The organism is Paenibacillus zeirhizosphaerae, from assembly GCF_030705605.1.
GTDB classification, from domain to species: domain Bacteria; phylum Bacillota; class Bacilli; order Paenibacillales; family Paenibacillaceae; genus Paenibacillus; species Paenibacillus zeirhizosphaerae.
In genome coordinates this window covers 55,636-113,306 of record NZ_JAPCKK010000021.1, presented here as the reverse complement: position 1 = coordinate 113,306, position 57,671 = coordinate 55,636, and the positions used below count along the sequence as shown (strand labels likewise).

The 57,671-nt window shown below is 51.4% G+C and carries 50 protein-coding genes and 1 riboswitch (2 of these 51 only partly in view); of the genes, 14 read left to right on the top strand and 36 right to left on the bottom strand.

Features of this window, described 5'->3' with window-relative positions; translation table 11 throughout:
* The 10 genes from OIN60_RS17250 to OIN60_RS17205 form a co-directional block, all read right to left on the bottom strand.
* Positions 1 to 442 carry the start of a CgeB family protein gene (locus tag OIN60_RS17250; RefSeq protein WP_305756108.1) on the bottom strand. Its footprint begins 548 nt before the window's first position, so only the first 442 of its 990 coding nucleotides appear in the window; its start codon is at positions 440 to 442; the stop codon falls past the left edge of the window.
* Between the two features lie 316 nt (positions 443 to 758).
* The gene (locus OIN60_RS17245) at positions 759 to 1,178 is read right to left on the bottom strand and encodes a FliH/SctL family protein (protein ID WP_305756107.1); all 420 of its coding nucleotides are present in this window, start codon (positions 1,176 to 1,178) and stop codon (positions 759 to 761) included.
* Complete coding sequence (locus tag OIN60_RS17240; RefSeq protein ID WP_305756106.1) at positions 1,168 to 1,482, bottom strand: hypothetical protein; 315 nt, start codon at positions 1,480 to 1,482, stop codon at positions 1,168 to 1,170. Before OIN60_RS17240 ends, OIN60_RS17245 begins: the two co-directional genes overlap by 11 nt.
* The gene (locus OIN60_RS17235; RefSeq protein ID WP_305756105.1) at positions 1,479 to 1,817 is read right to left on the bottom strand and encodes an alpha-helical endospore appendage domain-containing protein; all 339 of its coding nucleotides are present in this window, start codon (positions 1,815 to 1,817) and stop codon (positions 1,479 to 1,481) included. The genes OIN60_RS17240 and OIN60_RS17235 overlap by 4 nt, the downstream gene beginning before the upstream one ends.
* Positions 1,818 to 1,841: 24 nt before the next feature.
* The gene (locus tag OIN60_RS17230; RefSeq protein ID WP_305756104.1) at positions 1,842 to 2,129 is read right to left on the bottom strand and encodes a nucleoside-diphosphate sugar epimerase; all 288 of its coding nucleotides are present in this window, start codon (positions 2,127 to 2,129) and stop codon (positions 1,842 to 1,844) included.
* Positions 2,130 to 2,284: 155 nt separating this feature from the next.
* Complete coding sequence (locus OIN60_RS17225; RefSeq protein ID WP_305756103.1) at positions 2,285 to 3,016, bottom strand: sugar phosphate nucleotidyltransferase; 732 nt, start codon at positions 3,014 to 3,016, stop codon at positions 2,285 to 2,287.
* Positions 3,013 to 3,810, bottom strand: coding sequence for a glycosyltransferase family 2 protein (locus tag OIN60_RS17220; RefSeq protein ID WP_305756123.1), 798 nt, complete (start codon positions 3,808 to 3,810; stop codon positions 3,013 to 3,015). Before OIN60_RS17220 ends, OIN60_RS17225 begins: the two co-directional genes overlap by 4 nt.
* The gene (locus tag OIN60_RS17215) at positions 3,801 to 4,727 is read right to left on the bottom strand and encodes a glycosyltransferase family 2 protein (RefSeq protein WP_305756102.1); all 927 of its coding nucleotides are present in this window, start codon (positions 4,725 to 4,727) and stop codon (positions 3,801 to 3,803) included. The genes OIN60_RS17220 and OIN60_RS17215 overlap by 10 nt, the downstream gene beginning before the upstream one ends.
* Complete coding sequence (locus OIN60_RS17210; protein WP_305756101.1) at positions 4,727 to 5,551, bottom strand: glycosyltransferase family 2 protein; 825 nt, start codon at positions 5,549 to 5,551, stop codon at positions 4,727 to 4,729. Before OIN60_RS17210 ends, OIN60_RS17215 begins: the two co-directional genes overlap by 1 nt.
* Positions 5,552 to 5,691: 140 nt before the next feature.
* Positions 5,692 to 6,846 (bottom strand): glycosyltransferase family 4 protein, encoded by a 1,155-nt coding sequence (locus OIN60_RS17205; protein WP_305756100.1) that lies wholly within the window; start codon positions 6,844 to 6,846, stop codon positions 5,692 to 5,694.
* A 195-nt stretch (positions 6,847 to 7,041) separates the two neighbouring features.
* Between OIN60_RS17205 and OIN60_RS17200 the strand changes: the two genes are divergently transcribed.
* Together OIN60_RS17200 and asd are read left to right on the top strand one after the other, a co-directional pair.
* Entirely contained in the window at positions 7,042 to 8,166 is a 1,125-nt protein-coding gene (locus tag OIN60_RS17200; RefSeq protein ID WP_305756099.1) for a YheC/YheD family endospore coat-associated protein, read from the top strand.
* 88 nt (positions 8,167 to 8,254) lie between these two features.
* Positions 8,255 to 9,055: an archaetidylserine decarboxylase gene (asd, locus tag OIN60_RS17195; RefSeq protein ID WP_305756098.1), complete on the top strand. Its 801-nt coding sequence runs from the start codon at positions 8,255 to 8,257 to the stop codon at positions 9,053 to 9,055.
* Positions 9,056 to 9,231: 176 nt separating this feature from the next.
* Here asd and pdxR read toward each other — a convergent pair whose 3' ends face one another.
* Positions 9,232 to 10,692, bottom strand: a complete 1,461-nt coding sequence (pdxR, locus tag OIN60_RS17190) for a MocR-like pyridoxine biosynthesis transcription factor PdxR (protein WP_305756097.1) — start codon at positions 10,690 to 10,692, stop codon at positions 9,232 to 9,234.
* Between the two features lie 132 nt (positions 10,693 to 10,824).
* Here pdxR and OIN60_RS17185 point away from each other — a divergent pair, with 132 nt between their 5' ends.
* Together OIN60_RS17185 and OIN60_RS17180 are read left to right on the top strand one after the other, a co-directional pair.
* Entirely contained in the window at positions 10,825 to 11,439 is a 615-nt protein-coding gene (locus tag OIN60_RS17185; RefSeq protein WP_305756096.1) for a pyridoxamine 5'-phosphate oxidase family protein, read from the top strand.
* A 182-nt stretch (positions 11,440 to 11,621) separates the two neighbouring features.
* Entirely contained in the window at positions 11,622 to 12,920 is a 1,299-nt protein-coding gene (locus tag OIN60_RS17180; protein ID WP_305756095.1) for an aminotransferase class I/II-fold pyridoxal phosphate-dependent enzyme, read from the top strand.
* Between the two features lie 150 nt (positions 12,921 to 13,070).
* Here OIN60_RS17180 and OIN60_RS17175 read toward each other — a convergent pair whose 3' ends face one another.
* From OIN60_RS17175 to OIN60_RS17135, 9 genes are all read right to left on the bottom strand, one after another.
* Entirely contained in the window at positions 13,071 to 13,451 is a 381-nt protein-coding gene (locus OIN60_RS17175; RefSeq protein WP_305756122.1) for a hypothetical protein, read from the bottom strand.
* A gap of 90 nt (positions 13,452 to 13,541) precedes the next feature.
* Positions 13,542 to 13,940, bottom strand: a complete 399-nt coding sequence (locus tag OIN60_RS17170) for a YxiG family protein (RefSeq protein WP_305756094.1) — start codon at positions 13,938 to 13,940, stop codon at positions 13,542 to 13,544.
* 12 nt (positions 13,941 to 13,952) lie between these two features.
* Entirely contained in the window at positions 13,953 to 20,405 is a 6,453-nt protein-coding gene (locus OIN60_RS17165; protein ID WP_305756093.1) for a polymorphic toxin-type HINT domain-containing protein, read from the bottom strand.
* A gap of 41 nt (positions 20,406 to 20,446) precedes the next feature.
* Positions 20,447 to 22,927, bottom strand: a complete 2,481-nt coding sequence (locus tag OIN60_RS17160) for a fibronectin type III domain-containing protein (protein WP_305756092.1) — start codon at positions 22,925 to 22,927, stop codon at positions 20,447 to 20,449.
* A gap of 448 nt (positions 22,928 to 23,375) precedes the next feature.
* A complete protein-coding gene (locus OIN60_RS17155; protein WP_305756091.1) occupies positions 23,376 to 24,590 on the bottom strand; it encodes an ABC transporter permease in 1,215 nt (404 codons plus the stop codon).
* A 2-nt stretch (positions 24,591 to 24,592) separates the two neighbouring features.
* Positions 24,593 to 25,339 (bottom strand): ABC transporter ATP-binding protein, encoded by a 747-nt coding sequence (locus OIN60_RS17150; protein WP_305756090.1) that lies wholly within the window; start codon positions 25,337 to 25,339, stop codon positions 24,593 to 24,595.
* A gap of 70 nt (positions 25,340 to 25,409) precedes the next feature.
* A complete protein-coding gene (locus tag OIN60_RS17145) occupies positions 25,410 to 26,804 on the bottom strand; it encodes a DEAD/DEAH box helicase (protein ID WP_305756089.1) in 1,395 nt (464 codons plus the stop codon).
* Between the two features lie 423 nt (positions 26,805 to 27,227).
* Positions 27,228 to 28,007 (bottom strand): SDR family NAD(P)-dependent oxidoreductase, encoded by a 780-nt coding sequence (locus tag OIN60_RS17140; RefSeq protein ID WP_305756088.1) that lies wholly within the window; start codon positions 28,005 to 28,007, stop codon positions 27,228 to 27,230.
* A 37-nt stretch (positions 28,008 to 28,044) separates the two neighbouring features.
* Complete coding sequence (locus tag OIN60_RS17135; protein ID WP_305756087.1) at positions 28,045 to 28,503, bottom strand: chemotaxis protein CheX; 459 nt, start codon at positions 28,501 to 28,503, stop codon at positions 28,045 to 28,047.
* Between the two features lie 424 nt (positions 28,504 to 28,927).
* Between OIN60_RS17135 and OIN60_RS17130 the strand changes: the two genes are divergently transcribed.
* Both OIN60_RS17130 and OIN60_RS17125 read left to right on the top strand, forming a co-directional pair.
* The gene (locus OIN60_RS17130) at positions 28,928 to 29,833 is read left to right on the top strand and encodes a LysR family transcriptional regulator (RefSeq protein WP_305756086.1); all 906 of its coding nucleotides are present in this window, start codon (positions 28,928 to 28,930) and stop codon (positions 29,831 to 29,833) included.
* 20 nt (positions 29,834 to 29,853) lie between these two features.
* The gene (locus tag OIN60_RS17125) at positions 29,854 to 30,663 is read left to right on the top strand and encodes a histidinol-phosphatase (RefSeq protein ID WP_305756085.1); all 810 of its coding nucleotides are present in this window, start codon (positions 29,854 to 29,856) and stop codon (positions 30,661 to 30,663) included.
* 212 nt (positions 30,664 to 30,875) lie between these two features.
* Here the strand turns inward: OIN60_RS17125 and OIN60_RS17120 are convergent, their stop codons facing one another.
* The 6 genes from OIN60_RS17120 to OIN60_RS17095 form a co-directional block, all read right to left on the bottom strand.
* Positions 30,876 to 31,466: a GNAT family N-acetyltransferase gene (locus OIN60_RS17120; protein WP_305756084.1), complete on the bottom strand. Its 591-nt coding sequence runs from the start codon at positions 31,464 to 31,466 to the stop codon at positions 30,876 to 30,878.
* Positions 31,467 to 31,525: 59 nt separating this feature from the next.
* Positions 31,526 to 32,260, bottom strand: coding sequence for a metallophosphoesterase family protein (locus tag OIN60_RS17115; protein WP_305756083.1), 735 nt, complete (start codon positions 32,258 to 32,260; stop codon positions 31,526 to 31,528).
* A 60-nt stretch (positions 32,261 to 32,320) separates the two neighbouring features.
* A complete protein-coding gene (locus tag OIN60_RS17110) occupies positions 32,321 to 33,274 on the bottom strand; it encodes a metallophosphoesterase (protein WP_305756082.1) in 954 nt (317 codons plus the stop codon).
* Positions 33,275 to 33,628: 354 nt separating this feature from the next.
* Positions 33,629 to 34,384, bottom strand: coding sequence for a succinate dehydrogenase iron-sulfur subunit (gene sdhB / locus OIN60_RS17105; RefSeq protein ID WP_305756081.1), 756 nt, complete (start codon positions 34,382 to 34,384; stop codon positions 33,629 to 33,631).
* A 103-nt stretch (positions 34,385 to 34,487) separates the two neighbouring features.
* Positions 34,488 to 36,233: a succinate dehydrogenase flavoprotein subunit gene (gene sdhA / locus OIN60_RS17100; RefSeq protein ID WP_305756080.1), complete on the bottom strand. Its 1,746-nt coding sequence runs from the start codon at positions 36,231 to 36,233 to the stop codon at positions 34,488 to 34,490.
* A 69-nt stretch (positions 36,234 to 36,302) separates the two neighbouring features.
* Complete coding sequence (locus OIN60_RS17095; RefSeq protein ID WP_305756079.1) at positions 36,303 to 36,971, bottom strand: succinate dehydrogenase cytochrome b558 subunit; 669 nt, start codon at positions 36,969 to 36,971, stop codon at positions 36,303 to 36,305.
* Between the two features lie 274 nt (positions 36,972 to 37,245).
* On the opposite strand from OIN60_RS17095, the gene OIN60_RS17090 reads away from it, so the two are divergent.
* Positions 37,246 to 38,151, top strand: coding sequence for a LysR family transcriptional regulator (locus tag OIN60_RS17090; RefSeq protein ID WP_305756078.1), 906 nt, complete (start codon positions 37,246 to 37,248; stop codon positions 38,149 to 38,151).
* Positions 38,152 to 38,406: 255 nt separating this feature from the next.
* On the opposite strand, the gene OIN60_RS17085 is transcribed toward OIN60_RS17090, so the two are convergent.
* Entirely contained in the window at positions 38,407 to 39,072 is a 666-nt protein-coding gene (locus OIN60_RS17085) for a potassium channel family protein (protein WP_305756077.1), read from the bottom strand.
* Between the two features lie 18 nt (positions 39,073 to 39,090).
* Positions 39,091 to 40,434 carry a TrkH family potassium uptake protein gene (locus OIN60_RS17080; RefSeq protein WP_305756076.1) on the bottom strand — a complete coding sequence of 448 codons (1,344 nt, stop codon included), beginning with the start codon at positions 40,432 to 40,434 and terminating at the stop codon, positions 39,091 to 39,093.
* Between the two features lie 71 nt (positions 40,435 to 40,505).
* Positions 40,506 to 40,652, bottom strand: a riboswitch (cyclic di-AMP (ydaO/yuaA leader).
* Positions 40,653 to 40,879: 227 nt separating this feature from the next.
* Here OIN60_RS17080 and OIN60_RS17075 point away from each other — a divergent pair.
* On the top strand, positions 40,880 to 42,574 hold the full coding sequence (locus OIN60_RS17075) for a CPBP family intramembrane glutamic endopeptidase (RefSeq protein ID WP_305756075.1): 1,695 nt from the start codon (positions 40,880 to 40,882) through the stop codon (positions 42,572 to 42,574).
* Here the strand turns inward: OIN60_RS17075 and uvrC are convergent.
* From uvrC to OIN60_RS17055, 4 genes are all read right to left on the bottom strand, one after another.
* On the bottom strand, positions 42,543 to 44,534 hold the full coding sequence (gene uvrC, locus OIN60_RS17070) for an excinuclease ABC subunit UvrC (protein ID WP_305756074.1): 1,992 nt from the start codon (positions 44,532 to 44,534) through the stop codon (positions 42,543 to 42,545). The genes OIN60_RS17075 and uvrC overlap by 32 nt on opposite strands.
* Positions 44,535 to 44,681: 147 nt before the next feature.
* Positions 44,682 to 44,999, bottom strand: coding sequence for a thioredoxin (gene trxA / locus OIN60_RS17065; RefSeq protein WP_305756073.1), 318 nt, complete (start codon positions 44,997 to 44,999; stop codon positions 44,682 to 44,684).
* 108 nt (positions 45,000 to 45,107) lie between these two features.
* Positions 45,108 to 46,058: a primosomal protein DnaI gene (gene dnaI / locus OIN60_RS17060; RefSeq protein ID WP_305756072.1), complete on the bottom strand. Its 951-nt coding sequence runs from the start codon at positions 46,056 to 46,058 to the stop codon at positions 45,108 to 45,110.
* A gap of 30 nt (positions 46,059 to 46,088) precedes the next feature.
* On the bottom strand, positions 46,089 to 47,591 hold the full coding sequence (locus tag OIN60_RS17055; RefSeq protein ID WP_305756071.1) for a DnaD domain protein: 1,503 nt from the start codon (positions 47,589 to 47,591) through the stop codon (positions 46,089 to 46,091).
* Positions 47,592 to 47,854: 263 nt separating this feature from the next.
* Here OIN60_RS17055 and hemQ point away from each other — a divergent pair, with 263 nt between their 5' ends.
* Entirely contained in the window at positions 47,855 to 48,622 is a 768-nt protein-coding gene (hemQ, locus tag OIN60_RS17050; protein WP_305756070.1) for a hydrogen peroxide-dependent heme synthase, read from the top strand.
* 71 nt (positions 48,623 to 48,693) lie between these two features.
* On the opposite strand, the gene OIN60_RS17045 is transcribed toward hemQ, so the two are convergent.
* A complete protein-coding gene (locus tag OIN60_RS17045; protein ID WP_305756069.1) occupies positions 48,694 to 49,884 on the bottom strand; it encodes an NAD(P)/FAD-dependent oxidoreductase in 1,191 nt (396 codons plus the stop codon).
* Positions 49,885 to 50,031: 147 nt separating this feature from the next.
* Here OIN60_RS17045 and OIN60_RS17040 point away from each other — a divergent pair, with 147 nt between their 5' ends.
* On the top strand, positions 50,032 to 51,033 hold the full coding sequence (locus OIN60_RS17040; RefSeq protein WP_305756068.1) for an NAD(P)/FAD-dependent oxidoreductase: 1,002 nt from the start codon (positions 50,032 to 50,034) through the stop codon (positions 51,031 to 51,033).
* Positions 51,034 to 51,180: 147 nt separating this feature from the next.
* On the opposite strand, the gene OIN60_RS17035 is transcribed toward OIN60_RS17040, so the two are convergent.
* Both OIN60_RS17035 and OIN60_RS17030 read right to left on the bottom strand, forming a co-directional pair.
* Positions 51,181 to 51,321, bottom strand: a complete 141-nt coding sequence (locus OIN60_RS17035; protein WP_305756067.1) for a sporulation histidine kinase inhibitor Sda — start codon at positions 51,319 to 51,321, stop codon at positions 51,181 to 51,183.
* Between the two features lie 248 nt (positions 51,322 to 51,569).
* Positions 51,570 to 52,229 (bottom strand): YheC/YheD family protein, encoded by a 660-nt coding sequence (locus tag OIN60_RS17030; RefSeq protein ID WP_305756066.1) that lies wholly within the window; start codon positions 52,227 to 52,229, stop codon positions 51,570 to 51,572.
* Between the two features lie 172 nt (positions 52,230 to 52,401).
* Here OIN60_RS17030 and OIN60_RS17025 point away from each other — a divergent pair, with 172 nt between their 5' ends.
* Positions 52,402 to 53,934: a Ppx/GppA phosphatase family protein gene (locus OIN60_RS17025; RefSeq protein WP_305756065.1), complete on the top strand. Its 1,533-nt coding sequence runs from the start codon at positions 52,402 to 52,404 to the stop codon at positions 53,932 to 53,934.
* Here OIN60_RS17025 and ppk1 read toward each other — a convergent pair.
* On the bottom strand, positions 53,894 to 56,002 hold the full coding sequence (gene ppk1 / locus OIN60_RS17020; RefSeq protein ID WP_305756064.1) for a polyphosphate kinase 1: 2,109 nt from the start codon (positions 56,000 to 56,002) through the stop codon (positions 53,894 to 53,896). The genes OIN60_RS17025 and ppk1 overlap by 41 nt on opposite strands.
* A gap of 215 nt (positions 56,003 to 56,217) precedes the next feature.
* Here ppk1 and OIN60_RS17015 point away from each other — a divergent pair, with 215 nt between their 5' ends.
* The 3 genes from OIN60_RS17015 to OIN60_RS17005 all read left to right on the top strand — a co-directional run.
* Positions 56,218 to 56,448, top strand: a complete 231-nt coding sequence (locus OIN60_RS17015) for a hypothetical protein (protein ID WP_305756063.1) — start codon at positions 56,218 to 56,220, stop codon at positions 56,446 to 56,448.
* Between the two features lie 70 nt (positions 56,449 to 56,518).
* Complete coding sequence (locus OIN60_RS17010; RefSeq protein ID WP_370872527.1) at positions 56,519 to 57,274, top strand: futalosine hydrolase; 756 nt, start codon at positions 56,519 to 56,521, stop codon at positions 57,272 to 57,274.
* 1 nt (position 57,275) lies between these two features.
* A protein-coding gene (locus OIN60_RS17005) for a 1,4-dihydroxy-6-naphtoate synthase (RefSeq protein WP_305756061.1) crosses the window boundary here: on the top strand, positions 57,276 to 57,671 show its beginning. It continues 453 nt past the right edge of the window; the window shows 396 of its 849 coding nt (coding positions 1-396); its start codon is at positions 57,276 to 57,278; its stop codon lies beyond the right edge, outside the window.

Genomic DNA, 57,671 nt, shown 5'->3' with positions numbered 1-57,671 from the left:
CCCGGCGGGGATAAAAAATCTGTTCATCCACTCCCAGCGGCATATAGTGAACATTTGCAGCACCGAGGGACTGGTAGAACGAGACACAAGACAGCTCGTGAGTAAATACAACATCATAGTGCAGAGCGATGACGGAAGTATCCTCTGTAAAGTAGGGATCATCCACAAACCAGATCCCTGTTCGAATGCCAAGTGCCTTTATCTGCTGTACCTGTTGCAAATGATTCGCCGGAAATACATGAAGCCCATTCATCACCAGCATGAGGTCAGGACGGAAAGCTGCTGCTGCCTCAAGCATGGTTTCCGGTGTTCCCACCATGCACTCCTTTGTACATCTCTGCAGTGCCCCTGCCACCCCGCTATCTACGGCCGGGAAGCCTTGAGGGATGAAGAGCACCCTGCAATCTAGCATCTGCGGATACACAGATGTACGATCTATCATCGCCTGGCAGCCTCCCAGCCTCCGTCCCTCGCTGTACCCGAAGTGGAATGTACCGCTGTTCAGTTTTATCTTTTGGCGTTTCGCCACCGACATCACCTGTCTTCTTGTAGTCTCGACTTCCGTCTCTTAACCTATATATGCCGCGGGGTCAAATGCATCATGGACGACTGCCTCCGTAAGGAGAAAAATTGGCTTTTGTCCTCTATGAATCCGCCTATCACAGAAAGAAAACGTCTATATACGTATAAAAAACACGGCAAATAACCGCAAGCATCTGCCTGCGGCCGTCTGCCGTGTTTCTGTTCATGAAGCGGAACTACGCCTGATTGACCAGACTGCTGCCCTCTTCGTAGCCTTTGGAAAATCCGTGGTTAAAGCCCTGCTGGTAGGCGTCCTCATAGCCTTTGTTGAATGCTGTCCCATCTTGCGGCAGCGTCCCGGCAGCCTCAGCCTCGGTCTCAGCCGCCGCTATCGGCGGATCCGTTACCGGAGCATGGGCGGGAGCCGGGGGCGTTTCAACCGGAACTGTAAAATCCAGCGGCCGGACATGCCTCCGACGACGAAGGAGACGGCGTTGTCTCGAAAGCCTCAGCGACCGTTTGTGCCGGATCAGCCGTTTTTTTCGCACCTTCAGCAGCTTGCTGACCATCTTTCTCACTCTCTTTTTCTTTACAAGCGTCCTTCTTCCGTAACCCAATCTTTTTTTGCCGGTTTTCTTCTTAAGCCTAAGTTTCATTCGGTCCCTCCTTCCTTGCATGTTGGTCTGTTACAGGGACATATAAGCCTTGCATGCTGCTCATCCATGGCGAGGCGGGGCTTCCTTCCAGTCGGCGATTCAACGAGATCCCCGTGATCATGCGGGTAATTTGCTCCTGGTAAGACGTTAGGAGACGAAGCGTCTCCTCCAGACTTTTGGCGGGCATGCCTGAATACGGAATGATATCCGATACGCTGTTCATCATCCTTGCCACGGCTTGCTGGCTTAGGACAATGGATTCAAGCAGTGAAAGCTTGATCTCTTGTTCGCTTCCCCGATTCATGTACTGAAATCTTCCCCGCCCATTCCGTCACCAAACATGCCACCCATTCCGCCTTCGGAGCCTTCATCCGCTTCCAGCAGCGCCTTCATGTTATTACAGAGCCCTGTCTGCACACGGGTCAATCCCTCCAGCATTTCGACCAACTGCTCGTGAATCTCCAGCGGCTTCTTAAGCTGGTCCTCGTTCTGCTCGAAAGCCTGCATTCCGACATGATTGATGATCCAGTTACGGGCTTTCTCGGCTTCAACCGTTTTGGCCTCCAGAATCATAGCGATATTCCACTGCATTTTTGCAGCGGACTCGAGCATATGCATCATGGCCTGTTCTTTGCTCATGTTTCATCACCGCCCGGTTTACGTCTACTCCTCATCCCGTCCGTTTAATTCCTTCATTACCCTTTCCAGAAGCTCCGCCATCGACTCCTGCAGGTCAGCAAGACCATTCAGGTAAGCAATCACACTTTTGTTCACCTCTGATGAACTGTCCATCAGCCCGTCTAAACCGCCGAATTCAGGATCTTCGTCAGGCAATTGATGAATAATTTGCGCCATACGGACGGCAACGTGCCTTTCCGTTTCCAGCAGCCTGGCCAGTTGTTGTTGGGAATGGGATACGTGCAGCAGTATTTCATCAACCTTTTGTTCCATAAGGCCCCTCCCTCTTTGCTCCTGTTCACCCCAATTCTGAATAATCTTCTACGCTGCAGAGAATCAGTCTGACGTCTCTACAAGGTATTCAAAATCAGGGCTCCTGGTTCGTAAGCAATCGCCTATTCGGCAGATTGAGCAAACGATGGGCGTCCTTAAATCTGTCTGTTCACCATATGCCCTCCTGCCTCGCTTAAGGACTCGAAGGTTCCGGCATCACTCCAATAGCCCTGCAGAACGTCGTATTCCAAACGATTGTCAGCAGCATACCGATTGTTCACATCGGTAATTTCAAGCTCTCCCCTCGCGGATGGCTTGACTTGCTGAATAAGCTGGAACACCGAGGTATCGTATAAATAAATGCCTGTGACACAATAGGAGGATTGCGGATGCCTCGGCTTCTCTTCAATCCGCTCAATCTTATGCGGGTTGTCCGAGCGAAAGACAGGAACTCCGTATCTTCTTGCATCTTCAACTTCTTTAAGCAGAACTCTGGCGCTTCCTGCCGGCTGTTTTTGGAAACGTTGTATAACCGGAAGCAAATCGTCTGTAAAAAGGTTATCTCCCAGCAGCACGACGAGCTGCTCCCGGGGTTTAAAAAAGTTCTTGGCCAGCATCAACGCCTCGGCAATTCCGCCCGCTTCTTCCTGAATGCGGTACGTAAGTTCAACGCCATACCTGCTGCCGCTGCCGAGCAAATCTGTGTACAGACCGGCTGATTGTTTGCCTATGATCAGCATAATCTCCGTAACGCCCGCTTGTCTCAAACGTTCAATTCCATACATAATCATCGGATATTTCCCTACCGGAAGCAGATGCTTGTTAACGATTGAAGTCAGCGGGAGCAGTCGTGTACCCTTGCCTCCTGCCAAAATAACTCCCTTCATAACTTCACTCCCTTTTTGTCCCGTTCAGTACGGAGAGATACGGTTTCGCCCGGCTTTTCGATAAAACGTAAAGGATCCACCTGCCATTTATCCACAAATATTTGATGATTTCGCTGTATCAGTGCCTTCCTTGCTTCCTCCTCCATCAAATTGAAGCTGGCGCTTCCCTCATGGTGTACAAAACAATCTCCACACACAAGCAGGCGGTATCCATGCGACCGGGCGCGGAAGCAGTAATCATCATCTTCATAATGGCCGCCGCTGAAAATCTCATCCAGATACCCTACCCGCTGCAGCAGCTCTCTGCGGAATAAAAGGCAGAAACCCACAAGCCTTTCTGTCTCGATCCAGCGGGACGGGTCGCTCTGGTTGTTGTCCTCGGCAAACCGCAGATAGGCCTTCAGGCTGTCCGCTCCGGTCTCCACCTGTTGAATGCCGCTTGCATAATTGGTAACAGGCCCCACTACTCCGACCCGCTCATCGGAGTGCAGTGCGGTCTGCAAGATGCGCAGCCAGCCCGGCATAACGGTTACATCATTGTTCAGCAGGAGCAGATGATCCCCCGAAGCCAGCTTTAATCCCAAATTACAAGCAGCCGCATAACCGCTGTTGTTCGGATTCCAAATACTGGTTATCCGCTCCCTTTCACAATAAACTGCGGTTCCATCCCTGGAGCCGTTATCCACAACAATGATTTCATAAGGGGTATCCGTAAAGGTGCGGATGGCCTCCACACACGGTCGCAGCAGATGAAGGCCGTTATAAGTCGGAATAATAATACTGGTTAACGTGATAGCCCATTCCTCCTTTTGGCCAATTCGACCCGGACCGTGGATAGGGATGCCGGCATCTTGCCTCGCCCCATCATGGATAGCACATAAGCCGCAGCTTCGGCATGATCGCCCACAATCAGCGCTTCCACCGGATTCCCGGCCCCCTCGTTTAAGGAATGGCGTCTTTTGTTGCGGGTAAGCACATCTACGGTATGGGCAGGAGCTACCTTCATCCCTTTCAATATCGCGGTTGAGTGGGCAAGCGGCGGCACCACGAGCGTCTGTGGCCCGATCTCTTCCAGGCAACGGCGGGAAAGGGCATGAGGGACAGCCGTCATGGAATCATTTCCTAGATCAGATCGTTTCAGCAGCCTGTTCAGAAATCCTTTACAGCGGGTCACACTGTCCTGCCTTTTGAACGGGGGCAGCAGCGGAGTCAAGTGATTAAGTGCCACATCGTACCCTTGATCGACGGCCGACAGAAACGGATAAAGCTCCTCAGCGGGAATTCTCATGTCTCCATCCACAAATAAAACGCAGTCCGCCGTGCTCAGTCGTGCCCCAATCCCACGTCCCACATCATATCCAAGCTTCTCAGGGATGTTCACAATCAGAATCCCTGGAAATTCGAGCGCCCTGCGGTATGTTTCATCACGGCAGCCGTTCAGCACAACGATGATTTCCTGCAGAGGGAGACGCTTGAGCTCACGAAGCACATTCGCAATGGTATCCTCTTCGTTGCAGGCCGTTACAACGGCGGCTGCCGACCTGTTTAAGATGAACGGGGTAGCTACTGCCGGAGGTCCGCTACTGCTCTTTTTTAACGGGCGCCGAGCCGAAGCCGGCCGAGGCCGAACCCGACGCATACTTTTTGTCCGTCCTCGGCTGATCGCCCGCCGGTGCAGCCTGGAGGCGGATCTTCTCTTCCCTCCCATCATCACGGTATCCCCCCGACAGCACTTTTCCTTCGTCCAAGATCACTAAATCCGGCACGTGGACCGAGTTGATCAGTCAACCAGCAAATCGCCTGCACATGATCCTCCAGTACAAGATCCTCCAGCGGATCATAACTTCCGGACCACCTTTTGACGTTCAATTTCCCAACAGGAATGGCGGCAGCCGTTCTGACGTTTAATCCCGTGACAATAGCCATGGCATGAGCCAGCGGCGGCTGCCCCAAGGCCTCCCCCAGGATGTGGGCGGCTTTGCGACTCAGCGCATGCGGAACAGCCATTAAGGAGGCTCCCATTAAATCGGGGCGGGCCAGCAGAATATTCAACATAAATTTTGCTTCAACGACCCTATGGATCGGATTCCGGTCAACAGGTCCGCTGTAGCTGTTCAGTGCCACATCAGCCCCCTGCAAAATAGCTTCAATAAAAGGCTGCAGCTCAGCGGCCGATATGACCATATCCGCATCCAGGAAGAGAAGCACCTCCCCTTCCGCTGCCGCAGCCCCAATTCTGCGCCCGACATCATGGCCAAGCGGTTCGGCATAGCGGATCACTTTAGCTCCGGCCGCTGCAGCCAGTGCAGCGGAGTTATCCTCCGATCCGTTGTCCACGACAATAACTTCCACCGGATGACTGGCATGCTGAGCCTCATGGACGACCCTACCGATCGTGCGGCTTTCATTCATCGCAGGGATAATCACGGATACTAAGGGGCGTACCCCCTGACGGGGCAAACCCCTGCCATTCCGTTTTGCCGATGCGGATGCGGATTTTTTTGTTCGTATAAACCTCCGTTGCGTTTTTTTCATCGATCTGCTTCCTCCCTTGCATCTACGCTGCAAGCCTTCAGCATTTTATGACGCCCTACAGTACCCCGTAACGGCATTTGTCCTAATCTATCAGGAACACACAGATTCACAGGCCGTACTTTGTTAATGGAGAGGCCCATTCATCTTCGGGCTGTTTGTGCGATCATTTCGGCCCAGCGTTTCGAGGCATGCTCCCATAAAAAGCGGCCGCTTGCTTCCTGCAAGCCCGCAAGTCCCATCCGCCTTCTTGTCATCGGCTCCTGCAGTAGACGTATGATTGCCTCGGGCAGCTCCACCTCTATCCGCTCGGGAGAGACAAGCATGCCTGTAATGCCATCCTTGACCACCTCCGGTATTCCTCCAGTACGGGCAGCCACAACAGGCACCGCCGCCGCCATCGCTTCCAGATTGACCAGACCAAAGGCCTCGTCCCGCAGTGAAGGAACGATAACAAGATCCGCAAGCTGATACCAGCCTGCCAACTGATCATGTGGAGTGTAAGGAATAAAGCGCACATAGTCTCTTACCTTCGCCGCCTGCTCCTCCAGCACCCTTGTATAAGAGGTCGAGCGGCGGCGGCCGTAAAATGCGCTGCCAACGACAAGCAGCAGCACATCCGGGCAGAAAGCGATGATCCGAGGGAGCGCTTCAAACAAGCGGTGCACTCCCTTGCCCGGGACCAGTCTGCCCACATACAGAAGAATTCTCCGGTTATGCCAGCCCGCCTCATACAATCTGGCCAGACGGTCCGCTTCGCCTTCTGCCGTCCACCGCTGCCGGAAGTGTTCCAACTGAACCCCGGGGTAATTGATCATGATCTTGTCCGCTGCTTGCGGCGCCTTGCTGATGACCACCTGTTTTACGTATTCACTGTTCACCACAATCCGGTCAAGCGGCGCAAGCAGCGCGCTTTCCTTGCCCTGAATCATATAAGGCGGACGCATAAAGGTGGTGGAGTGAAGCGTCAAAATAACAGGAATATGAGGACAGGCTCTCTTGATCCGGTAGGCGGCGAAAGGGCGATTGTGTACATCCGCGAGCTGTGCGGACCATCTCTTCAAATCCCTGATGACCGAGGGAATATATTTTTTTCCGCGCGGATATCTGATGCATGGTATGCGGTTCAGCCTGCCTCGGGCGGGCAGCCCTTCTCCCCGGATTCCGTAAATCCGCGTCCGTCGCGGATCCGCCACAGGAGGAATGGTATGCTCGATCACCCGCTCAACAGAACTGCTCCGGGTAGATGGTATGACAAAGGACCCCGGGGTCACGACAGCTAGCCTGGGAGGACGCATTGGAGCATTCACACCCTTTCTCAATCGGTTAATGAAACCCTTATATCATCATATACACCCTTCCCTGTGAGGTACGGATTCCGGCCTAAATCACGCCATCCGTCACAAGTTAAGGCGGGTGTCCTGTCCCATGCGGCCAAGCGGGTACATATAATACCATTGTTCAATTACTGCCCCTGACAAGGAGGATCGGTCATGCCTCTCGAGTATGCCGGTATACTGCTGAACTCTGCTGCATACGGCAAAATCCCTACAGGACGGCCGGGTCATGAATCGCTGCTCAACTATGAAGAGGCCGGCGGCCGCTACGGGCTGGTCCCGTGCTACCTGCGTTTGGAGGATATTAATCCTGCCGCACGCGAATGCATTGCTTATATATTTTATAATGGTAGATTCAGCCGGGCGGTGATCCCGCTGCCCTCCGTGATTCACAACCGTGCCATACACGGTGGCCGGGCAAATCGGTTGAAGCTTGCCAGCCTCTGGAACAATGGAGTCCGGATTTTCAACCTCCAGACCCGTTTCAGTAAATGGGATATTCACAAAATACTGTCCCGGCATCCGACGCTGAGCAAGCATGTGCCCACATCTTTGCCAGCCGGACGGAAGGCCCTGACGCAAATGATGAACCAGTATGAGGACCTGATCTTAAAGCCCTGCTTCGGCAGTGTAGGCAGAGGGATTATGCGCCTACAGAAGAACGGTGGTGTGTGGAGGCTTCACTATAAACCAAATAGGCAGACAGGCCAGAAGAAGCAGCGATGGGTAACAAGATATTTAAGTGCCCAAGATCTGACCTATAGTCTGGGAAGAATGACGAAAAAAGAGCCCTACATCATTCAGCAAACTATTCCGCTGGCAACCTGCGGCGGGCGTCCGTTCGATATTCGCATGACAGTGCAGCGAAGCTATGGCGGAGGCTGGCATCTGACCGGCATGTTCGCCAAAATCGCGCCGTCCCACACGTTTGTCTCCAATGTGGCGCAAGGCGGTTCGGTGGCTTCCGTTCTCGAAACGCTTTCCATCGCGCTTCCCCACCTCGATGCACAGGTGCTGATACGCAAGCTGCAAAGCTTCGCCCAGCAGATCGCTGAAGCACTGGCCGAGAAGCTTCCGCATCTTGCGGATGTGGGGCTTGACGTCGGAGTCACAGAGCAAGGTCAGCTCTACTTTATTGAATGCAACGGCCGTGATATGCGTTACGGTTTCGAACAAGCGGGTATGATCCATGAATGGAAAATGTCCTACGCCCACCCGATGGGCTACGCGCGCTGGCTGCTGGACTTAAGCAAGCTTCCCCCCCTTGGTCTGCAATATTGATTTACATCGCGTAATATGTCAATATAATGCAGAGCGGCCGGACACGATTCGGTTCGTAGGCCCTGAACAATCACAAGGGGGAGCAGTAATGGCAAAACGATGGCTGCGGCTGATGACTGAGCTCTCATCCCGCAAATGGGTCTGCAGACTAGTGGGAACTTTCGCTCAGAGCGGTGCCAGCCGGTATATAATCCCTACATTCATAAGAACCTATCGCATTGCAGCGGAGGAGGCCGAGCAGGATTGGAGGCAGTATCCTTCGCTGAATGCTTTTTTTACACGCAGATTGAAGGCGGGCGCGCGACCGATCCATATGGCTTCAGACGTCATGATCAGCCCTGTCGATGCACTTATTACATATAACGGCCCAATATCAGCCGGTACGCTGCTGAATATCAAAGGGCAGGATTATATGCTGAAAGAGCTGCTTAATTTCTCGCCCCGGCTCGAGAAATATACACACGGTCACGCATTTGTGCTCTATCTCAGCCCAACGGATTATCACCGAATTCACGCTCCGGTTACCGGAAGTCTGGTTGAAAAGGAGCATGTGAAGGGTAAAGTGTACCCGGTAAATGAATTTGGACTTACCCATATGAGATCCGTTTTAAGCCGGAACGAGCGCAAAATCGCGTATATCTCCCATGAGCATGGAGAAATTGCCCTGGTGAAGGTCGGCGCGATGAACGTGAGCAGCATCCGATACAGCGATGAAGACGCCAACACCTGGACCGCCGGCGATGAGCTCGCTTACTTCGAGTTTGGTTCTACGGTTGTACTGCTGACGGAGAACGGCACATTCTCACCCGATCCCGCCCTGCAACTGGGAGAACGGGTAAAAATGGGCGAGCCGCTCGGCCATTTCAAATCTGACAAGCCCGATTCCTAAGTTATCCGGTCAAACGGTCAGGCGGGTCACCTTATTTAAAACGTGTGCAGCAATGGGAGCCCGGAGCTTCCCGGAGCTGACAACGACAGTAAATAAAATGCTTGTTGAAAGCCACCGGATAGGGAGTACAGCTTCCATCCGGTGGTTTTTTCTGTAAAATCAGACACAAGGCGGGCTTATACTAAGCTCCCCCATGCCGCCGCCAGCCTTCTCGCTCCTTCATCCAGTTGTTCCTCGTTCAGATGCGCAAAGCCGAAGCTGACGGATGGAGCTGAAGGAACAAGATGATAAGCAGCCATATCCCGGAAGAGGACTCCATGTGCCGCCGCCGCTTCCAGAAATAGCGGATATTTCTCAGGGGCCCGCTTCCAGCGGGCATACATATGCAATCCGGCATCGCCCGGCTCCAGTTCAAACAGATCGGGAGCATGACGGCGCATGCTGGTGCAGAAATAATCATGCCTCGCTCCATACAGCCTGGTCATGCGCCGCAGATGGCGCGCATACCCGCCGCGCGCCATAAAGCGGGCAAGAGCCCGCTGCTCCAGCAATCCGGGCGGCAGCGGATCATAGAGCCGTTTGGCCTCCAGCAGCGGACCGACGAGCGCGGGCGGCACAAGCGCATAGCCCAACCGGAAGCTTGTCGGCATCGTTTTGGAGAACGAGCCGATGTAAATGACTCGCTCTTCCATATCCAAGGCCTTCAGCGGCTCGACCGGCCTGCCGCCCCAGCAGAACTCGCTGTCATAATCGTCCTCGATAATGACGGCATTGTGGCGGGACGCCCATCCGAGCAGTTCGCGGCGTCTGCTCAGGCTGAGCACCGCGCCCGTCGGATACTGGCGGGCAGGCGTGACGAACAGCAGCCTGGAGTCCCAACTGCCGGGGATGATTCCCTCCCGGTCCAGCGCCGCCGGCAGCAGCCGGCCTCCGCATGCTTTGACCGCCGCCTGAATGCCCGGATAGCAGCTCTGCTCCAGCACTACATCCTCTCCCTCCGCAACGAGCAACTGGGTTAGCAGCGTAATGCCCTGCATAGAGCCGCTGAAGAGGACAATAGCGGAAGCGTCCGCCCGAATCCCGCGGGTCAGGCGCAGATGGGCGGCTATGTTCTCGCGCAGCTCAGCAGCTCCAGCGCTATCCTCTGCCCCGGGGGCCGTCGCTTCACGGGCCGCGGCATAGAGCGCGCTCTTCCACTCCGCATATGGGAAGTGCTCCTGCTGCATTCCCTGCGGAATTAGGCTGATCATAGACTTGCCGCACTCTGCAGCTTGCTGTCCCATAATGCCGGTGGCCTGTGTGGAGGAAGCCTTGTTCTGCATCAGCCGCCGCCCCCAGGGTGACAGCACAATGCTCGACTCCCGGTGAGCCGGAGGCTGCGGACTGGCTACGGGAGCAACGAACGTCCCCCGTCCTACCTCGGCCTGCACGTATCCGTCAGCAAGCAGCATATCATAGGCTTCTGCAATCGAACCCCTGGACAATCCGTAATGCTCGGCCAGCCAGCGGGACGAGGGCAGTCTGGTCCCTCCCTGCAGTGTGCCGTTAAGTATGGCGTCACGCAGGGCATGATAAAGGGCTGCGTATTTATAACGGTGCTTTTCCAGATATGAATCAAACGGCAGCATGAAATCCATTACGGAACCTCCAACCTTCGAATTGGCCTAATATAAACACTCTAAATTGGCTCTTATTTCATGTCAATTTGGATATTATGCTGGAAGAAAGATTAGCGGGTGTTATCCCGCTTCTATGGAGGAGGTCCATACATGAGAAGAGATGAGTTTACAGTGACAGAGGAAGAGGAAATCAGCCGCTTTTTAGACGGGATGAGCTTCGGATTTCTGGGCACGGTTGATCCCGAAGGGCGGCCGCGAGTTACACCGCTGAATTTTGTATATGAGGACGGCATGTTTTATTTCCACGGCAGCTACGCAGGAGAGAAAATGAAGCATTTACGCGGCAGCGATGCCGTGAGCTTTACCGTTGCTGATGAATATGCGCTGATTCCCTCCTATTTTTCCGATCCCGAAATGGCCTGTCCCGCTACGTCCTATTTCAAAAGTGTAACAGCTTCCGGGCGGGCGGAAGCCGTCAGCGATCTGGAGGAGAAAGCACGAATCTTTACGCGCTTTATGAGCAAGCTGCAGCCGGAGGGCGGATATGCACCGATCGATTCCCGGGACGAGCGCTACAGGGTGGCCCTTAAAGCCGTATCGCTAACACGCATTGTCCCTGATGCCATTACCGCCAAATTTAAATTCGGCCAAAACCTGGAGCAATCGCCCAGGGAAAGCCTGATCAAACAGCTTGAAGAGCGCGGGCAGAACCGCGATCAGGAAACGGCGGATTTGATGCGTAAATACTGTCCTTACCATCAATGATTCTTGAAATGAGCATCGGATTTTCTCCTTCCGGTTTTACAGTCATTACGTGAGCTTTTCCCGTGACTGTGACGCGGTGAAATGCTATAATGATTGGCAGCAGAAAACAGAGCGGACCGTATGTATCGCGATCCCTGCGCCTTGCTGCGATAACCCTACTCCACTGGAAGGATGAAACCGGAATGAATCCACTGGCTGTGCAATTAAATCAAAGTATCCAGGAAAATAACGGGCATGTGTACGAAATGCTTTCCCAGCTCGGCAAGGAAATTTATTTTCCGAAGGAAGGAATTTTGAGCCAATCCGCTGAAGCAGGCAAGCTGGCCCAGAAATACAATGCCACGATCGGTATCGCTACGGAAGCGGGCGGACCGATGCATCTTGGCGTCATCCATGACAAGCTGTCCGCCTTCAAGCCGAAGGACCTGTATCCGTATGCGCCGCCTGCGGGCAAGCCGGAATTACGCGCCGCATGGCGTGAGAAAATGTTGAAGGAAAATCCCGCCCTGGAGCATAAATCATTTGGGAATCCCATTGTCACCAATGCCCTGACCCACGGTCTGAGCATCGTGGCCGACCTGTTCGTCGAAGAGGGCGATGCCGTCATTTATCCGGACAAAAACTGGGAGAACTACGAGCTGACCTTCAGCATCCGCCGTCATGCCCGGCTCGTCAATTTCCCGCTGTTCACGGAGCAGATGACCTTCAACAGCCAGGGGTTGCGTGAAGCCCTGCTAGCGCAGAAGGATACCGGCAAGGCCATCGTCATCCTGAACTTCCCTAACAACCCTACCGGCTATACACCTGGAGCAAGCGAAGGCGAAGAAATCGTCGCCGCCATCCGCGACGCCGCCGAAGCCGGCATTAACGTTGTCGTGGTTACGGATGATGCCTATTTTGGCCTGTTCTTCGAGGACTCGCTGCAGGAATCGCTGTTTGGCAAGTTAGTATCCCTTCATCCGCGTGTGCTGGCTGTCAAGGTAGACGGCGCTACCAAAGAGGAGTATGTGTGGGGATTCCGCGTCGGTTTCATTACCTATGCTTCGGAGAGCGGCGAAGTGCTGTCAGCGCTGGAGCAGAAGACGCTCGGCATCATCCGCGCAACCATTTCCAGCGGCCCGCATCCTTCACAGACCTTTGTGCTGGAAGCATTGAAATCTCCGGCATTCGAGCAGCAGAAAGCGGAGAAATTCGCCATCATGAAGGGCCGGGCCAATACGGTCAAAGCGCTGCTGGACAGCGGCAAATACGATGATGCCTGGGATTATTACCCTTTCAACTCCGGCTACTTTATGTGTCTGAAGCTGAAGACCGTCAACGCCGAGGCGCTGCGCACCCATTTGCTGCAGCAGTACGGCGTCGGCACGATTGCCCTGGGCGATCAGGATTTACGGATTGCCTTCTCCTGTATTGAAGAAGAATCTCTAGAGGACTTATACAATCTAATCTATCAAGGGGTGCAGGATTTGCTGAAATCCTAAACCAACCAAAAAGAGGGATGTCCTAAGCCATACGGCTGGAAGCATCCCTCTTGGTTTGTCGAGAAAATGGGTTCATTCTGCACTGGGTAGGGGCATAAAGAAAGACCTTAAGGACTTGCTGCCCCCCCAAGGCCGAAATAAACATCACCATTAATTATAAACTTTATATCCTTTAGCGATTACCCACCCATTAAGACCATACGAAGCTGAAATCACATAATAGTTATACTTTTCATTTTGTAAATGTTCAAGCAAATCCTCTGTTTTTTCATAATGAATTGGCCACTCATAGTTCTTCTGTTTCTCTAACAGTTCCTTGTTACTTTTAAGAAATCGGCTTACATCAAATGTGCTAATATCAAAAATAATACTTCCTTGTAGCTGTGTTTCAAACATATGAGCCAGGACATCAGTAAACTCAATAGTGGTGGTAACTGAATCTTCGTTACCATCTAATGTTTGAATTGTAATTCTAGATTTCTGAAAATCAACTCCATAGGAAACAATTTCATTGTCATGAATATTTAGCATTTTCACTCCAACCCCCTATCATAAAAATCCCCCAGCTATGGATGAAAAAAACGCCTTGAAGAATTAACATCCCTCAAGGCAAGTAGAAAATTATTTTGAAAATCCTACGTCAAATAATTTCCCATCGATTTCAATGCTTGATGCTTCAATAAAAACTTCTCTCCCCCAAATTTCTAACGCAAAGTTTGTATTTGTTGTTAGATGGGGATACTCACTAGAATCTGAAGTTACTTTTATTTCTTTGGTATTGCCCTTTTGAAATGTTACTGAGGTTAACTCTAGATAGTCACCAACTTCAGGTTCAAACGGGTATTGATCATTCAAATAATAAAACGACTTAACATTCTTAAATTTTAACTGATGTTGAATAGTCACTCCTTGATTAATCACTTTAATATCCAATAAAATACAGTGATTAAATAAATCAATAACGTGGTTTTCAACAACACCTGACCACAAACCATTCAAGTACTCTTGAATTCTATCCAAATTTACACCTCTTTACTTTCCGCCTGAGTTCACATAATTAGCAATCATTTTTTGAATCTGCTGCATATAGTTGTCGGATAAATTAATATGTGTAGCAGCCATATCGTTAGACAGTTTACCATCCAGTGTGAGAGCGCCTTTATTCCCTATAGAAACCCTAAAATACGCCTTATCCCTTCCGCCTGAACCTGCATTCATAACTCTTACCATTATTGGCTGATTCTTAGATAACGGATTAGTGATATTGGTAATCTTCCAACCATTACCGCTTGCCTCGATTACATTTCCGCCAAATTTATTCCCTAACGAATTGGCTACTGTTTGTGTATCAAAACAATTCGTATTATGCACCCAAACCCCAATATTTGTTACATAATACGTGTGATAGTCAGCAACCGTAAAGTTGTAAACCGTAACAGGCTTATCCAGTTTAACAAACTCAATCTTATCAATCGTAAGATTGCTTCCGTCAGCCTTTTGCAGTTTATCACCCGCGTGAAGTTCATCTGCGAAAATCCACCCTTTGTCTTCAACCCAGAATGGATGGTTATCCGTCGTCTCGATAACCTGCTCCCCAACGTGCAACTTAATTATATCATCACGTTGGTTGCGGTAAAGATTGGTTACTTCCTTGTAAGCCAATTCTCCATCAGGGTTATTCTCATCCTTGGCGAGAACCTTATCCCCGACCTCAATGTCCTCAATCGGTTTCTCTCCTTCGTCTGTTTGCACTTTCGTTCCTGCTGTGAAACAGTTACACCCTCTTGCTCCTGTTTTCGCTTTGCCCTTGCTAGCAGACTTTCCTCCTGCATTCCCAACTAATCCCCCAGCAGCTATCGCAAGAACTTCTGCCTCTGTCCACTTTTGATACGCATTTAACAACTCTTCTCTGGCCCAGTCGGATTTGCCTGCACTATTTTTATAGGCACTCGTTCCCGTGGCCAAGTCGTATAAATAATTGTACTGGTTCTTCCCACCAAAAATGGTTGCAAAGTCGTATCTTTCCTCTATGAAATTCTTGTATAGCTTATAATTCTGATTCTTTCTGGAATTCGACTTCACCCTGGCTTCATTGAGCAATACTCTAAGCTCTTGATAATCACGGGTTTCAAAATAGTGCCCACTCGGATCCACATAGAGGAGAGGGTTATTGACAACATACGTATACAGATTCAAACTCAGCGGGTCTGACATGTCCCCTTCATTCGTATCCTCGTTAATAAAACGCCCGACTGCCGGATCATACCACCGTGCACGTAGATACTGCAGTTCCGCATCCCACAGCTCGCCCGAATAGCGGAACGGGTTATACACCTGCTCTTGAGCTTCGGTAATGTTCCCCCAAATATCATAACTGTACTCATTCAGTATGTTGCCGCTCCTATCCCGCAGCTCGATAAGATCCCCGTGACCATTGTGTACCGGATAGGCTTCAGTACCATCGGGGTACACGATGGCCTCCAACTTGCTTCCTCGAACATAACTAGCTTTAAGCTTCGGCGTGCCACTCTCAACAACTGCCTCGGCTATGATCTGATCCCCATCATAATAATACCTGGTTTCTACGCCACCCTGAATACGCCCTACCAGCAGTCCGTCCCCATTATACTTGTACTGCACGGTTTTACTGTTTCTCTGCACCTGCGTTAATCGATCCTGGGCATCGAAGGTGTACTCTGACGGGGATATATTCGGTGCCTGGTCTGTTGTTAATGTTTGACGGTTCCCGCGTTGGTCATAGCTGTAAGTCTCATTGAATTCACTGGAGGCCGCAATACGGCTAAGTTGATCGTATTTAAACGTATCTATAGCCCCGTTTTGCTCACGTCCAACGATATTTTTATTGCCGTCCCTTGTATACTTGAACGTGTTGGCTGTCATGAGATTTTGCTTGACCAGCAATTCTGCCAAAACTCCGCCGTCATACTGGGATTCATGGACTACTCCATTCCGGGAAAGCGTCTTGGCGGCCAGGCCGTTTTTCGTATACGCATATTTCGCCACCGGGGATGCCAAGTTCGGGCCTAGCGCCGTGACACGGTTAAGGCTGTCATATGCGTACTTGGTCACCTGGCCGAACGGATCTTTCACTTGGGTCCGGTTTCCATTCAAATCGTACTCATTCGTTAACTTCAGACCATCCGGATAGGTCACGGTTTTCAGCAGTCCTGTGTACTGATCATACTGGTACGATGTTTTGCCTGTATTGTCCGTCATGCTCAGTCGTTTGCCTGTATCATCGTAGGTGAAGGATACCGTCTGATCTTGGCTCGTTTGTTTCACCAGCCGGTTACGGGCATCATACTCATACTGCGTCGGGTTCCCGTTGCGGTCGATTCGTTTCGTCAGGTTGCCATTGGCATCATAATACAACTTGCTTGCCTGACCCTTTTCATCCGTCTGGGAAACGATCTGATTCAACTCGTTATACGTCTTTTGTTTTCGGTTGCCATCCGGATGTTGAATCGCCGTGTTGTTTCCTAACTGATCATAGGAATATTTGGTTACTTCATCCTTGGCGTTCGTAACGGCAGTCAGTTGTCCCAAAACATCATAGCTGTAAGAGGTCGGTTGATTATTCCCATCCCATGCCTTGATCACATTGCCGCTAATCGGATCATAGCTTTTCTTCTCGATTTGACGCAAGGTGCCGTCTAGAGCAGTGGCCTCTTCCGTTTTCACCTGCTGTCCAAATTCATCAAAGGTTTGAATGACTTTATTAAACTCGCCATCAAACGTGGCCGTTGTACGCGCGGCATCATTGTACTGTACTCGGGTCGCTGAACCGTCCGCATAGCTCGTCTGAACCGGGCGGCTCCAGTTATCATAGTAGTAGTTGGTTGTATTGCCCAGGGCATCGGCTTCCCAGCTTAAACGGCCAAATGCATCATAATCTGCACGAGACTGCACTTTGAAGCCCTGTCCGGTAAATAAACCGCTCTCCGTCTGCCAGCCCAGCGCATTCCAGCGGGTACGGGATTTCGTGCCAAGCTCATCCTTGATCGTGACCGTGTTTTGTATATCATCATAGCTGGCCTGAATTTGCGTACCATCCGGGTTCACGACCTCGGTCACACGACCCAAAAGATCATATTTATACTGTGTACGCCGGTTCTCCCCGTCTGTAGATGAAGTCATGAGTCCTGTAGAAGGGTCATACTCCGAATGTAGCTGCACCACAGACTTGCGCCCATCCGCGTCAGTTACAGTTACGGACTGCGTCGTAGGGAAAGCGCCTGCGTAGGAACCGCTGTACTCCGTCGTTGTTGCGATCTGCTTGTTATCATTATAGATCGTCTGGTTCGTGATATTTCCATACGAATCAAAGCCATTATAATCGACTTGCTGCAGAATCTTACCGGACGGTCCATCCTGCCGGACTACCATGCGTGTGACATCACCGTACGAGTTGCGTGTGTATTCTACATATACATCACCGTTGGCGTTGGCCGATGTCTTTGTCGATTGCAGCAGCTGCTTGCCGTCATACGTGTTGACGGTTGTTGCTCCCGTAGGCTCGGTTTGCCGGACCACATTGCCGTAATCATTATACTCGGTCGTAGTCACCAGCGTATCGGCATTCATGCTGTTGGTTAAACGGGTTGTTGTGGGCTGCGAAACCGGATGGGCACGGCCTGTTACCGTTTTTCCATAGCTCATGGCCGTTGTACGCTGCAGATTTTCTGCCTTCTCAACCACCGATTCGAGATAGTACTGTTCGCTCGTTTTATCATCGATATAGTTTTTCTGGTAATTGTAGGTTTTGACCTGCAGACCATTATCGACGGCTACCGAGAACTGAATATTCTGTTTATACGTTGAACCCATGTCCCCGGTATAAAACATCGTCTGCGGATTGAATTCATTGACAAAACCGTTGGTATACGTAATCTGATCCGCACGCATTTTTATCCGGTAAGTTTCGTTATACGATTTCTCGCCCATATATCGTTTAACCGGACTGCCCTCATATTCATACCGTGATTCTGCTCCTGTCGGATGCTGCACCTTGGTCAGCAGCACATAAGGGTTGGACAAGCCCCGCGCCGGATCATACGCCACCAGATTGACATTGGCCCCGGCTATTTTATAGCCATAAGACGTTTTCAGTCCTTTGGCATCGGTCACCGCATCCAGTATATCCACATTCTGTTCGGCGTGTTTTTGATAGACGACCCGCTCATTACCTTTGGTCAAGATAACAGCCGTTGCGGAATAGGCGATACGAATGGTATTGCCTATCGCATCCTGAACGGAGGTGAGCCATGTTTCCCCGTTCGCTTGTCTTGTATAGCCAAACAGCACCTGATTATTGTGGTTGTCCGAGATTTGCAAAATACGTCCATCCGCCGTAAAATGCTGCTTCCAGGTCTCATCCACGGAAGTGAGCACATAGGCCGATCTTTCATTATTGACCGTAACGGAAGTATCCGGTTTAAAGAACAAGCCTTCCCACTCATAGCCCTTCAGCTTATTACCTTCGATCTCATATCTTCCGCCATCCGCCAAATGGATGTATTGCTTACCCAGTTCAGTCTCGATATATGGGAGCTTCCAGGTCCATCCTTTTCCGATAGGATAAAGCTTGTCCCGCGTCGGTTTGGTCAGCTCATTATTGTACACACGAACACGATAGGAACCAATGGTTTCCGTCCACACATATGCATCTGGAATAGCAGAGGTATAGTAACGATAGCCCCCTTTGCTCTCCAACAAGATCCCGCCAGGCACATCATTGATAACTTCTGCATCCGCTTTAGCCTGCTGGTAAGGATCAAATTGCGGGTCATCAGGATCTTCTGTATACCCATAAGATACTTTTTGCTTTTCCGGATTTCCTTCCCCTTCAATCTGTCTCACGGATGGAGTTCCGGATAAGGTATATGCGTCCCGCACCATACTGCCCCGGCCATCACTCACCCAACTGCTGTAGCCGATCGTACTCGTGTATCCCGGCTTAGTTACCGTTCCGCTATAGTTTTGTTTCCAAGTACGAGTATCGACGGTCGGCTTGCTTACTTTCCCCGAATAATTGGCAACATAAGTTTTTGTACATTTGTAGTTCTTGTAGCTTTTATTCGGAGAAGCACACGCCTTCACGGTTTCCGTTGTTGTTCGGGTTAACGTTCCCTTATAACCATCACTGTCATACTTATAGGATTGAGGACAAGCTGGAGGAGTACTCCCGGTTTGCTTCCATACCCCGTTAGCATCGTACTGGCCCTCGATTTTAGTTGTACATGTCTTGGTTGCCGTTTTTGTTCCGCCTGGGGAGTAGTTACCTGAAATGACAACAGGGGATCCGTCAAAGTACAGCTTTCCGGAGTACCCATTTTTGTTATACGAAAGCGGACTTGGGAATTGATTGGTTTTCCCGGTTCTGGAGTCCGTTACACGTCTGGAATCCGCCGGAATCGTATAGGTCTTCAATTCCGCCGCTACATTCCGCGCTTGAACTTCTGAATTATAGGGGCCTTTCTCGCTGCTTATAATATACGAAGTCGTTTCCGTATCAACCAGTCCGTCATTATTGTAATCATACTGCTTCCACCTGCGTTCCTTATAATCCAGCATATACTGAGGAATAATCTTCTTTTTGATGACATTATACATCACCCAGTACTTAAAAACTCCCTGATCATACGAATGATCCTTTACGGTCATATCATAAAACTGGGCATCATTGGAGTTGTACTGACGTGTCAGGGTAAAACCAAGACCATTGCGGCCAGGCAGAGACATGTCTGTGCTCTCCAAAGATAAACCGCCGGATAAGGTTGAAATGGATTCCCCACTTTCTCCTATGGAAAAAGGAGCCTGATTCAGCTTGTTTTTATCATAGACCGGCGGTTGCTCGATGATATCCGGCTTGGTCGCAGCCATTGCACTGAAGGTGTTTGGCCCGGCGAAAAACGCTTCTCGTTCCTGTTTCACCTTCACTTCATCCGATGACTCTGTGTATACATCATCAACGACCGGTGTTAACGGGTTCTCTCCATACACATTACCAAACACCGTTTTCGGCAATTCATCTTCACCCAGCTCTATAAAAGCTCCCGGATGAATCGGAGGCTGGCCATATACGTCCTCCTCTACTCCTTGCACGCTAGCAAGCGAGAATAAAGAATTATAGACATCATCCGTGACGTTTTGCGCCGGGTTAACCTCTGTCGGGTACAGAAGATCAAACGCGCTTTCGTAGCTCATATTTTTTTCTTCCGCCACAGATAAAGCACTGAAAATTTGCAGCAGTGTATGCCCCTTGGCCAGCTCCGCTTCGACAAAAGAGCGGGAAACGTCCGGGAACTGCTGCAAAATCCGATCTATCGTAAGATTATAGGTCTCATCAAAGACCTCTTTTTCGTCATCGGCAAATGCAGTTGGGGGAACGATGTTCCCCATATAGCCGAACATAAATGTGATGATTAATATAATTGAAGTAATTCGTTGCCAACTAGCTTTCAAAAGAATGTCTCCCATCCTGTCAAATTCAACACACCGTTCGTTTACGGGTTAGGCACAATTCGCAGCAGATTCCCGTTCTTGTCATATTGATAATCGAATATCACTTTGCCATCCAGTTCAACCGTATCCAGTCTTCCTGCCGCATCATAAATATATTTGTAATTCTGGGATACCCCTTTGCTTACCGCGTTGCTTGGATCCGAGTAGTTCCCGGCAGCATCCTTCGTCTTCACGGTAAACACATAGCTTTGCTGCGGGTTCAGATTGCTCAATTCGTAGAAAAGCTCTCTTGTCTCACCGACGAGTTGGCCGCCATCATAAATTTCATAGCTGACTCTGCCGGCATCATCCGTTGCAGCTTTCCAGACAAGCTTGATGCTGGTCGGCGTCACATTCGTTCCGATCAGGCCAACAGGGGCTGACGGTTTGGTTTGGTCCTGCGGCACATCCGGGATGATCTGGATGGCATTCAGCCTCCCCAGTAAAGGCTGTTGGTCCGCATCCTTCAGTTCACTGATCAGGCTGCGGGCGGTGTTGATATCAGACTGAAGCTTGGAAGCCTCCGCTTTTTCAACTGCTTTTACAGCTTCCGCCAGCGTTTTTTCATATAAATCCGCCTCAATCGTCTCAACCGCTTCAATCGATACGTTACCAACCCGGTCTGTTGTTTTTGCATAAACGGTCACCGTATCCTGAAGGCTTACCGTAAACGTGGAGGCATAGTCTGCCCATATGCCCTGATCACCCAGTCTGTATTCGGTTTTACTTACTCCGCTGAGTGCATCCGTCCCAGGTGTCACCGTGATATTTGCCCCTGTCCCGCTGGGATTCAACTCGCTCTGAATAACGGGTTCCGTTGGCGCTGTGCGGTCGATTCTCGGTTCAGCCACCGTTTCATCACTGATATTGCCTGCCGCATCGACAACCCTCCCGTAGATTTTGACGCCTTCCTCGCCGAACATGAAGGGAGACTGGAAGTCTGTCCAGGTGCCGGTATCCCCGATTTTGTATTGCATCTTATAAGAAATCCCTCCACTAGGATTGTTTGGATGAGACATCCCGACTTTGATATCCTGATTGGTCCAATCCATAATGCTCAAGCCTACTAACGGTCTGATTGGTTTGGTACGAATAATCCTGGCAACGGCGGATGTCTCGCCACTGATATTGCCCGCTCGATCCACAGTCCGGGCATACACTGTCGTTGCTCCTTCTTGAGTCACCTGAAAAGGTCCGGTATAATCCGTCCAAGCCCCCGAGCTGCCGACCCTGTACTGAGATTTGAGCACACCGCTCATAGCATCTTGTCCATTCGTTACGGTCACCGTGACATCCTTGGATGTGTACGCCGTTTCACTTAACGTAATGGAAGGCACAGTTGGAGGCGTGCGGTCAATATTTCCGTTGGATTGAGCGGTCTCTCCGATATTACCAGCATTATCGATGGTGCGAGCATATACCACGAGGTTTTCCTGATTAATGGTTACTGGGCCGGTATAGTCGGTCCAGGCCCCGCTGTCTCCAAGCTTGTATTGGCTTCGATTGACACCACTCTCCCCATTGTCCGCGCCATGCTGAAGCGTAAACTGCTTGCTTCCGTTCCAACTGCTATCCATATTGATCGTTGGTCGGTTTGGAGCCAGCTTATCGATATAGATTACACCGATACTTTCCTGGCCCACGTTGCCAGCATTGTCAATGGTACGGGCATGGACGACGCTTTGTCCGTTGGCGGATATATTATAAGTGCTTGTATAGGTTTGCCATCCTATACTGGTGGCACCTGTTACCGCGATTTCGCTGCGGGATACGCCGGACTGGCTGTCTGCCCCGTGAATGTTAACTCCAACCGTGACATCTGTATTGCTCCAGCCGGTGCGGCTGATATAGATAGCCGGTGAAGCTGGAGCTGTCCGGTCGATGTAAGCGCTGGCTGTGCTGACCCCGCTGACATTGCCCTCCACATCTACAGCTCTTGCACTAATGATCGTTTGCCCGGGGTTGGTAATCGTAATTGGGCTGCTATACCCGGTCCAACCCAGATTGTGCGCTCCCTGCAAGCTGTACTCATACCTGGCCACTCCACCGGTATCGGTGCTTCCTCCGATAGAAACTGCGACATTCCCTTGGGTATATCCCGGAGGATTGACCGATATGACCGGATTGGTTGGAGGCGTTACATCTCTTTGATAGATGGTGATGCTTACCGTGCTAAGGATATTCGTCTTATTGGTTTTAAAACCAACCTGGATCCTGTTGGTCATAGGCTCACTATTATTTTGAGAAAGCATATAGGATGCGGAACCGCCATTACGTGAATATTTTAGGGTAGTGTCTTGAACAACAAAGCTGCTGCCAGAGAAACGAGAATCATCCGCTATAATGTTGTAATACCCCATCGCCTGGCCGCTCGAATACTCGCCTTGAATACTAGAAGAAAATTTCCAAGAGATATCTATCCGGTAATTTCCATACTCACTACTAGGGATATTTGTATCATATACCAGATAAGAACTGCTCATATATCTGTCAAAACTGCTGGTGTGGCTGTAGATTGCTTTCCATTCACCCGCAGCGTTTGCTTTTGAAGAAGGATAAAATCCTACAATTGAAACTATTAAAAACATTGCCGCTAAAATAAAACATAATTGTCTTCCTGCTCGTTTTCTTTTCATATTGCTCCCCTTTTTTAGCAAGACTCTAAAATTGCCGACTATGATTCTGTGGCTTTATGGACATACCTCCAATGTGATATATTCAATAAAAAAAACATGTTAACAATTTAACATCGGAAATCATGCGGCAAGAGTTTTTAGCGTAACTTGTCGCATAAACACTACGTTTGTCGAACAATATTCCCCTGTATTACTCAGAAACTATGGGTCATCATCAATACATTCGGTTTTAGCACAAAAAAACAACCTGAGCCTGTATAAATACAGAACTCAGGTTGTTTGAGCTTCTCTTTCTTTACTCTTCTTCCGCGCCGCTGGCCCATTTCTTCGCCTGCATGCTGCGCTGCAACAGGATCAGCAGCAAACCTGCGGTCAGAGAAAGCCACACGGCAGACCATCGTCCAGCCCCTCCTGCGAGCAGCGGCAGCCACAGAATAACTGCCGCAGGGAGCACAAGCCGCATGTAGAAACGAAGAAAGGCGGTCCGACGGGCCCCTTCCGGGATCGGATACAACTGCAGCCACAAGGAATCCCGGTGCGCCTGCCGCAAGGAGGTAAGCTGCACTCCGATTAAAAATACGAACAGCAGATATACAGCGCTGCTCATCCAGCTCTCGCTCAGTATCCAGATTAGCATCAGACCCAGCAGCAGTAGGCGGCTCACGATGCCTGCAGGCTCTGTACGGACAAAGGTCTTCACCAGCAAATAACGGTAAGCCGCTTCCTTCTTCCACGGAATGCGGCTACCGAGCCAAGCCAGCCAGCGTCGGCGCGTTACCCGCCGAGTCCATTCCGGAACATCCACGAACCAGCCGAGGGTACGCATCACCCGCCCTGCTTGCGCCTGCTCTACCCAGATTAAATGCTCCCACGGGACCCGATGCTTAACGGGCAGGCGCAGGACGACATAATACAGAGCCGCTACCAGCAGGATAAACGGCAGACTGTGCAGCGGAGGCTGCCATACCCAGGCACCGATGGTAAGGGCCGCAAGAACCCACCGCAGCAGACGGTAAGCGGCAGCCATCCCGCGCGAAGCCATGCGCAGCTCCTGCCAGCCTCCATAGCTGAACAGAAGCTTCAGCAGCACGAGCAGAAGCAAGAACCATAATAGGGGCCGCGGAGACTCTTCGCTGCGGATATATATCGGCCACAGCACCGTCAGCAGAAGCAACAGACCTATCGTTTTGTAGACTACACCGCTGATTTTGGCGGCACTAAAATAGATATGCATCCGATATTCCTGCGGGCGTAAAAACACGATATCCGCGTCGTTCAGGTACGTGCGGAAGCTGCTCCAGGCCACAGGCAGCGCAAGCAGCAGCATGATCCACCGGATGGGCAGGTCCGGCGGAAGGTTAAGGATAAAGGATGTATACGAGGCGGCAAAGACAATCATGAAGATCATGAACAGGGCAGCCAAACCGCTTTGCAGAACGTAACCAAGATACGGGAGCACCTGCCCCCAGAATGCGGCTCGTCTCTCACTGTGCAGTGCTTTCAAATCCATCGTTATTTCCTGTCCTGCACGAGAGAATAAAATACGTCTTCAAGGGGAATGCCCGGTTTCCCCGCCTGCTCCCTGACCTCATCCAGTGTGCCCTGTGCAATGACAACCCCCTGATGAAGTACAATGAAACGGTCGCAGTAATTTTCAATGGTGGATAAAATATGCGAGCTCAGCAGAATCGAAGAGCCGGAGCGCTTGATCTCCAGCATAAAATCAAGCAGCGAACGGATACCGAGCGGATCAAGGCCCAGAAACGGCTCGTCGATAATATACAGCGGCGGGCCTGCCAGAAAAGCACACATAATCATCACCTTCTGCCGCATCCCTTTGGATAGGTGTATCGACAGACTGCCGCTTTTGTCACGCATACGGAACAAGTCCAGCAAATGCTCTGTCCTGGACTGAAAATCCGCCTCACTTACCCCGTAAGCTCTGGCCGTGAATTCCAGATGCTCCATCACGGTCAGCTCGGGATACAGCTCAGGCGCTTCAGGAACAAACGCAATTGCCCCTTGATATTGCTCGGGGTTCTCCTCCCTCATACGCCCGTTTACACGGATCTCTCCGCGCTGCGGAGTCATCAGCCCCAGAATATGCTTCATTGTTGTGCTTTTTCCAGCCCCGTTCAGGCCGATCAGACCGATCATTTCCCCTGGCTGCACATCCAGCGAAATATCGTGCAGCACCGGACGCTTCGCACTGTAGCCGCCCGTCAGTCCGCTAATTTGCAGAACAGGATTCTTCTGCATAACTTCCCCTTCTTTCCGTCCGGCGCTCCGCCCCTGCGGCAGCTCCCCGGATATCGTTGTTGTACCGATCTTACTCAGGCTGCCGGCCCTTCTCTTTCAACCATCTTGGGGCCCCTTTGTTCTTCCGGTCACGCTCCCGCTCGCTTTTGCTTTTAGTCCCGTTCTGTGCCTGTCCGCCTTTGCGCGCGGCAGGACGCGCCTGTTTTATGCCGCTGTCCGCAGCGGCTGCGGCCGGGCGGGATGCTTCCTTCATACCTTTATCCGCAGCAGGAGCAGCAGGACGGGCAGCTTCCGGCTTACGCTTGGCTGGTGCCGGTCTACGCACGGATGCTGAACCTGGCTCGGCTACCATCCCGTTCCGCAGGATGCGTTCGTGAATTTCCTCCCCGATGTCACGGGAAAACTTGCGTACGATAAAACGCTCACGTTCGGTAACAATCGAGATGACCGTCCCCTGACGGCCCATACGACCAGTCCGTCCGGCACGGTGTATGTAATGCTCCGAATCCGTCGCCGGGTCGAAATGAATGACCATGTCCAAACCCTCGATATCCAAGCCTCGTGCCGCCACATCCGTCGCCACCAGCAGCTTGAGCTTGTCCGCCCGAAATTGGGACAGAACCGTGGCTCGGGTTACTTTATCCGCATCCCCATAGAGAGCGGCTGTCTTCAGCCCCAAGTGGTTCAGCTTGGCTTCCAATTCCCCGATCGTGTCGGTGACATTAACAAACACAATGGCCTTGCGCGGATTATACTGCCGTACGATGCGGCGCAGCGTGTCCACTTTATCCCGTTCTTCACAGACGAAATAATAATGCTCCAGCCCAGCCGCCGTCACACGCTCCGGCTCGATGCCAACCTCAGCCGGGTTCTTCATTTCCCGGCCCGCCATTGCGCGGATATCCCCATTGATCGTAGCCGACAGGAACACAAGCTGTCTGTCGCGCATGGCGCTATCGATAATCCGATTTACTTCCCCTGCATCGCCCAGTTGAAAGATCTGATCCACTTCATCCACTACGATGGTGGAGATGTTATGCATCTTCAGCTTCTTCAGAGCAATCAGCTCCCGCACACGGCCCGGCGTGCCTACCACCAGCCGCGGGTGCTCGCGCAGCTTCTCAATCTGCCGCTTCACCGCCGCTCCGCCGATCAGTCCGAGTACCCCCACTTCGTCTTCCATATAACGCTGCGCTTCACGAACGATCTGCATGGCCAGCTCCTGGCTCGGGGCCAGCACCAATTTCTGCGTGGCTTTCAGCTCCGGATTGATGCTTTGCAAAATCGGCAGCAAATAAGCCAACGTTTTCCCCGTGCCAGTCTGGGAGCGGGCTATAACATCCCTGCCTTCCAGTACAAGCGGAATTGCTTCCTGCTGGACGGGAGACGGCTCCTCAATTCCATGCTCGGCCAGTTTGGCTGCAAGAGCACCGGATACGCCAAGCGCTTCAAAATTAGATTTCATGAACAAGTCCAACCCCTATACGTAAATTCAAACGGATCTGTCTATATGTTACGTTCCCCCGCTCATGGAAGCAGAAGGTTCCTGCAAAATCAAATCCTCTTTCCGATATCCATTATATGCGAATACACGCCATTCACCAAATGCGACCAGACACAAAAGGCCAAGACAGGTGGACTCCAACCTGTTCTCAGCCTTTTAACCCACACCAGAAATCGCAGGAAGTTCTTTTTGACTAGCCGATTCCTGTTTAATGGTTCTTAGCATTGGATCTACGCACGGAGTTAGCGGAGGGAACGAAGTAATTCCGGAAAAGCGAAGCGTTCGCCTTTGGCCCGAAGGGTCAACAGCGATTGCAGGAATGCTTCGTTCCCGGAGCATCTCAGAACAGCCAATCGGTCCGCCTCCGATCAACAGAACTTCCGTTTATTTCTTATTCATCATTCTGTAAGTCAGCCTGTCCGCCAACCTGGGGAACAAAGAGTACAGCTTGATTCCAGCCGCAGCCACATAAGGAAGATTCACCTCTTCTTTATGCTTCTCCATAGCTGAGATCATATGCTTCGCTACTCTTTCCGCTTTCATCATGAACCAACGGATGCTGCCGACATACCCGCCGGACGGATCAGCCAAATCAAAGAAAGGTGTGTCAATCGGTCCCGGATTGATGGTCGAAACCGTGATCCCTGTCCCGCGCAGCTCCTGCCGCAGGGCATTGCTGAGTCCGATCACCGCATGCTTGGTTGCCGTGTAGGACGCAGATTTGGCTGTTCCGATTTTGCCGGCCATAGAGGCTACATTCACAATCTGTCCGGACCCGCGCTCCAGCATGCCGGGTAAAACCGCCTTTATACAATGGACGGCCCCCATATAATTGACATCCATCATGCTTTGGAACTCGGAAACCGCCATATCCGTCATCCGTTCAAATTTGCCATACCCTGCATTATTAAGCAGAATGTCGATTCTGCCGTACTGGCTTAGCACAAGATCGATGACGTGGAAGACCTGCTCGTTATCCGTTACATCCAGTACGAACCATTCATGCTTGCCGTTCAAGCCTGAGGATATGTGCTGCAATCGATCCGCGGAACGGGCAGTAAGGATCGGAACCGCTCCCTTTTCAACCAGCATTTGGGCGCATATGGCCCCTAGACCGCTTGAAGCCCCTGTAATAAAAACAACTTTGCCTTGAAGACTGCTCATCGCTACCCCTCTTTAAAAGAAGATTATTCTTTTAATATTAGGAGATTATCACTTGAATATCCAGTTCACCGATCCCATCGATCATTAACGGAATACTCAATGCCTTGGTGGAACCCCAAGATGTCATATGGACGGATTTCAAAACCTGAGGGGGAGTGATGTCTACAGTGACACCCTGATTGGATAAAATAGTGCTGGCGTTGCCACTGATCATGTTGCCTAATTCGGATATGGCGCTCTGCCCCATCTCGTCCATCTCTGTCAGCACAAAGCCGCCCATCATAAGGGAGACCAGACGCAGCGCAACCTGTTCATGCAAGCCGAACACCACGTTGCCGCTCATCTGTCCGGTCATGCCGATCATGATCCAGATATGATCATCAATCAGCTCTACATTTTTAACAGCCAGATTTCCCGTTGAGGGAGACACTTGAATCAGTTGTTCAATAACATTCCGCGCCGATTCCAGAAACGGATTAATTACTTCAGCCTTCACGATATCCTCGGCCCCTTTTCAATGGGTTTTTGGTCACACTTCCAAAGTCCTAAAATAATCAGGAACATTATGCTTTAGTTTTTAAAATAAAACATATATTCACAAGAAAACGAGTGTTTATTAAGCCGCGTAACCTTCTTCATGCTTTATCGTCAAATCTCATCAGTTTTGTTATAGCAGGTACCTTTTTTTTGTGATAAATGTCCTATTATAAATTGTATGGATAATCATATTTTTTTAGAAACCAGCCAAAAATAGGTCTTTAGTCTATGAAGGGTCATAATATTACACAGCCGTTCAAGCTGTTACATTGCCCTGATGCCAGGAATCCCCTATAATTTAAGGAATATGGAGAGAACGAAAACAGCTAGTCCAGCCTTATTCGCTGCAGATTAACCGAACAGAGAGAGGAGGCAGTGTCCACATGAACATCAGTCAACTGGAGACATTAATAACGATATCCAAGACCATGAGCTTCCGAAAAGCAGGGGAGCTGTTGAATTTAACACAGCCTGCCGTGTCCGCACAAATTAAAAGCCTTGAAGATGAATTTAAAACGGTGTTGGTGGATCGCAATCAGCCTGTGACACTGACCGACCGCGGCAAGGTGTTTCTGGAGCATGCCGAACGAATTCTCGATGTAGTGGAGGAGCTCCGCCAGAAGCTTTCCGATTTGAACGAAACGCCGCAAGGTCATATCGTGCTCGGAACGACAACGTCCATTGCTATTCAAATTTTGCCGCGTGTGCTGTTTTACTTTCAGGATCAGTTTCCACTGATCAAAACTTCAATACAATCCATGGCTTCCTCTGCTATATACCAGCAGGTCGAGAACGGCATGATCGATGTCGGCATCGGGTATCTGATTGAGCGCAACCCGAATTTGAGCACCTCGGTACTATATTATGATACCTTTGAACTGGTGGTGTCGCCCAGTCACCCTCTCGCCTCCCAGGCTTCGACAGCCACAATGGAATCTCTGCGGGAAATCCCGCTGATCCTGCTTTCGCCTGACACCGTGGGACGAAGGTTCGTGGATGATGTGTTCAAGAAATACGGGATTGAACCGCATGTCGTTATGGAATTGTCCAGCAGCGAGGAAATCAAGCGGATGGTGGAGATCAACCTCGGGGCGGCAATTATTTCCAAACAATCCGTCACCCCCGAGACCCGGGCGGGCACGCTGAAAATCATTCCGATCCACGAGCTGGAGGTCAGCCACCCCGTCGGTGTCATTTATAAATCGAGCCGCTATCTGAACTCGGCTATGCGGCAGTTTATCAGCGATCTGAAGGGCATGCCGGAAGCCCATTTTATCAGTTCCGAATAATAACAGGAGGCGTGTTGCTTATGAAATTCGATCTGCATACCCATCACTTCCGCTGCGGCCATGCTGACGGCAATATCCGCGATTATATCGAGGCCGGGATCCAGGCAGGTCTGCAGGTCATCGGCATCTCTGATCACTCCCCTTTCCTTTGCAGCGAGGAAGATCAAGCTTTCCCACATATCTATATGGCCAAGTCCCAGCTTGCGGCGTATGTGCAGGAAGTGCTGCAGTTGAAAAAAGAATATGCGGGGCGGATCGATGTTCTGCTCGGGCTGGAGACGGACTATTTTCCCGAATATGCGGAGCTGTACCGCTCTACCCTGGCCCAATACCCCTTCGACTACCTGATCGGCTCTGTACATAATACCGAAGGAATCAGCATCTTTAATAAAAACCGTTGGAATAATTTGAGCACAGCCCGCAAAATCGCCGTCAAGCAAGGCTATTATGAGCTGATCGCCGAATCAGCGCGCAGCGGCATGTTCCAGATTCTCGGCCATATTGATGCTATGAAGGGGAACTACCCTCTATTCTCGGAAATAACGGCTGATGAATCCGTGGAACGGGCACTGAAGATCATCGGTGAATGCGGTGTCGCCATCGAGATCAATACCTCGGGCAAAACCAAGCTTGTCGGCGGATGGTATCCGTCCGATGCCATCCTGGAACGGGCGCTTCATTACGGAGTGGCGGTTACCTTCGGCTCCGATGCCCATGTTCCTTCCCGCGTCGGCGATGAGTGGGAGCAGGTGCGGACGAGGCTGCGGGAAATCGGCTTTACGGAGTGGGTGTACTATAAGGAGAAGAAAAAGGTGACGGTGCCTTTATAAAGGTATCGTCAGATGCTCCCGCAGCAATAAATTACCGGTACCGAAGGGATTTCCCTCCACACATGCAGGCCAATTGGAAGGTTCAGCAAAAAAAGAGGACCCGTTTCCGGGTCCGAAAAGCATGTATATTATTCAAAAGGGGGTCATGTCTGTATTGTACCTCCTTTCTGTTAGAGCTTTTTTGCATTCATGTTTCATTTATGTAACAAAATCTAGTTATTCTTGTTATTAATAACATCCATAGCAAAATAGATTTCAGATGTCAGCTCATATACGAGCACACCATCCTGGTCATCCTTCAAACCCGGCATTCCGATCCGGCGGAGGTAACGGAAGCCGTTCTTCATCAGAACCTTTGCGGAAGCCGTATTTTGCTCATGGCAGCGCCCCTCAATCCGCTTCAGATCCAGGCTGTCCATTCCGAAGGAAAGCAAGCCCCCGACAGCCTCTGCCGCGAGGCCACGCCCCCAATATGTCGGATCAAGCAGGTAACCGACCTGTGCCTCCCCCTTTCGCTCATGCCAATGCTGAAACGAAACGAGCCCGGACAGCCGCTCCGTGTCGTCCGGAACGATGACATAATGAATGGAATCCAGCGTAGCGGAGCCGGATTGGATTTCCCGGAACAGCCGGCCTGCCCGTTCAACAGGTGGCCTGCGGTTCCGGTTCATATACTTTATGACCTCCGGCAGCGACAAAAGCGATCGCAGCGTCTGATAGTCCTCCACGACAAGCGGCCGGAGCTTCAGGCGTTCTGTATGAAGCTCCGGCAGCCCGCTCAGCAGGCTTTGTCTCGTCAGCATGTTCCTCCTCCTTCGCCAAGCCCCGGACCAGCCGATTTGCTCTGGGGACGAAATCCTCCTTAATCCTGAAGCCCTCTGTAGATGCCTGTTCTCAATTCACGCACGTAATAATCAAGCGACGGGACTCCGGCTTTCTCAGCCTGGGCAACAGCCAATTCAATATCGTAAGGGACACGCATAAACTGAATAGAGAACGGCGCGTTCTCCCTGCTGCCGAGCATCCCCTCCAGGATGCAGTACGACGCCTGCGTCATATCCAGCGGGTTGCCGACGCTTCCCACATTAAAGAGCGTCTTCCCGCGCAAATGCTGTAGAAAGGCATTGTGCACATCACCATAACCGACGATATCCGGTTCAAACCTGGCTACAGCTTCTTCATCCGGAAGCGGATCGAACATGGCCAGCCGCTTCTCTGCCGGGTCCCAGGGCTGTACACGGTGATATACACTCTGCGGGGATGCATGGAGCAACCGAATCCGTCTTCCGCTCATGATCACGTCATGCTGGAAGGGCAGGCTCGCAAGATAAGCAACACGCTCCGGACCGAGCCGCTGCGCATGCCAACTGAAATTGTCGTCCTCCTGTCTGCCGACCAGCTCATCCCAATTGCCACGAACCACCACCTCACACCGGGTGCGCACCTGGTCTGTCACTTCCACTGGATTCGGACCTTTGCCCACGAGATCTCCGAGACAGAAGATGCGGCTAATCCCCCTCGCATCGATATCCTTCACTACGGCATCCCATGCCTCCAAATTCCCGTGTATATCCGAAACAACCGCTACACGCTCCATCTTATCATTCCCTTTCTCCGCTGTATGCACCGGCTTCTGCCGGGCAAGCGGCGATCATGATCAGAGTGCCGTTCTCAAGGTTATCAGCGAAATTTCAGGTCGGCACAGCACACGGATCGGAAGATGCGTCATTCCAACCCCCCTGCTGACATAAAGCGGCATCGCATCCGCACCAACCCTGTACAGCCCCTGTACGTACTTGCGTCCGCCGGGCGGTGTGAGCACAGCCCCGAGCAATGGAACTCTGACCTGTCCTCCGTGGCTGTGGCCTGAAAGCTGCATATCAAATCCGTATCTGACAGCGGTATCGGCATAATCCGGCTCGTGCATCAGCAGCAGCTTGAACATAGCGTAAGGGAGTCCCTGCAGTGCCGCTTCGGGGTCCGGCGTGCTGAGGAGAAGATCCTCCAGCCCAACTACCGCCATGCTTTCTCCGTCTTTATGGATGACATAATGCTCATTTTTCAGCAGGGTGAAGCCGGTCTTTTTATATAAAGCCTCCACCCCTTCCGGTATTCCACGATAGTCATGATTGCCAAGAATCGCGAATTTACCCAGAGGAGCACTCATGGACTTCAGGATCGGCACGGAACCGGTCATGGAATCGGCATAATCGTCGACGATATCTCCCGTGAAGCAGATCATATCCGGCCTCAGCCCGCCGATGATGGTAGCAAGACGGCGCATGTCATCTTCATTCTTAAAAAAACCCAGATGCATGTCGCTAAAATGCAGCACCCGCATATCGTTAAAGCTCGCCGGGAGCTTCGGCAGCCGCAGCGTGAATTGCGTGATCTCCAAATTGCCCGGCTCCCACACCGCTGCATATCCTCCGGCAACAGCAGCCGTTCCCACAGCAGCGGCAGTGGCTTTCTTCAAAAAGCTGCGCCTGGAAATCCGCATCTGCTGAACCTGCCCCCTATTTGAAGCTGTCCCGCCATAGTCACGTGAAGACAGAACCGTATCTTCCCCATCATTCAGTGCCGGACGATGATTATGCTGACTTTTCCCCATGGTCAGTTCGTCACTCCAATCCCGTCATTCCTCTTCTTTATCTGCATGCTTATCTTCACTTTCAATAAAAATTTTACGAAAAACGCTGTATATGGAGAGCGCATAGGTTAGCGTCATAAAGCTGAAGCATACCTCCATAATCACAACCAAACGCGCGGTATTGTCCCTCTGCGATATCTGCACCATCTTGGGAGGTTATAGCCTTGCTGTTTATTTTAACATACTTGTACTTGAACAGGCTAAATAGCGCTTTTGAAGCACTTGCGTTCGTTTTTGATGCTCAAAATAACCAATAGATTTCAGTAAAAATAAAAACAACCGCTCCCGATTGAATACCGAGAAGCGGTTGCTTGTTTAGACGCTTAACCAGCGCTTGAACATGCGCTTTGTGGTTTCCTTGTTCATTTCCGCGATTGAAGTCGTCAACGGAATGCCTTTCGGGCAGGAGCGCACACAGTTCTGCGAATTGCCGCAGCCCTCGATTCCGTCATCTTCCATCAGCGCGTCCAGACGCTCATCCTTGTTCATCTCGCCGGTGGGATGACTGTTGAACAGGCGCACCTGGGAAATCGCGGCTGGCCCGATAAAGTTCGTCTTATCGTTGACATTCGGACATGCTTCCACACAGACACCGCAGGTCATGCATTTAGACAGCTCATATGCCCATTGGCGCTTCTTCTCGGCCATACGAGGCCCAGGACCGAGATCATAGGTTCCATCAATCGGTATCCATGCCTTCACCTTCTTGAGCGCTCTGAACATACGGCTCCGGTCAATGACCAAATCCCGTACGACTGGGAAAGTGCTCATCGGAGCCACGCTGATCGGCTGCTCCAGCTTGTCGACCAGAGCGGCACAGGCCTGACGAGGCTTGCCGTTAATGACCATCGAGCAGGCACCACACACCTCTTCAAGACAATTGGACTCCCAGCATACCGGAGCCGTGCCTCCTCCTCCGCTGTTGACCGGATTACGCTGAATCTCCTGCAACGCACTGATGACGTTCATTCCCGGGCGATACGGCACTTCAAATTCTTCTTTGTACGGTGCCGATTCCGGTGTGTCCTGGCGGGTAATTAAAAATTTCACCGTTTTGGTCACTGTAGACATCGTTTTCCATCCTTTCCTCCGCCCCTGCCTTCCATTTGAAGGACGGGGCGGGCAGCTTAGCTGCATGTATTAAAAGCAAGTGTCGATCGTTAATAGTCAATTCTCATTTACTCTTGGAGTAATCGCGAATCCGTGGAGGAATCAGCGAAACGTCGATCGGCTCATAGGAAATTTCCGGTCCGTCAGGCGTCCAAGCGGCAATCGTCGTTTTGAGGAAATCCTCGTCATTGCGATCCGGGTAATCCGGCTTGTAATGCGCGCCCCGGCTTTCGTTGCGCAGCAGCGCCCCTTTGGTCATCGCCTCGGCCAGTTCAAGCATGTTCCAGAGCTGACGTGTGAAGGCCGCGCTGGAATTATTCCAGCGTGACGCATCATTAATATTGATTTTGGTGTAGCGTTCCTTCAATTCCTTGATCTTATTAATCGTACCTTCCAGCTTGTCATTATAGCGAACGACTGTCATATTGTTGGTCATCCACTCGCCCAGCTCCTTGTGAATGACATAGGCGTTCTCGTTTCCTTCATTACGCAGAATTTTTTCGTATTTCTCCGTCTGTCTCGTTTTATGACCTTCGAATACGGAGGAAGACACGTCCTGCGCCGATTTCTTCAGGCCTTTGATGTACTCCACTGCTTTAGGCCCGGCAACCATGCCGCCGAAGATAGCGGATAGGAGAGAGTTAGCCCCGAGACGGTTGGCGCCATGATATTGGTATTCGCATTCTCCGGCAGCGAACAGTCCCGGAATGTTGGTCATCTGGTTGTAATCGACCCACATGCCGCCCATGGAGTAATGCACCGCCGGGAATATTTTCATCGGAAGCTTGCGCGGGTCATCCCCTACAAACTTTTCATAAATTTCGATAATACCGCCGAGCTTAACGTCCAGCTCCTTCGGATCTTTATGGGACAGGTCCAGGTACACCATGTTCTCACCGTTAATCCCCAGTCCCTGATCTACGCAGACGCTGAAGATTTCACGGGTAGCGATATCACGCGGCACAAGGTTGCCATATGCCGGATACTTCTCTTCGAGGAAGTACCATGGCTTGCCATCCTTGTAGGTCCAGATCCGTCCCCCTTCACCACGCGCGGATTCGGACATCAGCCGCAGCTTGTCGTCACCCGGAATGGCCGTTGGATGAATTTGGATGAATTCGCCGTTGGCGTAGCGCACGCCCTGCTGGTACACCGCTCCGGCTGCAGTACCTGTGTTGATGACAGAGTTCGTCGTCTTGCCGAAAATAATCCCGGGTCCGCCGGATGCCAGAATGACCGCATCCGCCGCAAACGTCTGCACCTCCATTGTCTTCAGATCCTGGGCTACGATGCCACGGCAAATGCCCTCGTCGTCAATAACAGCCTGCAGGAACTCGGAGTTCTCAAACTTCGTGACTAGACCCGCTGATTCCCAGCGGCGTACTTGCTCGTCCAGAGCGTACAGTAGCTGCTGTCCTGTCGTCGCGCCCGCAAACGCTGTACGGTGATGCTGAGTTCCGCCGAAGCGGCGGAAATCCAGCAGGCCTTCAGGTGTGCGGTTGAACATCACACCCATGCGGTCCATCAGGTGAATGATGCCGGGCGCGGCTTCACACATGGCTTTTACCGGTGGCTGATTCGCCAGGAAATCACCGCCATACACCGTATCGTCAAAATGAATCCAAGGGGAGTCACCCTCCCCTTTCGTATTGACCGCTCCGTTAATGCCGCCCTGCGCACATACGGAGTGCGAGCGTTTTACCGGAACCAATGAAAATAGATCTACGTTAACTCCGGCCTCAGCCGCTTTGATGGTCGCCATCAAACCGGCCAGGCCGCCGCCTACGATAATAATTCTGGATGCTGCCATAACTGCTCACTCCTTCTTGATCATGCATAGATATAATGACTCCGGGACCTGCCGTCCCTGGAAACAGAATTAAGCCTTGAACGCTCCAATCCATTGTACTGCGGCCGCTGCCTCTTGGAACTCAGCCCCGCGGAAAGCGAAGAGCGTTGCAATAAACATAATCGACATGATGGCAAAAATGCTCATGCAGATGTAAGAGGACACACGCTGTGCGCGCGGTCCGACCGTAATGCCCCAGCTTACGCAGAAGGCCCACAGACCGTTGGCAAAATGGAAGGAAACCGCTACGACGCTGATCAGATAAAGAACAAAAAACAGAGGATTGGTAACAATGTTGTGCATCAATCCGCCGAGCTCTTCATGTGTCACGTTGCCAAGCGCAACCTGAAAGCGTGTATCGTATACGTGCCAGATGATAAATACAAAAGCGATAATTCCCGTAATGCGCTGGAGGAGATATCTCCAGTTCCGCTCATAGCCGTAATTGTTCACATTCGGCTTGGCCTGATATGCGATATACAAACCATAAATGCCGTGAAACAGCAGCGGCAGATAAATGAGAAAGATCTCCAGCACCAATACAAGCGGCAGGCCGTTCAAGAACGCCACGCTCCGGTTGAAGCCTTCCTTACCACCTTCTACAGCAGTAAAGTTGGTGATCAAATGCTCAACGAAAAAAAGCCCGAGCGGAATGACACCGAGAAGCGAGTGAATCTTGCGGGAATAATACCCTTTCATACGTTGTGTTCCCCTTTCCAATAACAGCGTTTTCATAAGTGATATTCATAATGACAGCTCCCGACGGGAGGGTCCGACAAAGTGTTCCATGTTCCAACACATCCAATATTATGAACAACTTGTGTCGCTTACATGTTACTCCTTTTTATCTTATAATGGAATTGCAATATATTTATTAAATGTTATACCTTTTATGCATATAGGCTTAGAAAGCCTCTTGATCTTCTCAATCCAGCAACACCGTATAAAATTCCGCAGATAGGAGCGATATTCCTTGTTCGAAGAAATGAATGCCTATGCCATCGTAGTCGAGCAATCCAGCCTGAATAAAGCCTCAAAGCTGTTAAATTTATCACAACCGGCCCTGTCCCGTAAAATCGCCAAGCTGGAAGAGGAATTGGGGATAAAGCTGTTCAACCGCCGCGGCAAACGCCTTGAGCTGACCTCTCCCGGGCGATTCGTATACACCTTTGCATTGGAGCAGCGGCAGCGGCAAATCCGTTTCCTGCAGAAGCTATCCCAATATAAGAAGGAAGGCGGCAGCGAGCTGACGCTCGGGGCAAGCCTTACAACGATTCAGACCACCCTGCCCACACTTGTGGAGGCCTTCATGAACAAGCATCCGCATACCGAGCTCAAGCTGCTTACAGGCAAGACGCATGAAATCGTCGGGTTTGTGCGCGATAAGAAGGCCGATGCCGGCATTGTCGGCTCTGCCATTGAAGAACCGGGCTTGAGCTGTACTCCCCTGTTTGACGACCACTTGGAGCTAGTCGTGCCGCACAGTCATCCGCTGACAGATCAAAGCGGCAGCATCGGCATGTCCAAGCTGCAGGGCCTGCCGATGATCACCTTCTCCAAAGGAACCTGGTACAGACGGCTGACCGACGAATTGTTCCAACTCAGCGGAATTATGCCTGACATCCGCATGGAAATTGACTCCTTCGAGGCGATCGTTCGGCTGCTGCCAACCTGCAAGGCCGCAGCACTACTGCCGAAGTCTTATTTGCGCTCCGAGCTGCTGCGGGATAATGGTCTTGTGGCTCTTTATATTCCCGAGCTGAAAGAGACCCGGCGGACAACCTGCCTCATCTATTCCGAAACCGCCGAGCATGGTCCGGCGGCCAGACAATGGATCGGGGAAACCCGTGCTTCCTTTGCCGGTTACCGGATGGTGTGAGATAAAGAGGGGGTTCCGAGACGCTCCGAGAACGAAGCATTCCTACAATCGCTGTTGCCCCTTTGGGGCAAAGGCGACCGCTGCGCTTTTCCGGAATTGCTTCGTTTTCTCCGCTGGTATCGTGCATATCCCTCTTTTACAAGAAGAGTAAAGAAAAGGTCAAGGACAAAAACCGTCCTTGACCTTTTGTGTTAGTGAAAAGAGAAGGAATGACTCCTAACGAAATAGGGCCCCTCTATATAATAGACAGGATGATTACCGGTTCACTACCTCTTCCTCAAATCGTCCGATGTTATCATTTGTACCGATGATGACCATGATGTCGTCGCGATGCAGCTTATCCATCGCTGTAGGCGCGATTAGCACCCCGTTGCTGGTATGAATCGCCACGATGCTGCAACCAAAGCGGGTCCGTGTATTCAACTCGGACAGCGTTTTGCCATTCAGACATTCCGGCACATTTAATTCCGCGATCGTGTAATCCTTGGACAATTGCAGATAGTCAAGCAGATTGGGGGTGACCAACTGGTGAGCGACCCGCACGCCCATATCCCGTTCCGGATATACGATGCGGTCCACTCCCAGCTTTTCCAGCGCCCTTCCGTGCAGCTTGGAGATCGCTTTGGCCACAACGGTCTTAATGCCCAATTCCTTCAATAGAATGGCTGCGAGAATGCTCATTTGGATATCATCTCCGATCGCCACGATGCCGCAATCCATATTGCGGACCCCGATGGAGCGGAGAAGCTGCTCATCGGTGGCGTCACCAACCACGACATGGGTCAAATGCTCGCTCATTTCCTCCACGACATCTTCATCCCGGTCGATGCCGAGCACCTCACACCCCATGTCCATAAGCTGCAACCCCAGGCTGGAGCCAAAACGTCCCAAACCGATAATCACGAACTGCTGAGTCTTCATTGCTGATCTGTAACTCCCTTATCCTATAATCATTTTGCCTTCCGGGTGACGGTATAGCTCTTTGCTTTGTTTTTTGCCTAGGGCGTAAGCGAGCGTGATCGGCCCGAGCCTGCCGGCAAACATCGTGAAGCTGATCAATATTTTGCCGATAAGCGTCAAATCCGGTGTCAGTCCCATCGAAAGTCCGACCGTTCCGAAGGCGGAGGTCGTTTCAAACAGAATCATCAAGAAATGATGATCCTCAGTGGTCGTAAGAATCATCGTGACGGTGATCACGAGAAACAGGGCCAGCAGTGTGATCGTCAGTGCTTTCAGAATACGCTCTTGCGCCAAGCGGTACCGGTAAATCACGATATCTTCCCTTCCGCGCACCATGGACACTACAGCCCCCGCCATGATCGTAAAGGTCGTCGTCTTAATGCCGCCCCCTGTTGAACCCGGAGAAGCGCCGATGAACATCAATATAATAATGAAAAACTGAGTTGCCTGCCGGAGTCCTGCAATATCCAGCGTGTTGGCGCCTGCTGTACGCGGCGTAACCGACTGGAACAACGAAGCCAGAATTTTGCCTGACCACGGGAGCCCCCCCAGTGTCTTCGGATTCGTCAATTCAAAGACGAAGATAACCAGCGTTCCCGTTATGATAAGAATGGCTGTCATCGTGAGCACGACTTTGCTATGCAGGGACAGCTTCTTTTTCTTGCGGTACTCCACCAGATCCGACATGACCACAAAACCGATACCGCCCAGGACGATCAGCAGCATGGCCGTGAAGTTAACAACCGGATCGTTCACATAGCCCGTCAAGCTGCGGAATTCGCCAAACAGGTCAAAGCCCGCATTGTTGAACATCGAAATGGCATGCCATACCCCGAAATAAATGGCCCTGCCTACAGGCATATCAAAGGACCAGCGGATCGCGAATACCGTTGCGCACACCGCTTCAATGGTCAGCGAGTACAGCAACACCTTGCGGATCAGGGCGACAATGCCCTCCATGGAGGTCTGATTCATCGCTTCCTGGAGAACCAGCCGTTCCTTAAGTGATATCCTGCGTTTGAACACAAGCGCAACCAGGGTGGCCATCGTCATGAAGCCCAAGCCCCCGATTTGGATTAACAGCGCGATGACGACCTGCCCAAATACGGTAAAGTCCCTCCCTGTATCCACCACGACCAGCCCGGTCACACATGTGGCCGACGTAGCCGTGAACAAGGCATCAATAAATGGAAGCGGCACCCCCGTTGTGTTAGATATCGGCAGCATCAGTAGCCCAGCTCCGAGCAAAATAATAAGCGCAAACCCGCCCACAAGAATACGCGGCGGAGACAGACGCAGCCACTTCAGTTTTGGAATAATCATGCTACACCCGCTTATAAGTTAAATTGAGAAAAAACCAACAAAAAAAGACACCGGAAAACCGAGTGCCTGACCAGGTTCCTGCTTGCAGCCTACGAGGTTAGCTGACGGATTCGGACAGCAGAAATCGCCCTATTCGGACCCGGCCATTGACCGGATGCGAAATTCACCCCAATATAATGGTTCCCCCGTATTCAAAAGAAATTCGGCTTCTTATGCAATTGCAAACAAATTATAAACCTTCTCCTTGTACATCACAAAAGATGGTTTTCATGAAAATAACTCAAATAACGCCAATTCAGAGCAAAAGAAACGCTCTTGCTGCAGTGAATCCCACATTATCGTGGTCTTTCACCCTTTTCATCGTGTTTGCATGCACACATGAATCGATTGGCGGTTCATAGAGCACTATGTTAAGTTAAAGTGGTCCATATGAAGGAGGTATTAGATGAACCCCACTGGAAAACCGGTTACACTTACCGCTGATTTCAAAAAATTGAGCATCCTTGGCATCATCGGACTCGCCGTGTTTCTGCTATTACAGGTGCTGCTGCCGGTCCTCTCATCTCTAGGCCAGAATCAGCAAACGGATGTCATCAGCAAACAGAAGGCTGTTGAGAACGCTGCGGCCTTCGCAGAGTCCGTCCTGGGTTATCAAGGCTTAACAAAGGAAATTCCCTCCCCGGCCTATGTAGCGCAGTCTGAACTGTACGGTTATCTTTCCCGGGAGCAACTGCTCCCCGACTATAATCGGCAGTGGATCGGAAAATATCCTTATGAATTTTATCGGGTAAGCCTTCCCGACCCTGCAGAGGACCGTACCCTGCTGGTGGATGTAAGTCTGCAGACAGGCAAGCCCGCCGGTTTTATGATCAACAGCGGCAATGCCATGTACAGCAGCACCGAAGCGCTGCCGGAAGGCCAACAACGGAGCCAGCTTATGCTTATGTACGAAGCAGGTCTGTCGCTGGCAGATAAAACGGCGCTGGCGGCGCCTCTGTTGAAACAAATGGGATATAGCACAGAGAATTTGACCGTGCAGACCCGGGAAGGCGAGGCCGGCCTTATCTATGAGGATGAAGGAAGCATGATTGGCGAGGCCGTGCTCCAGATCAAGCTGACCTTTGAAAATGGGGACGTTCGTTCCCTGGAGTCCTCGTTTACCGTCCCTCCTACCCACACGGCGTATGTGGACCGGCAAACGAGGTTAGCAAACCTTTTATACTATATCGGCTACATGCTGTTTTCCTTTGTGCTCGGCGTGCTTGCCGTGGTGTACAGCAGTCTGACCCGCCGTCATACCTCGTTTACCCGCGGCATTGTTATGAGCATCGTCTATTTTGCCATTTCGGTATTCATTCTGTTCAACATGATGCCTTATTTGCAGACCCAATCCGTCAACAAGGACGCTCTCATTTTCAGCATTGGCCTGCAAACCATTTTCAATCTGATGATGGGTGTCATCCTCTACTTCTCCCTGGTAGGAGGCAACGGACTTTGGAAGCAGGCCGGCTTTAATCCTTGGCCGCGTGCGAAGGAGCCGGGGTATGGCTTATACGTGCTGCGCAGCATGCTCACAGGATATTTGTGGGCCTTCATCCTGCTAGGAGTCCAGTCCATCATCTTCGTCATCCTTAGCCTGTTGATCGGGAGCTGGTCCACGATTGATGAAACGCAGTCGCCATACAATATGACCTATGCCTGGCTGCTGCCTGTCATGGCCTGGATGGCCGGAATCGGGGAAGAAGCAGTTTACAGGCTGTTCGGAATTCCGATGCTGAAAAAGATCGTTCGCAGCACGCTTGCCGCCAGCGTCATCACCTCACTCATCTGGGCTTTCGGACATACGCTGTATCCGATTTACCCTGTCATTACCCGTCCGATTGAGCTGCTGTTCCTCGGGCTGCTGTTCAGCTTTATTTTTCTCCGCTATGGATTTATTGCCGTCATGTTCAGTCATATCGTATTTGATTGCATCCTGATGGGAATCAGCCTGATAGCGATGGGAGATAGCATCAACATCGCCGCAGGAGTCATTGGCATGCTGCTTCCGGCGGCTGTCGGTTATATCCTGTACCTCTTCAACCCGACCAAAAAAAAGAAGCCGTATATTACGACTCCTCATCCTGAAGGGCAGCTATAATTTGTCTGGCGAGCTTATCGCCGATCGAAAGAGGCCGGAAATCTTCAATGCTGGCCTCTTTTATTTTTTTTATGGACCCGAAATGCTTGAGCAGCATTTTGCGCCGCTTTTCCCCGATACCCGGAATCGAGTCCAGTCTCGAGGTCACCATGGACTTGCCACGCTGTTCCCTGTGAAAGGTAATGGCAAAGCGGTGAACCTCCTCCTGGATACGCTGGAGCAGGTAAAATTCCTCGCTGTTGCGCGGAAGCGCCACCGTCTCCGGCGGATCGCCGACCAGTAGCTGGGACGTCTTGTGCTTGGCATCCTTGACCAGGCCGCATACCGGGATGAACAGACCCAACTCATGGTGCAGGACATCCACCGCAGCCGAAATCTGACCGCGTCCGCCATCCACCACAATCAGATCAGGCATCTCCAGGTTTTCCTTCAGCACCCGCTCGTAGCGGCGTCGTACGACCTCACGCATCGTTTCATAGTCGTCCGGCCCTTGCACAGAGCGGATCTTGTACTTGCGGTATTCCTTCTTGGCTGGCTTGCCATCGATGAACACCACCATTGCGGATACCGGATTGGCGCCCTGTATATTGGAGTTATCGAATGCCTCCACACGATGCAGGCTTTCAAGACCGATCGCGCGCCCCAGATTATCCGCCGCCTTGGACGTTCTTTCCTCATCCCTTGCGATCAGACGGAACTTCTCATCCAATGCGACCCGGGCATTCTCGGTCGCCATGCTGATCATCTGGCGCTTCAGCCCGCGCTGCGGGATCAGCACCTTGACGTCAAGCCACTGCTGCAGCGCGGCCGCCGCCGTGTGAGGTTCCTCCAGACCGCCTCCTGCCAAAAGCTGTGAGTCTTCCTCAGCCTGCTGTAATGTGCCCTCACCGATCGTATAGGAAGCAGCCGACTCCGCTACCTGGTCAGCCCGCGGCAGGTCCGATTCCACTGCTTCCCGCCGTTCCCGGGAGGCCATTTCCTCCGCGAACGGCGCATCCGGCAGCAATATTTCCTGCGGCAGCGCCGGATTGTCGCTGTAGTATTGGGTCACGTAAGAAATAAAGTCATTGTAAGGTTCACCGTAGAACGGGAATGTCGACATATGTCGTTCTATCATTTTACCCTTGCGGACGTACAGGATCTGCACACACATCCAGCCTTTGTCTACGGCAAAGCCGAATACGTCACGGTCCCTCGTATCCGCCGTCGTAATTTTCTGCTTCTCCATCATCGCCTCGATGCTGATAATCTGGTCGCGCAGCTCCTTCGCACGCTCAAAATATAGCTCCTCCGCCGCTTCCTGCATTTTACGCTGTAAATCCTTCTTAATTTCCTCATGTCCCCCACTGAGGAAGGAGCTGATTTCCTGGCCGATCTGCTGGTATGTCTCCTGGCTAACCTCGTACACACATGGCCCCAGGCATTGATTCATGTGATAGTACAGGCAGACTTCTTTGGGCATGGCCCCGCATTTGCGCAGCGGGTACATCCGGTCCAGCAGCTTCTTGGTCTGATGGGCCGCATAAGCATTAGGATAAGGTCCGAAATACTTCGCTTTATCTTTAAGCACTCGCCGTGTAACCTCAAGACGCGGATGCGGTTCATTCGTAATTTTGAGGTAAGGAAACGTTTTGTCATCCTTGAGCAGCACGTTGTAACGCGGCTGGTATTTCTTGATCAGATTGCATTCAAGAATGAGAGCTTCCATGTTGCTTGCAGTGACAATGTATTCAAAATCACGGATTTCCGAAACCAGACGCTGCGTCTTTCCGTTATGACTGCCGCGGAAATAGGATCGCACCCGGTTTTTCAATATCTTGGCCTTACCGACATAGATGATGGTGCCTTCCCGGTTCTTCATCAGATAACAGCCCGATGAGTCCGGAAGCAGCGCCAGTTTATTGTTGATGTTCTCCAACGCCTTCTCCTGCTCCCGCAGGGCTTCCGCATAGGGTTCCATTTCGCCGGGTCTCTCCTCCCATGATGGACTATTCTTCATTTCATTTGAGTATAATACGAAAAAACGCCCCCGGTTATAACAACCGGAGGCATTCAGCAGGCCCTGGTGCGCCAGAGGTCACTTGCTGACCCCGGATTCCGGGTGCTGTTACTGATGCTTGCTAATCATATTTTTCAGCGCTTCTTTGGAATTCAGACCAATAACTTTATCGACGGGCTGGCCGTCTTTGAAAAAGATCAGAGTCGGAATACTCATAACGCCGAAACGGGAAGCGGACTCCGGATTTTCGTCCACGTTCACTTTCGCGATCTTTACGTTGTCACCAACTTCTGCGGACAGTTCCTCCAGAATCGGAGCAATCATTTTGCAAGGACCGCACCATGGAGCCCAAAAATCAACAAGAACCGTTCCTTCACCTTCAACTTCTGTATTGAAAGACTGATCGGACACATTCACAATAGCCATTGAAATTCCTCCTTCTAGGAAATCTTATTTAATAAATAAGCCGTGTCTGAAAGGACACTCCCTACATTATAGCACACAATTAATTCAATAGTAAGATATCTCAAATCATTACGAACCACGCTGATTTTTGCCTTTTACGGTGACCACATCCACGAACGGACGAATTCGGTCCATCAGGCGCTGCCCTTTGTACAGCTCCTCTCCATCCCGGCTTGTAAAGCTTAAATGCCGCTCAAGATCCTGAAGGGAGTAATTGGAGGTATAAAAAGTTGGCTTGCGGTTCATGCGGTAATTCAGAATAGAACCCAGGACATGGTCCCTCACCCATGGACTCAAATTCTCCGCTCCGATGTCGTCAAAGACCAGCAGGTCGCAATTTTTGAGCAGATCCGTCGTTTCCTTCAGCTTCTGCCCTTCCTGGATCATCGATTTCAAATCTTCGACAAAATCCGGCATATAGACGATAACTCCATTATACCCGGCCGCCGCCAGTTCATGCAGCATGTACCCCATCAGAAACGTCTTTCCGGTGCCAAACGAACCTTCAAGATACAGCCCCTGAGTTTGAAGTCCATGCTCCTTCGTATCCGTGATATACCGAAAGATCCGATTCACCGCTGAGACCCGCTGCATATCCTTGCGGGCAATCTCCACCGCATCATAACCTTCACGAAGCGCCCTCTCATCGACGTAAAAGCTGCGAATCCGTTGCCTCACCTGCTGCTCATGTTCATAAGCAAGCTGGAGGCCGCACGGGGTCCGTGAATCCACAATCTGCGGCTGTCCGTTGATCTGCTCCACCGTAAGGTTGCAGTAATGCCCCTGAAAATCATTCGGGCAGCGCTCCAGCCCCGGACATTGGCTGCAGTTGCGGCGGTCCCGCGCATATTGGTACAGACGGCTCATATTCAGACGTAGCTGCTCCTCCTGCAAATCCGGGTGCTCGGAATGAAATTCCCGCACCAGCGGATCGTTCATCACCTGCTCGGCAATGCTGCGGGAGCGCTGGCGGAAGGAGGGGCTTTGCAACTGCTGCAGCAAGTCTCCCATCGATTCCATGACTTGATCTTCCTTTCTGACTTTCCATTATTAACTGTTTTTTCGTCCAGCCTGCATCTGTTCCGCCATGCGGAGCGCTTCCTCCAATTCCTCTTCCGACACCGGATCTCCTCCGGACTGATTCTGAATGACCGGGATCGCGGGCTTGCCCGAGGTACCCTTATATGATGCACGCGTGCGCGGAGCACCGGCGGCCTGCTTGCCTTTTACCTTCGCCTGGTCACGTATATACTCAACAGCCTTCTCATAGGTATTGACCTGCTTCAGCAGCATATTGGAGGCAATAGCCTCCACAAAATTGCGGTTGATCCGCTGCTCATTGCCCGTTGTAAGCAGGGAAACCAGATAATGGATCAGCACGTTAATGACCTCGCCGGGCAGCTTATAGCTTAAATCAAGCTTCTCAAATATATCCAGCAGATTACCTGGAACCGTGCCTGGGAAAAAGGTTTGCAGGAGCCGGTTATACGGCTCATTGCGAAGCATCATATTATACTGGTGGATATCGCATTTATCGACAAACTGCGGAGGCACCTCCACATAAAATTCCATTTCGACCGGCTGCTCGTCAGGCAGCTCGTCCAGCACAGGATTAAACTCCTGCCGGAGGGCCACCACCTTAGCCGCCTTGACCCGCTGCTCTTCCTGCCTTTTCAAATCCTGTCTGAATTGCAGACTGGCCTTGTACTGCAGTTCGTCCAGCAGCAGCTCACCCTGCTCGTTAAAAATTCCGTCCTCATCCAACAAGCGGCTGATGTCCTGGGCCGTCAGGGAGTATTTGCGGGCGACATACTTCACTTCCCCAAACTGCTCGTGATCGAAACGCAGCCGCTCCACATGCTTGCGGTTAATGGACTCCCGCGGAAACCGGAGGATAATATCCGCATAGTTGATGCTGTCCTCCTCTTCCAGAGGAACTGTCCCCTTTTGACGTGATACGGACACTTCGGATAGAGCCTGCTCAAGCTCATAATCGATGACATGGGTATTGAGCTCAAACAGCTCGTAAAAGGGAATAGAAATGTTCTCCTTGCTGCGGGTCATGTTCGCCCACTCCACCGTCTCCTCGCTCCAAAGGGAAGAACGCAGGGACAGCACCGCGAACTTGCCAATTTTGTCGCGCAGCAGCAGTGTAAGATGCTGGGTGCGGAAAAATTCCGGTGGCGAAAGCGGCGGCTGCAGCTCATATTCATACATATAATCATCCGCTTCAGGCACGTACAGGCGTGAGGTCTGCAGAAGACCGACCGCCTCCAGCCTGGAGGTCTGCTCGATCAGAAGTTTGCGCCCTTTCTCGCTCGGCTCCAGACCCAGCGTCAGAAACAGGCCGCGCTGCTGCTCCGGCGGCGAATACCCAATCCGGCCCGCGGGAACCTGCTGGAACAGCAGCCGATACAGACTGATAGCAAATGCGCCTACTAATGGCTGATATACCTGGCCGAGCATTACCTCATCCATCGTGCTGAGGCCAAACTCCCGGTATACGCAGTAACGGTGGTTTTCGGTGAAATGCAGCAGGTTCTTCATGCGCATTGTTTAATCTTCCTTTCCTGACATCACGTTCTCCAAGATGTTTTACTATTCTATCATACTTGCGTCTCTCTTAGATGCGGAAATAAAGGTAAAAGTGCGGTATTTTGCCTGCCGTATTCGCCCACATTCGCCAAATTTCACGAATTCGGCTTTTTTGGAGATTCCGGGTGACGCATTGTTCATTATTCCTTCATTTGCCCGGCCGCTTTCAAATGGGATAGAATGGGAGGGGTGAAACTTGCCAAGAACAGGAGTGAACGTGAATGAATCAACCCGCATCAACTACAAATGAAGCGGCAGCCACATTAGAAGGCTGGTATGCGCTCCATGATTTCCGGTCCATCAACTGGACAGCCTGGAAAGCGGCTGATGACGAAGAACGCGCCGGCGCATTGGACGAGCTGAATGACTTTGTAAAGGAATGGTCCAATATCGAAGCAGCGGGAAGCGGCAGCTCAACCGCTTATGCCATCATTGGACAGAAGGCCGATTTCGTGATGATGCACCTGCGCGAGACGCTTGAGGATTTGAACAAGCTTGAAACAGAATTCAACAAAACGACCTTTGCCAAATATACGACAAAAGCCTATTCCTATGTCAGTGTGGTGGAGCTGAGCAACTACCTGGGGGGCAAGGATGAGGACCCGATGCAGAATCCGCAGATTGTTGCGCGCCTGAAGCCGATTCTGCCGAAGAATCGTTACATCTGCTTTTATCCGATGAACAAAAAGCGTGATCTAAGCGATAACTGGTACATGCTGTCCATGGAGGAACGGAGAGGCATGATGCGCAGCCACGGTCTGATCGGACGCAGCTATGCCGGCAAGGTCAAGCAGATTATTACAGGCTCGGTCGGCTTTGATGATTGGGAATGGGGTGTCACCTTGTTCTCCGAAGATGCGCTCCAGTTCAAGAAGCTCGTATATGAAATGCGCTTTGACGAAGTGAGCGCACGATTCGGCGAGTTCGGCGCATTCTATATCGGCAGCCTGCTCGATGCGGAGTTGTTTGGGGAAATGATGAGACTGTAAGTAAAATATATACAAAGCCGTTCACGGATACAGCCGTGGACGGCTTTGTAGCTTGAAAGAGCTAGTTTTACTCAGAAAAACCGTCCCTTTTTCAGTACGAGCGGAATGCCGCCGATGATGAACAGGTACCGGATGTCAACTATTTTCTTAAGCTGCGCCGCCAGCCAGCCCTTGATCTTTCTTCTACCCACAATGGCGACCGCCTCGCCCCGGCCCAAGGAGGCGACCGTTCCTTTATTGCTGAATTTAAATTTTTGCGGCTCTTGACCACGGATGGCTGCGGCGATATTTCTCGCACAGGTGTCTCCCTGCTGCATCGCAATTTGCGCCGTTGGCGGATAAGGACGTCCTTCCGGGTTCATAAACACGGAATTGTCGCCGATCACATATACATGATCATGGCCGGGAGCCCGCAGATATTCATCGGCCTTAATCCGTCCGCGCATCACCTCAAGGCCTGCTGCCTCGATCAAATGATTGCCGCGGATGCCCCCGGTCCAAACGACCATGCCTGCCGGGATTTTCTCCCCTTCCCCGATAACGACGCCATCGGGCAAACATTCCTTAATCGGAACACCAATCCTGAAAGTAACTCCCTTGCGCTTCAGGACGTCCATCGCATATTCGACAAGCTCGGGATCAAAGCCAGGCAGCGCCGTCGGGGCTGCCTCCACATTAATGATTTTGATGTCATGCGGATTAATATCGTATTCCCTGCACAACTGCGGCAGGCGGTCCGCCAGCTCGCCCACAAATTCAATGCCGGTGAAGCCGGCCCCACCGACAACAAAGGTAAGCCTGGCCGGGTTGTTGTCATTTTTGTACATGGCTAGCTGGTAGGAAATATGCTCGCGGATCAGCCGCACGGAATTGATGCTGCGAATCGTCATCGCATTCTCCAGCATGCCGGGGATACCGAAGGTTTCAGGCTCGCCGCCAAGCCCCAGAACGAGATAGTCATAATCAAGGGAACCGTTATCCAGAATAACCTTCTTTTCCTCCAGCTTGATGGCCTGCACTGTGGATTTGATAAAAGCGACCTTGGACTCATCGACCAGTCTGGAAATCGGAACCCTGGCATGCTCAATCGAGTCCGTTCCCGCAGCAGGCATATGCAAGTGGGTCGTAATGTAATGGTAGTCATGACGGTTAACGAGCGTCACCTCGGCTTCTCTGTGTTTGAGCTCTTTCTGCAGGCGCTGGGCGGTCAGAATGCCTCCGTAGCCAGCACCGAGAATTACGATTTTGGGAATACTGCCCATATTGGATACCCCTTCCGGTTTCGTGGTACATCACTAAACTATGCAACAGCCTGCCGCGCGTTTATAATATAGAGAAATTGAATCAGACTTCGGCGGCTTAACCTGAGACATGAATGATTCAATGTACATTTCGGAGGTGTTGAACAAGTGACAGAGCAAACAACAGGTGCTAACATGAGCGATCTGGTTATTATCGGAGGTGGACCTGCGGGCTTATTCGCCGCTTTCTACGGCGGTATGCGCCAGGCATCCGTCACCTTAATAGAAAGTATGCCCCAACTTGGAGGCCAGCTTGCAGCATTGTATCCTGAAAAATACATATATGATGTAGCAGGTTTTCCGAAAGTGACCGCACAGGAGCTTGTAAATAACCTCGTGCAGCAGATGAATCACTTTAACCCGACGATTCGTTTGGAAGAAAAGGTGCTTTCGGTGGTGAAGAAGGGAGAACGGCACTTTATCGTTACGACCGATGCCGCGGAATATCACGCGAAAGCCGTCATCATCACAGCCGGCGTAGGCGCCTTTGAGCCTCGCAGGCTTGAGCTGCCGGAAGCGGCCCGCTTTGAGAAGAGCAATCTTCATTACTTTGTCAGTGATCTGAACCGCTTTGCCGGTAAAAAAGTGCTTATCAGCGGCGGCGGCGACTCGGCGGTGGACTGGGCGCTCATGCTGGAGCCCATTGCGGAACAGGTGACGCTGATTCACCGCCGCGACAAATTCCGTGCGCATGAGCACAGTGTGGAAAACCTCATGGCCTCCAAGGTCCAGGTCATCACACCTACCGAGATCACGGAGCTGCACGGGGAAGACCGGATTACTGAGGTTACACTGGCTCACGTCAAGACGAAAGAAACTCAAACGCTCGAAGTAGATGATGTTGTCGTCAATTTCGGCTTTGTTTCTTCGCTGGGACCAATTGCCGAGTGGGGGATTGAAATCGAAAACCACTCCATTGTCGTCGATTCCCGTCAAGAAACCAATATCCCCGGGCTGTTCGCCGCCGGTGATATTACAACCTATCCCGGCAAGCTGAAGCTGATTGCCGTCGGCTTTGGCGAAGCGCCTACGGCGGTAAATAACGCCAAGGTCTACATTGATCCTGATGCCAAGCTATCCCCGGGGCACAGCAGTAATATGAAGCTTTAAAATTAGGGCTACCCTAGCTTATGACGAGAAAGGGCGCTTTACTCCCATTTTCATCCTGGGAATAAAGCGCCCTTTCTATTCAGGTGTTCATCTGGCTGGCAGCATAAACGGACTTCCTCAACCTAAGCAACAGAACATGAAGACAGCTTATTGGAGAGCATAATCCGTAATGGTCAGATTTCTTCTGTAAATTTCCGCCAATAGCAAAGAGATGAAATCGTCCTCTAGTTCCAGCTCGATTGCCAAGTGATAGGATTCCAGCAGCATCTCGTCCGTCAGCATACCCATCTCCGACACACCTTTCCTTTTTTTTCCTTGCTCTTATTCTATCAAAATAGATAAACAGGAACAAGCGTTCTTGTTATCCACAACTAGTTGTGGAAATCCTGTGTACAGTTTGTTGGTAAGTCGTCCAAAGCTGTGATAACTAGCAGTGGATAATGTGGATAAAAATTATACACAGCCTTTCAGGAACAAATTCCGATAAAAAAATATATTAAAATTATTTTTTTTGCGATTATAAGGCCCCTTTGCTATTACTGGGGACGCGTATTGACTTCAAGAATCCATATTCTTCCTCGTCGGTCCAAGCCGTAGTCAAAGCCTAACTCTCCCACTCCAGGGAATTGTCCCTCCAGGACGGAAATACAAAGTCGGGTAAGCTCTCTCATTTCCCTGCGCTTGGCCGAAACTGAAATCCCTTTCAAAGACCTTCTCAGCCCCTCACGGCCTGGCAGTAAGGTACCTCCCTTGCATAGATTGGTGATCACCAGACCCGGGCGCGCTAGCCTGCCCACCATAGAGCGAAATTCCCACTGTTCTCCGTTCTTCACCGTCTTGATCCTGTAATCAATAGGTCTGCCCTGGATCGTGGCCAGTTCAATCCCCTGCTGTATAAGGTAAGGCCTTCTTAGTTTTATAGCGGACAGAACTTTCTTCAGCTCCTCAAAATGTGCGCAGTAGTACGTCTGGGATAGACGTGTACAATAGTACCCCGATGCATACCGGGCTACTTTGATCACTCCGTGCCCCCCTCCTCCCTTCACCGGCTTAATGAATACGAACTTGTACCGCTCCAGCATCCACTTCAAATGCTCGGGAGAATATTTTGCCGTCTGAGGAATATGGGCAGCGATGTATCCGTTTCGCAGCAGCGCCTCCGTCTTCAGCCATTTGCTTGCAAGCTGTCTAGCCATATGGCATCTCCTTTCCAGTTCCTCCTGCAATATAGATACTCAACATGTACATTTATTTCCTGTATGTTTGTCCAAAGCCCGGGCCTGTTTTGTCGACAGGATGGGGTTATGGTAGTATATAGGGACTTCAGCCTGCGAGCTTTCGAAAGATACTATACGAGGGAGTGTACACATGCATAGCAGCATAGGCATCATGGATATCGGCTCCAACTCCATCCGGCTTGTTATCTATGAAATCAGAGATACGGGAGCATACCGTATCGTACGAGAGTACAAGGAATCAGCCCGGCTGAGCGAAAAGGTCGGTCCCGATGGAAGAATCGAGCGGGAGTCGGTGCTAGGTATAGCTCCCCTTTTGCGCCAATTTATGGAGATCTGTGAGCAAAATAAGGTAACCCGGTTGAGGGCGGGAGCCACGGCTGCCATACGTAATGCCATCAACTCCGAAGAGGTTGTCGCCTGGATCGCGGAAGAGACCGGGTTACAGGTGGAGGTGCTTTCGGGAGAAGAAGAAGGCAAAGCAGGCTTTCTTGGCGTGGTCAACACGATGAATGTGCGGGACGGCATGATTATTGATATTGGCGGCGGGAGCACGGAGGTCACCCTGTTCAGGGAGCGGAAACGGCTTAAGACGTACTCTTTTCCTTTCGGAGCCGTAAATACAAACCTCCGGTTTGGAAAAGAGAACAAAGACGGAATTTGGGAGGCTGCCCAGATCGCCAGGCTAGAGAAATTCGTCCAGTCCGCGCTTGAGGAGCACCCATGGATTACTGCGAATTCCGGACTTCCTTTTATCGGGCTGGGGGGAACGATGCGTACGCTGGCCAAAATCAGTCAACGGACTCGGGATTACTCCCTGCAGGTAACCCACCATTATGAAATGGAAGCGGATGAGGTTGACCGGATGTTTGCCCACCTGCCCCGCCTCAGCAACGGACAGCGCAAAAAAATTGCCGGCCTGTCCAAGGACAGAGCCGACATTATTATTCCCGGTCTGATTATTCTCCAGACCATCTTCCGCGCAGCGCAGGGCGCATCTTTCCTGATCAGCGGTGCCGGACTGCGTGACGGGCTGTTTCACGAGCTTGTCCGACCGCAGGAACCTGTGCTTCCTGATCCGCTTGAAAGCTCGCTTCACAATGTGCTGGAATTCGGCATTCCCGCCGATCCGGAGCACCTTGAACGAGTTTTGAACTATACGCAACAACTGTACCGGCTCCTGGCTGGCGAGAGCTCCCTGCTGGATGAACGGGTGATCCGCACCGCAGCCAGGCTTTACAAAGCCGGAACCATCCTGAATTATTATCATTACACACAGCACAGCGTGTACTGGATCATGCGTGCCGGACTGGGCGGCTTGTCGCATCGGGAAATGGTTCTGGCCGCGATCGCCGCTGATTACCACCCTAAGAACCGGACCGAGCGGCTGCTTCATGCACACAAAGACATCCTGCAAACGGTGGATATACAAAAAGTCCACCGCATCGGCTCCCTGCTCCAGCTAGGTATCGCGCTGGACCGCAGTGAAACCGGTTTGGTGGACAACATGGTTCCTTCCTTCGACGACGGCTCGCTTCATTTGCGTCTGCACAGCCGGGAGGAACCTATTCTGGAACTGAAGGCCATGGAAGCTGCGGCCAAGGATGTGCAAAAAGCATGGGATATTATTTTATCGTGGTCGGTCTATCTTTCTTCCAATTCGTGACCTTCATGGCTTCAAATTGACTGCGGACGGGAAGGCTGTCGTTTTCTACAAAACGATAGCTTCCGTTCGGCATCAGTTGTCTCGCCTTGACATTATCGCGCAGGGAAAGCTGAAGAATATCGACGACGAGCCCCTTGAGTCCTTCGTCAAACACAGGACACATCAACTCAATTCTGCGTGTCAAATTTCGCGTCATCCAGTCCGCGCTGGACAGGAATACCTCCGGATCGCCCGCATTCTCAAAGTAAAAAATTCTTGAGTGCTCCAAAAAACGGTCAACGACACTAATAACCCGTATGTTTTCGCTGATTCCCGGCACGCCCGGACGTAAGCAGCATACCCCCCGCACGATCAGGTCAATCTTGACCCCCGCCTGAGAAGCCTCATACAGCTCATCAATGATCTCCTGATTGGACAGGGAGTTCACTTTAGCTATAATTTTGCCCGGCTTTCCAGCTTTGGCATGTGCGGATTCCCGCCGGATCAGCTCGAACAGCTTGGCCTTGAGTCCCGTTGGGGCCGCAGTGAATGCCTGCAGCTCTTTTGCAGCGGAAAAACCGGTAATCTCGTTAAACAGCTCGGAGGCGTCCTCGCCGATCACCTGATTGGACGTGAACAGTCCGACATCGGTGTACGCTCTGGCTGTACTCGCATTGTAATTGCCTGTCCCTACATGCACATAACGTCTGAGAGAATTCTGCTCATGCCGGACAACAAGGATAATTTTCGCATGTGTTTTGAGACCGACCAGCCCGTAAACGACATGACAACCCGCCTTTTCCAGCTTGCGTGCCCACGCAATATTTCGTTCCTCATCAAATCTGGCCTTCAATTCCACCACAACCGTAACCTGCTTGCCCGATTCGGCCGCATGCGCCAGAGCGGGAATGAGGCGGGATTCTCCGTTAACACGGTACAACGTCATTTTAATGGCCATAACATCCGGGTCCTCGGAGGCCTCCAAGACGAAATCCGTCACCGCATCGAACGATTCGTAAGGGTGATACACCAGCACATCACGGCTGCGCAGCACCTCGAACATATCCTCACGCAGCGGCAGCTCAGGCGGGTATAGAGGCTTGACCTGCGGAAAACGCAAATGCGAATAGCCCTCAAGGCTGTCAGCAAAGGAGGAGAGGAACCCCAAATCCAGCGGTCCATCCGTTTCGAATACATGATCGAACAGCTCGAACTCGGTCTGCAGCTCCAGCAGCGCATAAGGATGAATGCCCTTCTCCACCTCCAGCCTTACAGGAGCCCCCCTTCTGCGCCTGCGCAGCTCCTTCTCGATCTCCTCCAGAAGGTCCTCCGCTTCCTCTTCATTGATGCTCAGATCGGCGTTACGTGTCACCCGGAAACCATGGACAGACTCCGGTATGTACCCGCTGAACAGGGTGTGAATATGATGCTTGATCAAATCCTCAATGAGGATAAAATGCTTGCTTTTACTGTTCGCGCGGCGCGGAACAGCGACCACACGCGGAATATTAGAGGGAACCTGAACGATGGCGAAAAACGGCTTATCGTCCGAACGTTCTCCCTCGCGCCGGAGCACCACCGCAAGATAAACATATCTATGATGCACAAGAGGAAACGGGCGGCTTTGATCGACCGCCATCGGCGTCAGCACCGGAAAAATAATATCATGGTAATACATGTCCAAAGCCTTGCGCTGCGTTGCATTCAAGTCCTCGTAATCCATAAATACAAGCCCCTTCTTGCCCATCTGGCGCGATACTTCGCGGAAGGTCTTGTACTGCTCCGATACCATTTCCGAAATTCTCTTGATTAGCCGCTTGTACAAACCTGGCGGCGCATAACCCGTAAAATCCTTTTGCATGAAGCCGGCTTTAATTTTTTCCCGGGTTTCCGCCACACGTACGGACATAAACTCATCCAGGTTGCTGGATACGATCGCCAGAAACTTGGCGCGCTCCAGCAGGGGAGCATCCGCAGCCTGCGCCTCTTGCAGCACCCTGCGGTTAAACTCAATCCAACTGAGATCACGATTAAAATAACGGGCGGCGTGTGTTTTGTCGCTCCCGACGTGACTTTCTTCTTTGATCATAGTGACCTCCATAAAATGGTTCATTTCGACACCTAGTTATTGTACTATCAGCCTGGTGTTCCTTCACCACCAGTATATCAATAAAATGTAAAATCTGCGTAAACGCAGAGCTTTATCCTTTACAAATTAAGCTTTACACGTTAAAGTCAATACTTGATACAATTTTTTTGCCTGGCGTCACCAACCTAGAAAAGCCAACTCCAGGAGGACGATCTATGGATTCGAAGAAAAAACCCCGCATTCTTCAAAAAAATATTGATTTTTTTATAGCCGCCCTGTCCGGAACCCCCGTCACGGTATGGCAGGAGGATCCGACAGGTGTTTACTGTGAAGTCGGCGGCGGGCTCATCGAAATGTTCTCGGATGAGGTCGTTCGCGTCCGAAATACGGACGGAAGCAAAAGTCACTACGACCGGGACGTTACGATGTTCCAGGGCGTTCATTAATTTTTTACGGTACTGCATTTTGTTCAGCTCTGCAAGCGCCCTCCCGGCGCTTTTTTTAATTCCTTCCTTTATGTACCGTTCTTTTGAATGCTGCTTTCAAAAGGTGTATGATGAAAAGCGAACAGACTCATGGAAGCAGGGATCACTTTTGAAAAAACTCCAGTCCTTTAACCCTTCCGCGAAGGAAGGAAGCATATTGATTATGACAGCAGTAGAAGCCGAACGGGAAGCTGTGCTGCGCGGACTGAGCGGCAATCCACGCTTTGTTGTGGAGCTAGCCGGGGTGGGAGCGGCTTCAGCAGCCGCTCTCACAGCAGGACAGCTTGCGGCAGGCGGCTACCGGGCCGTAATTAGCGCTGGCATCGGCGGCGGCTTTGCCCGTATTGCGCCTATGGAATCGGTCGTTGTCGCCACATCTATCATCGCCGCGGACCTTGGCGCCGAGACTGCGGAAGGCTTCAGCAGCGTGGACGAGCTTGGCTTCGGTTCCAGCCGCCTGCCGGTGGATGCCGACACAGCCGCCCACTGGACGCAGCTCCTTGCAGCCGGCGGACTGCAGGCCTGTGCGGGTCCGGTGCTGACCGTGTCCACCGTGACAGGCACAGCCGCTACGGCCGCAGCTCTGACAGAGCGGGTGCCGGGTGCTGCGGCCGAAGCGATGGAAGGCTATGGGGTCGGCATTGCCGCCCGCGCCGTCGGGGTCCCTGTGTTTGAGATTCGCGCCATTTCCAACCTCGTCGGCCCCCGCAATCGGGCCGCATGGCGGATCAAGGAGGCACTGCAGTCGCTTGAGACAGCATTCCATATTTTAACGGAGGTTTTATAATATGAAGATTGCATTTTCTCCATGTCCTAATGACACCTTTGTGTTCCATGCGTTAACACATGGATTGATTGAGGATGCACCCAAGTTTGAGGTCAAGTATGCCGATATCGATATCACGAACAATCTGGCGGTAACACCCGAAGGCCTGGATGTCATGAAAATTTCTTATGCCGCCCTGCCATGGGTGCTTAATGACTATGCCCTTCTCCCCTGTGGAGGAGCACTTGGGCGGGGCTGCGGCCCGCTTGTGCTGACACTTGACGGTTCCACGGACCCCGCCGCATTGACAGGCAAGCGCGTGGCTGTGCCGAGTGAACGCTCCACCGCTTATCTGCTGTTCCGTCTCTGGGCAGCCAAGCATGTTCCCGGTGGGGTAGGCGAGATCGTCGTGATGCCA

Bases quoted from the DNA above. Each gene is read 5' to 3' on its own strand.
- OIN60_RS17245 (WP_305756107.1), bottom strand. From the start codon at position 1,178: ATGAAACTTAGGCTTAAGAAGAAAACCGGCAAAAAAAGATTGGGTTAC.
- OIN60_RS17240 (WP_305756106.1), bottom strand. From the start codon at position 1,482: ATGAATCGGGGAAGCGAACAAGAGATCAAGCTTTCACTGCTTGAATCC.
- OIN60_RS17235 (WP_305756105.1), bottom strand. From the start codon at position 1,817: ATGAGCAAAGAACAGGCCATGATGCATATGCTCGAGTCCGCTGCAAAA.
- OIN60_RS17230 (WP_305756104.1), bottom strand. From the start codon at position 2,129: ATGGAACAAAAGGTTGATGAAATACTGCTGCACGTATCCCATTCCCAA.
- OIN60_RS17225 (WP_305756103.1), bottom strand. From the start codon at position 3,016: ATGAAGGGAGTTATTTTGGCAGGAGGCAAGGGTACACGACTGCTCCCG.
- OIN60_RS17215 (WP_305756102.1), bottom strand. From the start codon at position 4,727: ATGATGGGAGGGAAGAGAAGATCCGCCTCCAGGCTGCACCGGCGGGCG.
- OIN60_RS17210 (WP_305756101.1), bottom strand. From the start codon at position 5,551: ATGAAAAAAACGCAACGGAGGTTTATACGAACAAAAAAATCCGCATCC.
- OIN60_RS17205 (WP_305756100.1), bottom strand. From the start codon at position 6,846: ATGCGTCCTCCCAGGCTAGCTGTCGTGACCCCGGGGTCCTTTGTCATA.
- OIN60_RS17200 (WP_305756099.1), top strand. From the start codon at position 7,042: ATGCCTCTCGAGTATGCCGGTATACTGCTGAACTCTGCTGCATACGGC.
- asd (WP_305756098.1), top strand. From the start codon at position 8,255: ATGGCAAAACGATGGCTGCGGCTGATGACTGAGCTCTCATCCCGCAAA.
- pdxR (WP_305756097.1), bottom strand. From the start codon at position 10,692: ATGGATTTCATGCTGCCGTTTGATTCATATCTGGAAAAGCACCGTTAT.
- OIN60_RS17185 (WP_305756096.1), top strand. From the start codon at position 10,825: ATGAGAAGAGATGAGTTTACAGTGACAGAGGAAGAGGAAATCAGCCGC.
- OIN60_RS17180 (WP_305756095.1), top strand. From the start codon at position 11,622: ATGAATCCACTGGCTGTGCAATTAAATCAAAGTATCCAGGAAAATAAC.
- OIN60_RS17175 (WP_305756122.1), bottom strand. From the start codon at position 13,451: ATGCTAAATATTCATGACAATGAAATTGTTTCCTATGGAGTTGATTTT.
- OIN60_RS17160 (WP_305756092.1), bottom strand. From the start codon at position 22,927: ATGAGCAGTTCTTATCTGGTATATGATACAAATATCCCTAGTAGTGAG.
- OIN60_RS17155 (WP_305756091.1), bottom strand. From the start codon at position 24,590: ATGGATTTGAAAGCACTGCACAGTGAGAGACGAGCCGCATTCTGGGGG.
- OIN60_RS17150 (WP_305756090.1), bottom strand. From the start codon at position 25,339: ATGCAGAAGAATCCTGTTCTGCAAATTAGCGGACTGACGGGCGGCTAC.
- OIN60_RS17145 (WP_305756089.1), bottom strand. From the start codon at position 26,804: ATGAAATCTAATTTTGAAGCGCTTGGCGTATCCGGTGCTCTTGCAGCC.
- OIN60_RS17140 (WP_305756088.1), bottom strand. From the start codon at position 28,007: ATGAGCAGTCTTCAAGGCAAAGTTGTTTTTATTACAGGGGCTTCAAGC.
- OIN60_RS17130 (WP_305756086.1), top strand. From the start codon at position 28,928: ATGAACATCAGTCAACTGGAGACATTAATAACGATATCCAAGACCATG.
- OIN60_RS17125 (WP_305756085.1), top strand. From the start codon at position 29,854: ATGAAATTCGATCTGCATACCCATCACTTCCGCTGCGGCCATGCTGAC.
- OIN60_RS17120 (WP_305756084.1), bottom strand. From the start codon at position 31,466: ATGCTGACGAGACAAAGCCTGCTGAGCGGGCTGCCGGAGCTTCATACA.
- OIN60_RS17115 (WP_305756083.1), bottom strand. From the start codon at position 32,260: ATGGAGCGTGTAGCGGTTGTTTCGGATATACACGGGAATTTGGAGGCA.
- OIN60_RS17110 (WP_305756082.1), bottom strand. From the start codon at position 33,274: ATGGGGAAAAGTCAGCATAATCATCGTCCGGCACTGAATGATGGGGAA.
- sdhB (WP_305756081.1), bottom strand. From the start codon at position 34,384: ATGTCTACAGTGACCAAAACGGTGAAATTTTTAATTACCCGCCAGGAC.
- sdhA (WP_305756080.1), bottom strand. From the start codon at position 36,233: ATGGCAGCATCCAGAATTATTATCGTAGGCGGCGGCCTGGCCGGTTTG.
- OIN60_RS17095 (WP_305756079.1), bottom strand. From the start codon at position 36,971: ATGAAAGGGTATTATTCCCGCAAGATTCACTCGCTTCTCGGTGTCATT.
- OIN60_RS17085 (WP_305756077.1), bottom strand. From the start codon at position 39,072: ATGAAGACTCAGCAGTTCGTGATTATCGGTTTGGGACGTTTTGGCTCC.
- OIN60_RS17080 (WP_305756076.1), bottom strand. From the start codon at position 40,434: ATGATTATTCCAAAACTGAAGTGGCTGCGTCTGTCTCCGCCGCGTATT.
- OIN60_RS17075 (WP_305756075.1), top strand. From the start codon at position 40,880: ATGAACCCCACTGGAAAACCGGTTACACTTACCGCTGATTTCAAAAAA.
- uvrC (WP_305756074.1), bottom strand. From the start codon at position 44,534: ATGGAACCCTATGCGGAAGCCCTGCGGGAGCAGGAGAAGGCGTTGGAG.
- trxA (WP_305756073.1), bottom strand. From the start codon at position 44,999: ATGGCTATTGTGAATGTGTCCGATCAGTCTTTCAATACAGAAGTTGAA.
- dnaI (WP_305756072.1), bottom strand. From the start codon at position 46,058: ATGGAATCGATGGGAGACTTGCTGCAGCAGTTGCAAAGCCCCTCCTTC.
- OIN60_RS17055 (WP_305756071.1), bottom strand. From the start codon at position 47,591: ATGCGCATGAAGAACCTGCTGCATTTCACCGAAAACCACCGTTACTGC.
- hemQ (WP_305756070.1), top strand. From the start codon at position 47,855: ATGAATCAACCCGCATCAACTACAAATGAAGCGGCAGCCACATTAGAA.
- OIN60_RS17045 (WP_305756069.1), bottom strand. From the start codon at position 49,884: ATGGGCAGTATTCCCAAAATCGTAATTCTCGGTGCTGGCTACGGAGGC.
- OIN60_RS17035 (WP_305756067.1), bottom strand. From the start codon at position 51,321: ATGGGTATGCTGACGGACGAGATGCTGCTGGAATCCTATCACTTGGCA.
- OIN60_RS17030 (WP_305756066.1), bottom strand. From the start codon at position 52,229: ATGGCTAGACAGCTTGCAAGCAAATGGCTGAAGACGGAGGCGCTGCTG.
- OIN60_RS17025 (WP_305756065.1), top strand. From the start codon at position 52,402: ATGCATAGCAGCATAGGCATCATGGATATCGGCTCCAACTCCATCCGG.
- ppk1 (WP_305756064.1), bottom strand. From the start codon at position 56,002: ATGATCAAAGAAGAAAGTCACGTCGGGAGCGACAAAACACACGCCGCC.
- OIN60_RS17015 (WP_305756063.1), top strand. From the start codon at position 56,218: ATGGATTCGAAGAAAAAACCCCGCATTCTTCAAAAAAATATTGATTTT.
- OIN60_RS17010 (WP_370872527.1), top strand. From the start codon at position 56,519: ATGTACCGTTCTTTTGAATGCTGCTTTCAAAAGGTGTATGATGAAAAG.